This is a genomic window from Nostoc edaphicum CCNP1411, from assembly GCF_014023275.1.
GTDB lineage: Bacteria > Cyanobacteriota > Cyanobacteriia > Cyanobacteriales > Nostocaceae > Nostoc > Nostoc edaphicum_A.
Map to the genome: position 1 here is coordinate 1 of NZ_CP054696.1, position 53,840 is coordinate 53,840.

Sequence of the window (53,840 nt, forward strand, 5' to 3'; positions counted from 1 at the left end):
GCTTGATTGGCTGATTAAATCAATCCAAAAACAATCTCTTAGTGCAACAGCCTGTTGCACAATTAGCAGTTCAACTTATATCAAGCATTGGAGAATCGACATCTAACAACCAGTTCTCATCAACAAATTCTAGATTTTCATCATAAACAAGAACTAACTCACCAATCTTTTGAGTATGATTATTTTGCGCTTGTGTGGCATCAGCATCATCAGCTATAAGTGAAAACTTTAATTGTAAAAAACGTTCTTGGTGAGTAACACCAATAGAACTGCTAACTAATTCGGCTTCTAGGATACGAGGCAACGTAATTGTTTCATAATATTCATCTTGTTCATCCCAGTAACCGCAAACTTTATAATCACATTGGTTAAGATGCTCAAGAACAAGAATGTTGGCATCTAAATTTTCTAATATTTCAGTTAAATCTCGCCAGACTTGATGATTTTTTAATTCGAGCCTTGTCATAGTTATGTAGGTTTAATGTTCTGTTACCAAACCTGGGAAGTGTAATGTACCATCAATAAATTTTGCATGAAATCGGCGGTCGCCACCTTTACCTAAGATTTTAGATTTCAAATCGTAGCCTGATTCTTGGGAAGTCACTAACCCCACATTACCGCGAGGGGGTACAAGCCCTTTTTCAATGGCTTTTAAATGTTTCCCTTTCTGATCATATTTTAATCCCAGCTTTATTTGTTCACTTGCAAATGAAACTAGCAGACCACTGATTGAAAGATATACAGTATCAGGCTGAATATCTGCCCAATTATCGGGTAAAGCTTCCATTAATTTAATACTGATATAGTAGAAGCACTAAATATATGTCCTTAGCTTGTCCTAAGAAAGAGTAGGCTACAAATATACGTGACTGCTGTACATTCATAAGTATGATTTAGACCAAGCCAGAAAACCAGAAAACCAGAAAACCAGAAAACCAGAAAACCAGAAAACCAAGATAATGAATTTTCAGGGGGCGGCTGGAATGCTTGGGTAGAGGGCTAGATGCGCGTTGGCAGAAGAAATAGGTACTGTACCTATTAAATAGGTACTGTCAAGGCGATTAGTACCTATTTAACAGATGTCTTGCGCTGGGATACCTCCCTTGAACTATTCAAGAAATCTCTGGTAACAGCGACCCCAAGACGTTGCAGCGTGAGGAGGAGGTCACGCTCCTAGCAGAAGCGCAAAGCTGTTTCGGTGATCGGGTTTTAGCCAGGGGTAGACGTTTTGAGCATTACTAATCGAAATTCATAATTTTTAGGAGTTTTCTTAGTTATCTGAGCAAGAATATCGATTGAATGAAGGTAACAAGGAATAAAAGTATTTTTACCTTGGTCGTAGGTATGACGTGCGTTAATATCTTTATTAATCTCGCAGAGAACTTGAAAATTAGCTCCGATGATATCCAAAGAACTCTCTTTACCGGGAATAACAACCACACAAGGCTCTACAAAGCTTTGACCTGCTTTATCGTATGCTGACTTAATATCTTCCATACAACTCGGAAAATTAGAAATTAAATAAGAAAAAGATTCTTCGACCTCATTCAAATAAGCTGATTCATCTATTTTTTTAGTTAGAAAAGCTAACTCATCTGAAAGTGAAAGGCGTTTAGACTTGCCGTAATTGGGGTCTATTTTCTTGCGTCGTTTCGCTTCACCCATGTCTAATTTATCCTCTTTCTCATTTACTACGGGAACGGACTGGTAAAACCAACTCTCAATTCCTTTGGAGTCATCACCCCGCAAGGGCTGGGCTTAAAGTTTCCCTTTTACTCTAAATATGAGGATTTACAAATCTAACATTCTTTTCAGAAGGGAGTGGAAGCGCCAGCGAGTTTTAATCCCTATTGACCCCTGAGAAATTGTACGTACAATTATACGTAGTTACTGATTAATTTTATGAAATCGGCGTTGACTGAAAACGCATAACCTATGACTCTGGGGAATTTTGGCAATATCTATTCAGATGAGCTAATTACAGCCACTGAGTTGAATCGTCAGCCTGGGCGAGTTCTGGACAAAGCTTTAGAACGTCCAGTGACAATTACTCGCAATGATCAGTCTTTCGCTTTGTTGCGCCGGGAGGAAGTAACTTTTCTCGTGAAGGCAGCAACACAGAGTAAAGCTGTTTTTGAAGCATTAACCGTCGCTTTCTCTTTGTTACTTGGGAAAGAAATCGGCTTTGAACATCCTTATGGATGGCTGAGTGCATTTGAAAAAGATGATCTGCAAGACTTTATCAAGGAGCTAAGTGAGGCTTTTCGGTTGATAGATTCTTCAACCACAGCATGGGAGATGATTGACGCGCTCATCCATGAATGGCATGAAAGTGCAATTGCTTACTCTAACCCCGAACTAGCAGCAGCTTTTAGTGCAGAAACTGATGAAGTGCCATTAACCAAACCATCTGCTAGGAGTGCTGTGTGAGAGAGTATGATTTAGTCCAAGCGTCAAGATATGGTTTACCAGAAAACCAAATAACCAGATTTATGGTTTACCAGAAATATGGATAGTCAAAAGAAAATCATAACTATCACTGGCTACAAGGGAGGGGTGGGGAAAAGCACCACAGCAGTGCATCTTGCAACCTTCTTTAGTGAACTTGGTAAAACAGTTCTTGTAGATGGCGACCAGAACCGCACCGCCCTGGCTTGGTCAAAACGCGGGTCATTCCCCTTTCCTGCGGTGGACGAACGCCAAGCCCTCAAAGTAATTGCTGATGCTCAATTTGTGGTCATCGACACCCCAGCTAGACCTGACTCCGATGATCTAAAGGAATTAGCCAAAGGCTGTGACCTTCTAATCCTGCCCACAAAGCCAGACATCGTAAGCCTTGAGCCAATGCTCTTAATGGTGAAAGATTTGGGTGAGGCAAACTATCGCTGCTTGCTGACTATTGTTCCTCCCTATCCCAGCAGAGAAGGTGAAACATTGCGTCAGGATTTGTTGAATGGAGGCATCCCCGTATTTCAGGCAATGATCCGGCGTACTGTCGGCTTTGAAAAAGCAGCAATGGCTGGTGTCCCCATTCGTGATGTTGAGGACTCGCGTTTAAAAACAGCTTGGGCGGATTACCTTGCGCTAGGTAAAGAAGTTATGGAGATTTTGAAATGAGCAAGTACGGTGATTTGATTAAAAAAGCCAGAGAGACGGAACCAGAAAACCAGAAAGCCATAAATACAGAAGACCAGACATCTGGTTTACCAGAACCGGAGCCAGAGCTTGAACAGATGGTTAATCTGTGCGTCAAAGTCCCTATATCCCAACGTCGCTACTGGATGTCTAAAGCCAAAGAGCAAGGGATTACTGTGACCTCCGTCATTATTGAAGCGCTAACCCAAAAGTTTGGAGAACCAGAAAACCAGAAAGCAAGAAAACCATAACGATGAGGGAGAGGGGCGGCAGGATAGACATGGAAATAAATTTAGGAAAAACGTTTTTCCTAAACCAAATATTTGAGAAATTTTTAACGCTACTCTCAAAACGGAGAGCGGGTGAAAGGAGTGTAGAAGGCTCTCGCCCCAAGTCTTGCCTCACTAGTGGACAAGTGACGGCATAGCTCCAAAACCTGTAACCATTCATCTTCGGATATAAGAGAAAGTTTTACCGATTGCTGATCTACAAGAGTACGCTGAAATATTAGAAAGATTCTCGCCCTAACAGCGACAGGAGACACATGAAAATTAATTTAGGAGAAACGTTTCTCCTAAACCCGATTCAGCACAATCAAATGACATTGGTAATGGCATTATCCGGGTGGTTTTATGAAATTGGTTGCTACAGCCGAGGGATACTAATGGTTTTGAGAGCCAGTGTTGTGCATCTCTATTGCCTGGTCGGGGCTGGAGAAGCAGAAAACCGAATGTTGAAAATAATACTTATTAACTTGTGTATGGTTTTGGTGGTGTTAAATTGGTTTTGTCTGTGAGCGATCGCGGTATATTGTTTTGAATAAATGAGAGTGACCCTTACACAATCCTCTAATGAAGATATTCTCAGAGGATGGATTTTGCTCCGTATAGAAGCTGATCATATTTGCACCCAAATTTGGACATCATCTACATTCAATCCTTATCAAGAACTGTACATTTGGCTGGGACAAATTCGAGACTCACAACTACCCGCCAAAATGATCATCGATGAGGAAGGTCATGGAGTAGAGATGATAGTTGAGTGTTTGAGCGATCTAGTTGTGCAATTGAGAATTGAGCCTTGGATGTGCGGGAATGACACTACAACACGCCTCAAGATTACTGCTTCTCGTTATGAATTGCTCAAGGCTTTTCATGATGGAGTCATCAAATTTCTTCAAGATGAGTATCAACCATCACAATGGTCATACATTGATGATCTGAGTAATACAAATTGGGGAGCTTTGCTCAAACCATCTAATATAGATGGTCAAAATTGGCGAACACGTTTAGCAATGTACTGGGGCGGACGTGGCAGGGTTAGTGAAACCGGACGTGAAACTGTATGGAACCAATTAACGCCCTTACAACAATGGCTAGTTATTCTACATGATGTAATGTTATGGATTACCGATTTAACAGCTAACGGTCAAATCACAGAAGCCTACGCACTTGTCAGCTTATACAAAAATTTACCAATTGATAAGCTGTTACGCAGCTAGATTGTATAATATTAGATTAAGTAATTTAGTATCAGCCATCTATGCCAGCAAAAAATCATCTTTCCCAAGAGCAAAAGGAAAGGCTACTAAAAACGCTAAAAGAGCATGAAAATCCCTACGTAAGAGAAAAGATTCTAATTTTATTATTAATGAATGATGGAAAAACTTATCAAGAGATTAGTAAGTTTTTAGATATTGCATATCCAACAGTAGCATATTGGGCAGTTCACGGCGATCCAGATAACCTAGAAAGTTTTTTAGATGGAAGAAGAGAAGGGAACTTCCGCAAAGTTACCAAAGAATATGAGGATTTATTATTAGAAATAATTGAAAAAGAGCCACTAGAGTATGGGTATGAATTTGGTCGTTGGACAGCAGCAAGACTAGCTACATACCTCGAAAAGATAACAGGAATTAAGTTAAGTGGTTCACAAGTTGGGAGAATATTAGAGCGAAAAAAGTACGTTTACCTTTGGGCAAAATACAGCCTAGAGGACAAACAGAATCCTGAAATGCGTAAGGCATTTAAAGAAAAATTGTCAGAATACTTAAGAATAACAAAGGAAGCCCCAGAACGTTTACAGGTATGGTTTTGGGATGAGAGTGGATTTAGTTTAAGAGTGATAAGAAGAAAAAACTGGGGTAAGAAAGGTACAAGGAAACAAATCACAGGTCAAAGAAGAAGAGGAAGAGTAAATATTATGGGAGGGTTACGTTATCACGACAAGAAGAGAATGAATTTTGTGATTAAAAAAGGAAATGCAGATGTATTTTATGAGCAGCTTCAATCTTTGAATAATTTTCTATTGCAAGAATGGATAGAGCAAGGAAATACAATTGAGACTTTCAATAAATGTTCGGCGAAAATAGTGATTATCTTAGATAATGCCAGTTTCCATAAAAGAAAAGATATTTTAGTTCGTATCAAGGCAGAAATGCCAAATATTATCCTGGAATTTCTACCACCTTATAGTCCAGATTATAATTTGATTGAATTGGTTTGGCATTCAGCAAAAGAATATATAGCTCATAGATTGTTCGAGTCAGTATCACAGCTAGAAGAGTTATTAAATAAATTGTTAAATGAAGGAGGTCTTATTATTAAATGGGAACGCAAAATTAAAAATAAAGGTAATGCTGTTTATTAAATTTAGCTGCGTAACAGCTTATTGCTTTAGGTGAATTTGATGCAAGTTGGTATTCTCAGCGAAGAATTGAGCTAAACAAACAATATGGACTGCGTGAGAACTTCATAGAAAGACGAACACCTTATAATCATAGTGCTTCAGCAAAAGCAAGATTAAAAACACTAAAGCTTGGTCAACTTGTAGATGGCACTATTCATGGAATTAAATCGTATGGTGTCTTCATTAATATTGGGGGATATTATGCGCTACTACATATCACCGCAATTTCTCAACAAAGTGTTGAGCATCCACAGCAGATTTTTCAAGTAGGTGAGTGGGTTAGAGCAATAATTACTGGGATTGATGTTGAAAAAGGGCGAGTATCACTTTCAACTAGCGATTTAGAAGTTGAACCAGGTGATATGCTAAAAGACCCATTGCGGGTCTATGAAAAAGCAGAAGAAATGGCAGCTAGGTATCATCAAAAAGTTGTATTTAAGCTGGAAAGTGAGTAGTGCTTGAAAGCCCTCTATCCTTTCTACAGAGTATTTTGAGGATTGAAAGCATTAGATAAGTGCCAAATAATTCCATAATTGAACGATGCACGACTCTTGCTTCCGCTCAAACATATTAGGAATTGAATGTGTACAGAAAGTAGCCAAATCACGAGAAAGGTTTAATTGAATAATAGATGGTCTTCCAGGTAGTTCCAATAAAACTTTAGATTCTCCAGTAGCTAAGTCAACAGACTTAACCTTGCCTTCTAGTCCACAAGAGAGTAAAGTGTTGCGCTGCCAGTCAAAAGCAATATCATAAGTTGTTGCCATCCGGCTAGGCAGATCATCAAAAGTGACGACCTCACTGGGAGAAGCGACAATAGGAAGTGGTAATTTGTTCTTAGATGAGAAAACCTCATTCCACTCAAATATTCGTACTCCTTTATCCATCGCACAGAGTAACCACCTTCCATCTGGACTAAAGTCCATTTTGAAAATCATTTCGTTATCAGAAAAGCTAGTTACTCCTTCACCTCGTTGAACACTAGCCATCCACGCTGTCATGTCTAATGTTGCGGTTGCTAAAACTTTAACCACTTTTTGAGTGTTCAAATCAATAATGGCTAATTGTGATTTTCCTTCATCAGCCAGTAAGTAGCGACCGTTTGGATGAATTGCAATTTTAGTTCCTTGCCTAACTTTAATTACTGCAATCTGTTGTAAAGTTTTAACAGAAGTAAGAATAATTTCATCCTCTGAACGGCTGATTAGCATTTCTTCGTCTGGAGTAAATTGAATACCGCTAGTAGCTCGAACATGAGAAATTGTTTTTATTAATTGTTTTTGTTCCAAATCATATAGAGTCCCTTGCCAAGATCCACTTGCATGACCTACTGCCAAAAATTTTCCTGATGGGCTAACTTGCATCACATAAGCATTTTGTTCTAACGCCAGCTCAAGATTTGCTGGTTCATTATTCCAAGGTGCAGTGTAATGTTTTATTTCCAGAAGTTGATTCCCTAGTCCACACCAACCTATAAAAAAACCACCTGTCTGACTGGGGGCAGAGATTGGTATGTGTGGGAACTGTCCACTTTGAGTAGGACTTGAGACTGTAAATAATAAGATACCTGCTCTATTTAATTTAGTGAAAGCTTCATCTATCCTGGCTTTTTCTCTCTGCTTATGTGCTAACTCAATTGAGGGATCTGGAATGTGAACAAATTCTTCCCTACGTTCAATTTCTTCATCTTCTTCATCCTGAAGATACTCATAGCAAGTTGCAGCATTACTGATGTTTAAAAGTTGAGCGAAGCAGGAAAACTGGCTAGCGGCTATAAACACTTCATCATAAGGCAATTTACTGAGTTCAGCAGGGTTTGCACCTGCTTCTAATTGTTGCAATATTTCTAGGCTTTTTCGAGAGAGTTCTTCGAGTTTCTCTGGAGATGAAGCTGCCAATACTTCAGCAATCTGTTCAATGGTTGTTTGGTTATTGGGCAGTTCAGATAGTAAATCAGCAAATACTTCCGGCTTGCCAGTTAATCTTAATTTTTCTTCTCTGGATATAGCCCCAAAAAATTCTGGGACTGAACTATAGGTATCAATTAATTGATGATCTCTGTAATATTCGTAATAAAAAAAATCGTCATGATAAAGAATAAGATTAAGTAAATGACTAGGAAACTGCTGTGCAATCGCCGGAGCGACTGTAGGATTTTGCCCTTTTTCTGAAGGATAAAGACTAATCCAACCGTTAATACATGGAGAAATTAAAAATTTTAGTTTTTCTTGTGCAGCCAGCTTTTTTACAATCTCTGTAAATTGCTCAATTTCATTTGAGCGAATGTGGATAGAACCGTAAAATCTGCCCATATAAAATTTTAATACAAGTAACTAATTGAGTTTACCCACTTTGAAAATGCTCACTCTCATCTCATTAGGTAAAACTAGCCTAGCTTTTCTTTCCAAGTTTTAAGAACTCGTGGCTCGGAGTCGGCGTTAGCGGAGTGGCTCTTGCGGGCTTGCAGGATCTAGTTGGCCCAACCAGTAATCTCCCTGCCCGTAAGAGCCACCGACTCCGAGAGCGTAGCGGTCACGAGTTCGCTGGATCAACGCGAGATTACCGACTAAAACCTCTAGAGCGTTGCTTTTGCTCCAGTTCCTCTTGCTGCTGCTGCTGTTTAATAAGAATCTCATTCCAACTTAGCCCCTTGGGTGCAATTCTTTTAGCCTGGGGCAGCATTGACTGAACGACTTGGGCCGCTTCATTGCCCAAATCATCATTATTAAATGCCAGCCCAATCCTGTTGATATTTTTGAGGAACTCTATTGGCAAGTGATCCGGGTCATTCACTGCCATGTACATTGTTCTAACTGGTGGTTGCCCCTTGTGTTCATTCCTGTCAATCTCTGCCATTGTCAACGCATCAATGGGGGAGTCACACAAAAATACTCTCTCGATTTTATCGTCTGCCTCTCCACCCAATTTCAGATGAAACCAGCCCTCGGAGCGATCGCTGTCTTCGGGGTACTCGAAAGCGCGATTGTCAAGACGTGCGGTATCCCAAACCAGTGCGCCTGATTTTTCACCGTTCAAAGAGCGCTTGATAAAGACAACATTTCGGTGCTGGTCTATGTAACCCAACCCCTGCTGCTGTAATGGGTGTACAAGGAAGTTTGTTATACCGCGTTTTTGAGTCAAGAAATGCTGTAATACTGGGCGTAGGCTTTCATCCTCTGGCGGTGGCGTGAACTGGGGTGAACTCTGTTTTTGCTCTCTATTGGATGCCAGTTGATTGTTAGCGATTAGAACTAATGCCCTAGCTTCATCAGTAGTCCATCCGGCTGGACTGGCAAAGATAATTTCTTCAACATCTTGGACTGGCTTATTATCTAATAATGCCCTAAGCGCAATTTCTTTATCTCGGTCAGTCACTAATAAGTTTTGCAAGTCAGCGCTGTAATACTTATATAACTCGGCTGTTTGATTCGGGGTTAGTTTTGGTTTATCTGTGGCTAGAGTTTGAGTTTTATTAAGAGCATTTGCGTCTACTGGTTTTTGCGATCTATGGAGTTGCTCCAAATAAACAATCGCTGCTTCCAGGTCGTCGAATATGGTTCTTCCGGCTGATAGCTGCTGCTGAGATTGAGAAAGTTGTTGTGTTAATTCTAATACTGTTTGGGTTAAAGCAGACTCGATAGCTGATTGCTCAATATAATCAAAGATTGATAAAATAGCTTTGTTTTCTGCGTGAGATTGCAACTCAGCCGTAACTGCTTCATCAAAGTCACTGAATGTAGTTTTAGCTGCAACTAGTTGTTGATGATATTGAGAAACTTGCTCTATTAACCGTAATACTGTTTCAGTTAAAGCAGACTCGATAGCTGATTGCTCAATATAATCAAAGATTGATAAAATGGCTTTCTGATCTGTATGGGATTGCAACTCAGCCGTAAATGCTTCATCAAAGTCATTGAATGTAGTTTTATCAATAAATAGTTGCTCTTTGTATTGAGACAGTTGCTCTGTTAATTCTAATACTGTTTCAGTTAAAGCTGACTCGATAGTTGATTGCTCAATATAATCAAAGATTGATAAAATAGCTCTCTTCTCTGCATGAGATTGTAACTCAGCCGTAACTGCTTCATCAAAGTCATTGAATGTAGTTTTCGCTTCAAGTAGCTGCTGATGATATTGAGAAACTTGCTGTGTTAATCCTAATACTGCTTGGCTTAAAGCTGACTCGATAGCTGATTGCTCAATATAATCAGAGATTGACAAAATTGCTTTCTTCTCTGCGTGGGATTGCAACTCAGTCGTCAACGCTGTTTCAAAGTCATTGAATGCAGTTTTAGCTCGAAAGAGTTGTTGCCGATAAATAGATAGTTGTTCTGTTAATTGTGGCAACGTTTCAGCCAAGGCATCATCAACTACTGACTGTTCGATAAAGTCAGCGATTATATTTATAAATCTTTGGCTCTCCACTGCTTGCTCTTTAGGATTCTTCAACAGATTCTCAATAAGCTCATCATCCCGTTGTGGTTGGTAGTCAATAAACTTATGTTTTTGTAAACCTGGGAATGTGTAGGCAGGCCCCAAAGATGTGCCGCTAAATTTCTGGTCATTCCACGAGTACGAGATGCCCTTACTTTTACCGTTGCGTGTTAATCCGTGACGAACTTCTACACCTTGTAATTGCAATCGCTCAACCAGTTGCGGCATAGTCGGTTTATCTACTATGGCGCGGTCGATTAGTTCAATTAGTTGGGTTTTGATTGACTGTTGTGGCGGCGTGTTTCTCAAACCATGCTCGTATTCTAGTTGTTCCCTTTCGATTCGTCGCTGTTGCCCATAGCTGGGGGCGCGGTTCAGTTTCTCCTTGCTACTGAAAGTTTGCTGTAAACCATATTCTAGTTCTAGCTGACGAATGATTTTTTCTGAGCGCACATACTCCCAGCTATCGCGGGTAATCTTGCCGTCATCCAAACTGATTCTACTGGCGCAAATGTGTATGTGGTCGTGGTTGCGGTCGTTGTGGCGGTAAATGGCATATTGGTTAGCTGTGTAACCCATTTCCTCGATGTACTTTTCAGCTATCTCACACCAAGTATCATTGTCTAGCTGTTCGCCTGGGCTTAGTGAAAGCGAAACATGATGAACTACTTTTTCTGCTTCTGGATTAAGTTGTCGAGACAGTCGGAATTCTCTGGCTAATTCTCTGGCATTTGTGCCAAACATATTGCCGCCGATTAAAGATGACTCCTCTTTATTTTCAAGATAGTCAAGGAGTCCGCGAAAGCTTTTACCTTTGGTTTGGTTGCCAATCATTTTTACTCCCAGTCCTCATCATCTTCGCCGTCGTCAATGTCATCTTCATCAGTAATTTCAGTTTCGATTTGGGACAATTCTCGACCAATTTTTTGTAAGAGTTTTTGTAGCTGTTTTAGTTGTTCTGGATCTGCTGGTGGTCGCAGTCCCATTTTAATAGCTGTATTAGTAGCTCTAGTGAGTTGATTAATATTGCTGCCGATGCGGACTAATTCTCTATAAGTAGCTAGGGTTATTTTGCTCAGTCGTTTGGGCAGTGGTTTTAGTAAAACACTGCGTCTAGTTAATTCAGCTATGCTTAGTCCCGCGTCTTGTGCTTTGAGCTTAATCATCTCGTGTTCGATTGCATTGACACGAGCTTCTAATGTCTTAGTACGAAGCAGGTTTTTTGACAGTTTCGGGCGCATAACTGTGGGAGGTATGAGAGGGGGTTTCCAAAGGGGGACACTTCCCACTTTGGCAAGCCTGTCGTCCGAGCGTAGCGAGGTTTGCCGTAGGCAAAAGGCACGGCTTGCTTCTAGCCCATTTTCGGGTGAGCGAGGTGTCAGATGCTACGGGTGTACGGAGGGCACAGCAGGGGGCTGAAGGCAGGAATATAAAGGCGTAGCCGTGCTGCTAATTATCCTACAACTTACAAGGGGGGATAGCAACGGCGTAGCCGGAATTTGAATCAAATCAAGCAGGAGATAAATTCTGGTTCGGCGTAGCCACAGCACAAGAGGTAAAAACGGCGTAGCCGCTATATGAAAATTTTCTGATTCAGCGTAGCTGCCACACAATATAATAGTTCGGTGTAGCCGCAATACGAAAAAATAATTCAGCGTAGCTGTTTTAAGTAAAAGTCTAGATTCAGCGTAGCTGTAATAGTCAGATTTTTTAGCATTAGCTTGAATAAGACTACCAGCGAAGCTGTCACACTAAAAACTAGAAGGCATAGCTGTAATCTGAAAAGGTAATTCGGCGTAGCCGCAATAGTCAATTTTTTTGATGATTTTGAATCAGATTTTTTCAAATAGCTGATAATTATCAGTTAATCAGGATTCACGAGATAACCATGAGTGAGCATCAGAATTCAGAAGTAATTACGAAGGGCAAGATTGATAAAGCCATCAATCTGCTGAAGGAGCAAAAGCCAAAAGAACGAGAGGATATATCGGATAGAGAGGCCATCAGGAAAATGAGACGGTACATTGAGAAGCTGACCTCTAACAAGTACGGCTACAGTTATGATGAAGTGTCAGAGATGCTGAAAGGTCTGGGCATCAATTTGAGTGGCAGCAGAATCAAATATTTATTGGGCGAGTTGAAGAAAAGCAGCCGTCGCCGTCATCAAGCATCTGATAACGGCGATAGTAGTACGTCAGAGAATAGGACTACTGAAAATCAGTCAGCAGTTGTTGAAAGCAGCGAAGCTGAAGAAGCACCTGTAAACAATAGGAAGAGTAAGAGCAAGAAACAACTACTTGCAACAGAGGCAGCAACAACATAGAAACAATGGCATCCTAGTTTTAGTCTTTAATCAGGTCAAGTTAGCCACATAATAGGAATCAATATGGGAGAAGCTCAAAGGCGTAAAAAGTTAGACCCCAATTGGGGTAAATCGGGAGGATTTAAAAAGTCAGACCCCAATTTGGGTAAATCTGAAGGATTTAAAAAGTCAGATCCCAATTGGGGTAAATCCGAAGAATTTAATCATCCCAACAAACCTAAAATCACCTACTTGACTGAATCACATCCCGATTATCAAACCGCCTTTGACATTAAAAATGCTCACTACGCTGGCAAAACTCGTGTTTACCTTGTCCGCTTAGATTATGCCGATGGTGAGTATTTTATCGGCGCAGTCAACACATTCTTAGTCGGTACTCAAATTACAGTCAACGCCATCTGGACTCCCTACCCCAACAGCCAACGCACAGGTCTAGAAATTCTAGACAGTATCCGTCGAGATATTGGTTTAAAAGCTAGAGACGAAATGTTTCAGGCCGATGCTGTTCTGATCGACTTTGAATCTGACTGAACAACTTGGCCTAGATATAGCGAAGCTGTCACCAGGGGCAAGATAGACTGAAAACTCTTACTTGTCGGTGGAACCATAATACCGAGAATTTCTGACAGAGATGAACTGTAATTTGGAGTCATTCAGTAATGCTCTTGCGGTGCTTTGAAATGTTTTTCTCTTTTCAGTGTAAAATTAGACCACTAAGGAAATACTAATGATTAATTGCAAGGCTTTGTAATCTGTTAGATTCATGGTTAGGAAAAACTGGAACGTTATTTATATCAATAGAAATCCCGATAATCCAGATGACGGCTGGGGATGGGTAGAGGTCTTAACTGAAGACATCCAACGTTTCAGTATTCCATATCAACAACCTGTAGGAAGGTTTATAACAAGGCATAAGGAAGTCACAGTCACACAATATAAAGATTCTATTCCTTATACTGAGACTTGTATTAAAACATATATTGGCTACCTCAATGTCCCATCTAGAGGTAGGGTGGCTGGCAAGAAATTTACGCTCAATATCGGTGGAGAACTGATTCCTATCAAAGTTCAAAAGTCTTTGACTATTAATGCAGTGTCGGCATGGCTCAAGACTTGGACAAGTCCTGAGACGAAGATTGTTACTCCGGGTAATAGATTAATTTCACTTGATGGTGATAAGTTAGCTAAAACTGCTCATTTTGTTTACTTTATCCTCAACTCTGAGAGCAAAGCCATTAAAATAGGTCGAGCCAAAAATTTAGAACAGAGGATCAGATCGCTACAAACATCTAGCCCAGCCTATTTAAAGCTCATCAAGTCAGTACAGGTGGATGGGGCTGAAAAAGCGATTGAACTAGAGAAAACATTACATCAGCAGTTTCAGGCAATCAGACTAGCTGGAGAGTGGTTTAAGGCTGAACCTTTATTAATTGAATACATCAGTCAGATTTGATGAGCTATTTTACCTTTCTGCCGTGCCATCAAGCCGCAACAGCGTAAATAAAATGTTGGGGTTAATGGGTCAATGACCATTGGTATGTGTGGATTGTCCAGTAAACCTGTATATCTATTTAATTACCGTTAGTGGACGGAACGAAAAACAGGCATTTTGGGACGAATGTAGTCCTAACTATCACATTATTAAGCTTGCCAACGCTTGTTAATGGTACGAAAGTCGCAATTATTCCATGAGGCAACCCCTGCTGTAGGTAAAGGCTACAACTGGCGCAGTATTTTGATAGATTTACAGTTAAAGATTCCGGTTAAGCCTGGGCTGCATCCCTAGACAGCCAGTTTTGGAAGATTTTATCTCGCCCATCGTCACCGTCAACCACACGGTAAACTCGTTGGCGATCGCCCGTGCCATCACGACAGATGTATTTGAGTTTCAGCCCTATCTTCTTCAGCAATCGCCGTAAGATAACGATGGGGCTGTCATTGTCATTGAGGGTAATTCCCAGAACAGTTTTCACCTGCCACTTCACGGATAGAGCATTGTTAGCCATCTGCACTAGGTCAGCATCAGTCCCCCGGAATTCGCGGTCATCGGCGATGAAATTGGGGATGTTGAACATTTCCAAAGCTCGAACTACTAACCCAAGTTGACCGCCGTTAAAGTCTGGTAGCCATGCGCTTTTGGCAAGAAGCATCTTTTCACCCAGTTTGCGATCGCGCGACTCTACTTTCGCTCTGCCCAAGGTCAGGTAAAAATGCAGCCTCAGTTGTGGGTAATAACCTTGATCGTCTTTTTTGACGAGTTCCGAGGTAACATCCACACCGTAACGTTGCTCTAGCTTATATTTGCGCTCAATGTGGCGTTCAGTTGTGGTTTTAGTCCGTTGCTGTTGTAGTGCCGAATATTTGGCAGCAGTCATATCAGTTGTATCGGCAGCAGAGATAGAGCGACATTCGCCGTTGTAGACTTCATCTGTCTGAGCGGCAATATCATTCTTTAATGTGCCTAGTGTTTTGTTGTCATGGACATCAATAATGTTATGCCCTTCCTCACCTAATTCAGAAAGCACAGTTTCACGGAAATTAATCATACCCGCATTGATGCGACAGGCCATTTTTCCCCAGACGTTTAGGGCAGTGCGGTTAATGTTGATTTCATCACTGTCGATCGCTAACGATACATCTTGCAGCAGTCTCAAGTTAGCCTGAAAACATTGATGCTGACTAGCCAAAAGGGATTTGAGGCTGATGGCTCCGTTGCCGATTTTCCCAAGTCCATGAGGGGCTACCCAGAGATGACGAGGTACGCCTTCACGCACACGAGCTATAGCTTGCCGAGTCGCATTTTCCGGGGCTACACCCAGAAAGCATCCCCAAACACTGGTAAAATGCCCCAATATATCAATGCTGACTCCCGTGCCGATGGATGGGGAGGCCAGCACAATGTCATATTCCAGCAGCACCTGATTTAATCTCTCGATGCACTCGTAAGCTTCGTGTTCCGGGTCTTTAATTGTATCTGAGTCGATGCGGAGTATTTTCAGGTGAGGGAATTGTTTCTTAAACCTCGCCTCTAAAACTTGGGTTCCCCATTTAGAGCTAGCCCTTTGACCATCAACGGCAATAAAGGGCTTGCCCCCGCTTTTGATGTCGGCTTCTAGGGCAGCTAACCAATTGATGGGGGTAGTTTGTTTGTAGTGGTAAATGTTCCAGGGTTGTCCTTTCCAGTTGTTGACGACTACCCAAGGGGTAACGTTGGTTTCTGCTAGACCCATAACCATTTCTGGCGATAAATCAGACAAATCAGCATCAGCCAGGATGACTTTACCACGTCCAGGAGCAAAGGCATTTTTGAATAACTGGGAAAGTTGGTTGAGGACTTCCACCCGATGCTTCTTAACTTCAGTGTTGGCGCTTAGTAAGTGCCAGATCACCTGCTCGGATTCGTCAATGATCACCAGGGGTTCTTTCCAGTAAAGGGCGTTAAATCTGGCTTGTCCATTGGGGTGTAAACTGTCTACACACAGCGCAAAACCAAGTAAAATCCCGGTTTCGCTGTTTCTGACTTCGGTGATGTAGGGGATGCCTACCCGCTCCGCGATCGCTTGGGCTAACTGTACCCTGTGCGATAAGAGGATAACGGGTTGACCGTTGGCGATCGCTTCAGCAACGATCGCGGCAAATGACTGTGTTTTACCTGAACCTTTAGGGGATTTGAGCAAAATCAGTTTGGCGGTTTCTGGGATAGCCAATTCTCCCAGGTAACGCTGATTGAGGACGAGTGCCGCCTCAATTGATAGTCGGCTGTACTCTTTGACCTGCCATTTTTCTTTTGTCAGTGCTAGTTTTATAATTTCATCAGTAACAGCTGGCCCCCTAGCGGCGATTAAGTCATCAATGCCTTTTTCGGGGTAACTCCACTGTGTAACTAAGACTTGACAGCCACAGGCAGTTAACAGTTTTGCGGTTTGGCTAATGGCAATATTCACCCGTTGAACCGTTTCTGGCTTGGTGTCGTGGTCAAAGCAAATGATGAATTTACGTCCAAGGGTGGCGAAGTGTTGTAGCTCTGGAATTAGATGTAAATTACCTGTGGGCTGTCCAAATTCATCTTTGGGATTGCGGTAGCCACTGTTTATCCCAGGAAGGGCGATCGCTGCATAGCCTAAAGTAAGCAACGCCCCTGCTTTTTTAGCTCCCTCACAAATCACAACTGAGATGTTGTACTTCCATACCCAATGCCAGAAGCCTAATGCCCTATCTTCATCGCTAATGGGCAAGTCATATCGTGCGGCCACACTCTCCCAGATGTGATCTGGTACTGCCAGGAAGAATGCCCGTGTTGGCACTCTTAGGGGATGTTCATACTTGATGAATTTAAGAACTTTGTTCAGGTCGCGCCTGGGGCGGTCGGGCTTCATGCCGCCCCACATCATGGGGCTATAATCGTTAAGCGGGTCAACGCCACTGCACCACCAGTTAAGTCCTTCGATGTGGCGATAATTCTTGAGTACCCCGTCTCTGAGTCGTCCATCGTTACGGCGGGGGACGTTTTGACCATAAAACAGGTAATCGTAGGCGGCATTACCCGATACGGAAATGACGTTTAGCGCAATAATTCCAGGGTCAACAGCACTGGCTAACCATTCATTCCAGTGGTGCGCTTCTATGTCAGAGGGACGGGATATGATCTCGTACCTCTGTGTAACTTCAATTTTTTGAAGTTCACAGTTACTATTTTTCACAGCTTTTCCCTCAAATACGTTGTTTTTCAGTATCTGGAGGGGGTTATCGCGCTGCTACACCTTATATCTACGAGATTTACTATTTTGCTTGTTTAGAATTTTTTTGGTCAAAAATTTTGATAAATTTCTATGCAAAATTTCGCAGTGAAAATATAGAAATTTCCACAGCAGCCCATATAATATGAGTAAGCAGCGCGGATTAAATCTCAGTTTGCCAAGCAGTGGTGGTCAAGCTTCCACACTTTTAGCCACTTTTTGGAAGGTTTGAGATAAGTTCCCGCTCCTGAAAGCTTATAAAATTGAACTTTTGCTACTGGACAAAGCGTTTAACTATTTACGCTTTGTCTTTTTGCTTTTTCGTTTCCTTGTACTCACCTCCGTATCTCATTTAATTAAACAATAGCTAGATCATACAAAACTTCTGTTTGTCTGAAATTTAGCAAGGCTCTAATTTCCCTAGAAATTACTTAATAAAAGTTGATACTGTTGTTATTCCGGTTTTTGCTAAGTTGCTCATTGTGTTTTCTCCTGCTTTTTCTCCCTAGCGGCAATAGCTTCTTGACATAGCACGACAACCATTTGACTTACTGTTCTAGTTTCATCAGTGGCCAATCCTGCAACTTGCTCATAAACTTCTACCGGGAAAGTTACATTTACTCTTTTACCTTTATACTTTGGCATTTATTAGATAGCTTTAGGCACTATTAGTATCAAATTACCTTATTTAATGTGCCTAAAGTATAAGCAAAAGTAGTTTCTAGTAGTGCCTACTACTATCTAATAGATGCTATATTAGCATTGTGAGCCAAAAAACGCCACTCAACAAAGGCAACAGAAGCGAGAAAGTGATGCTTTAGCTTGCCCCCAACTGGATATGTGGATTTAAAGCGATTTAGCCTCTAAATTCTCCAAAGCCAGAAAAATCAAGACTTTTACCAATCATCGGAACCATGACAACCGTATATTCCAATGCCAAAAATTGGCTAGTTCAGGCAGACTTGTTAGCCAAATCCGGGCTAACCGACCTCACAGGAGGTAAAGACGCAGGAGCAGGATATGGCAAGGCAATCATCGGTGATTTTTCGATCATGATGCCTGCCGCATACTCACTTGTTCGCAACCGAAACATCATGCACCACGAAACCATCTCAAAAGATGGGGCATGGGTGCGTTATGTAGAAGGTTCACGCCTGGACTTAAAAGACGTTCAATTTTTCTGGGGCAGTGCTGCTCTAGCTCAAAGTGACCACACCCTACTACACGAAGATAAGGCGCAAAAAAGCAGAACTGGCATTAGAAAGCATCCTTGCAGACTTAGCGGTTCTCAATATTCCCGATGGGATGAAGCTTTCAATTAGTTTGAGCAATCACAACCCAGAACGCTGGGGCCAAGAGATTAAACGCAGAGTCGAAGGCACTCACACCTTTGAGCATCTGCACCCTGTAACTCGTTCTATTGTCACCAAGACAGTTGAGATTGTAGTCACAGGCATTTATCCCGAAGGATTTGGCAGCATTGCTCATTGCTTATTTGGTGAAGCATCCCTGGTACTTGACCCCTCAGAATTAGCGATCGCTCTTGATATCGGTTCATCAACTTGGCTTGTAACTGTCTTTAACGGCAGTGGTGCAGTCATAGACCGTCACTTGATTGAAGGTGGTTGCGGGGAACTGCACACCATGATTGCAGAAGCTCTCGACAAGCGAAACGACCGAGTGAGTCTGCTGTCCAAGGATGTGAAACACTCGCCCAGTCTCGTTAACCAGGGGATTATCGAAGGCACTTTTACTTATGGCGGCAACCACCTCACGGGCAAGAAGTTTGAAACAGAGTACAGCCAATGTCTAGATGAATGGTGGTCAAACAGGATTGAGAAATTCGCCAACTTTGTGACTGCTGGCAATTATCTAGACCGAGCGAAATACCTTGTCGCCTGGGGTGGTGGTGTTTCCTTGCCAGTGGTGGATCAAAACTTAGCTGGTTTAGGTTTTGTGATTTTGAACAATCCCCAATTTATCAATGCCTTGGGGTTGAAGCTATTAACTCAAATTGCAAAGGGAGCTTAGTTAATGAATTACGAATCTCGGCGTATAACCATTTCCTATCTAGCAGTAATTGAATTGTGCAAGATGTTTGATTTACCCCAAGACGCGCCAACACAAGCACTTTCGGCAGGTGTAGAGAAGCTGATTTTTCAACATGGCAATGTGCAAACATCACCAAAAGTTGAAACAGCGCCATCTACACAGCCAAATAAATCGGCACTTAGCGCAATGGTCACTAATTTCAAAGGGGCAGCATGACCAAATCCAGATTTAGAAACACGGTTTTAGGCATTGGAGCAACAGCAGCAGCGTTAGCCCTTGGCTACTTCGGAGTTCAGCAGCTTGGCAGAAACAATATGTTCACTATCGCCGCAGCCGTGGGAGGTGCAGGGGCAATCAGCTATGTACTTCAGAAACCGAGCCAGCCAGAAGCGCCAGCCGCACCAATCAAAACCCAAAGGAAAGGGAAAAAGTCATGAGCGACCAAGACACCCAAAAGACACAACCAAGCCTAACAACAACAGAAATAATGACCATCATCCTCGGTTGTGAACAGACTCTAAGATTTGTGCAAGCATCTCCCAATTACAAACAAATCGAAGCGTCCGAAAAGTTCAGTACATCAAATGACTTAAAGATGGGTGATGCAGTGCAAGCCTTGATGGAGATTCACGAAGCAATCCTAAATATCGAGTTCTATTCGCAGGTTTGAGGGAGCAAATGTTAGAAACGACAACTTTGCAACGTAACCACCTCTATGAATTCCGTGGTCAACAACTCCGCTACAGCCATCGCTCTAACTCTAGAGCCAATGCGCCTTTCGTTTTTAATGACTCCAAAGGCAAACGAAAAGAATTAAGCCAAAACCAAGTGCAGAGAGAGGTTTTTGAACTTGTTGAATTTCGTGAGAACTGATGATGAAGCGATCGCACCTGCCGGCAAGCTTGGCGATCGCCTAATCAGGATGTATCTCTCGCCGCAAAACGAAAAGTACACAAGGATTCTAACAAATGACACTTGACTACAAAAATCCCAACGATTGGGGACGTTCACCTCTGACTGACTCCGCCCTAAGAAAGCAGCAATTCAAAGCGGAAAATCCTGAACAATGGGCAGCAATGATTGAGGCAGATATTGAGGCACTTTCCACACCAATATTCGAGAGTGAAGATTACCCACCCTTCACCGGAACAGAATTTCTAGCAACTCATTCAACCATTGATGACCATCCATACTCTGCTGCATTTGGTCAATTCTTGGGTAATAGCATTGACCCTGACATTGCAAATATCTTGGCATTTGGTGAGAACAGATTCGATTTAATCTCTGATGCTTTTGACGACCCCGTAAGGCAATTAGCAACGAGAATTTATAGCCGATTTGAAGATATGGGTTACTGGGATGAAGTACCCCAAGAGTCGAGTGATATCAACTACGACAACATACCTTATTAGGAGTTTTAGCAATGGACTTTGCAATACGTAATCCGGTAGTTGGTCATAGTTCCCATATCGATGAAAAAGCGCTTTCCTGGGGAGGATTTGAGTCTGATATTTTGGGCTATCTCTCTGATATCAATAAGCTCGAACAGTTTGCGGATTATGCGAATAATGCCCAAGAATTATCTGACAGACTAGAACCATTTTTGGACAATGCCAAGGTCGTCTTTGAGGCGATGGAGAAGCTAACAAAAGGGCAAGTAACCTGGGTCGAACTTCGTAAACAATACGGCTCTCATGTAGCGGGTGCTATCGCTAAGATTCGCAAACTCAACTCCGAGTTTGATTCAGAGATGGGCAAGATAGATGCCCAAGATAGAGCCGACCTCCTGCGAATTGACCAAAAACGTAAGCACGGACTTGCAGAAGTGGCAGCCCAATTACACCACGATTTGCAAGCAGAATTGTGGCGGCATGAAAACAAGATTAGCGGTATAGAAAATAGGCAAGTTGTGCAGGCTGAAAGGCAGGCAATCACAACAGGACTGAGAGAGAAACGCCAACAACTTTTAGCCCGTGCAAGGTATGGTTCCAGAGCTTTAGAGCCGAACCAAACACCCCAGGAAGTGATACCAATTCAATCCCAAAATCATGTACCAGCATCTAGTGTTTCAGCAACAGGAACAGTTCGCGGTTGGGGTGCAATGTTGGGTAACTTGTGGCAGAAGTTAGGCGACAGATAATCAATTAATTAGGTAAGGCTGATGCTAGTAAGGAAACGAAATGAAGATCCTCATAGCGTCAGCCCTTTTTCAATGGAAGGGCTGGCACAGAAATCACAACAACATCAGCAGCAGAAACAACCAGAACAACCACAACCACTGCCAGAAAATAACAGAGGTAGAACATTTAGACGTGCTGGTAACGCTTGTGAAATTGTCGCTGGCAGTTGTCTAAATAGCGCAGTAATTTTCACCTTTCATCTATTGCAAGTTCACCCCGTTGGAATGTTTCTTGCAGTGGGTACTGCACACCTGTACTTTACTGCTACTGCAACAGGTGAAGGGTTCAACAATTTTGTCACTAATTTAATGACTGGATGCAGTGCGTCATTAGCCCTATTGTGTGCGCTCAATGAACCGATTAGTGAGTGGAATGAATCGAGAACTTCTACTAGTACAGTTAATACTTCAATTGAGTCGGTTTATAAGCCAAAAACTGCTGAATCTTCAAGTTGGATGGATGGTGCAGGAGTGGGCATACTTCTAGCGATATTAATGATTTTTTTATTTGGTGGAAGGAAGAGTAAATGAATTATTTAAGTGAGAAACATAAAACTTTATCAGAGTCGCAACAATCGGGTTTAATGAAGTGGTTCGGACAGTTACCGATGGATAAAAAAGCTGTTGCAATTGGGCTGAGTTTAACAGTAGGGATTGGATCAGCTGCGATGGCGTGGCAGGGAACTAGCAGCGACAGAATTTATTTCTGTGTCAAAACCCCAAAGAAAACATTGGTATGTCAGGACAAGAATAACAGACCATTCCGCATGACCCCCTATTACTGGGAGCAATGGAAACAAGAAGGAATGCCGCGCCAAGTAGTGAGAGATCCAGCAATGGGGGTAAATGGGTTAGTGAAAGCGACTAACCCATATAAAGCGTTTTGGGCGTTTGGTGGATTCCTGGGGTTTGCTCTTGCGGGGTGGATGCTTCGCCATTGCCAAGATGAAGAGAAGCAGAGGGCAGTTTTTGAAGACATCGCCCAAAAACGGGACGCAGCAAAGGCAGAGATGGCCGCTCGTTCCGAGCTACTAGAGAGTTGCCGAGACGTTGCGATCGCAGAAGTTCAACTACAAGCTGACCTGGATCTAGTCGCTAATGATCGCACTGTGGATATCCAAAAAGCTGAGATTTACGCCCACACGGAAATTGAAGTTACCCAAATGGAGGCAACTGATGCCATTTTTGAGGCGCAAACGGCTGGGATGACCGAAGAACAGAAAGCAGAGTATATTAAGCAGCTACGTGAGATGAAAACGCCCTATCTACAAGGTAGCCAGACTTTAGCGGGGACGATTGACCCCAACGACAAAGTTACTGGATCTGAAGCAGGAGCGATTGCATCACAGGACAATAAAACGGCATGGGTGCAAAACCTAATTAAACAAACTGCCCTTATCTGGGGCAACCAAGGCGGTGGTAAATCTTGGCTAGCCCGTTATGTAATCCAACTCAAAAAACAAGCCGGCTACCGTGTGATTGTCCTTGACCCTGACTCGAACCGTAGTGAATGGCGAGGAGTTGAAAGTTACCACTCCTGGGATGATATTGAACAGCAGATCCGCGATTACGTTGAGGAACTGGAATCACGGTTAAAAACCTTTAATAATTCATCATTGAGTGAGTCGCAATGGCGGCAGAAACTTTGGGCAGAAGGTAAAGCTTTGTCTTTAATCTGTGAGGAGGCCACCACATACGGCGACTTCATTAAAGATGCAGAACTGTTAGACAAATTCGGGAAGCTGGCATTAACTAAAAGCCGTAAACAAGAGATGCCCCTAACGGTGGTTGCTCACAACAATACCCAGACTTGTTTGTTTGGCATTAAGGGATTACATAATCTTGTTTCTAAGATGCTCCAAGTTGAATGTTTGGCGGAAGTAGATTCAGTTACACTACAGCCTTTATCAACGGGTAAAGCAAAGGTAAAACTCGATAGTTCTAACGAATGGCTTGATGTTCATCTGCCGACTATGAGCGTAAAAATATCTGATTTTAGCTCCCCTACACCAGCAGCCGAATCTCACCCAATACCACCCATTGATAAAGCCACTTTAGAGCGCATCTATGAACTAGAAATTAATATTGGTGGCAAGGCAGACTCTAGCCCTACCCCATCCCTAACACCTGTTGCCCAATCTCTGCTGCAATACCTCCAACGCACAGGGAGAACATCGGCAGTCATACAGGAGATACAGCCCAACTTTAAGGTAAAAGGTCAACGGTTCAGTTCGGAGGAGTTGAAGCGACTGTTTAATGAGTTGGTTGAGAATGGTCTAGCCGTCTGGCTTGATGCCAATACTATCGAAATTGCTCAAAATCAGACAGATGGACAGAACGGACAGAATTAGACAGAATCCTTGTACAGCAAGGGACAGACAAGACAGACATCTAGACAGAAACTAGACAGCAGACATTAGCCCTCGGTTCATCACCGGGGTTTTCTGTTGGTGGCTTGAGCCAGAACTGCTGAAGAAGGCGAAAGAAAATTGCTGTACTCATGCTGCGACGCGCCAAAAACATCACGGCACCAGTTGACAGGCGGTATAGGAAACCACCCGCATCGAAGAGGAGCGAATTGCCTCATAGTCTGGCTTCACTTTCTGCCAAAGAGATTCACCTGACTCTCTCAAGCTGCGAACTCCCCCAGGCGCTCGTCTACCTCTTGGCGAAAAGAGGTGAACGCTTGAGATACGAACTGCCTCACTACCTCTGTGATGCTGACAAAAAAACTTTCTCCAGAATTATTCCTGGCTGCTCAAGAATGGGAACACTAAGAATAAGAATTATCTATAAGCTTCTCACCGCTGCTCAATGTCTCAGGCAAAAAAAGTTACATCCTGTAGTATTAGTGTCTTCGTTACCGTTGCCAGGAAGTCCCTTATTTTAAGAGACGCTGGCGAACTAAATCTAAGTACTTCTTGGGGCTAAAAAAGTCTCACGTCAGTTTAGCAGTTATGAATATTCAATTTCTCTTCAATCAGGGAATCGAAAAATATCAGCGTGGTGACTACCAGGGAGCGATACTAGTCTTCACACAGGTAATTCAAGCCAATCCAAAACATATCCAAGCTTGTCTCTATCGTGGCATGGCTTATGCCAACATAAATCAGTTCCAAAAAGCAATTGCAGATTATTATCAAACCCTACGTCTTGATAGCAGCAATTGTGATGCCTATTTGAATAGAGGATTGGCCCGCTATCGCCTCAAGAATTACCCAAGTGCAATTAGCGATTACGACCAGGTAGCCCGTCTGTTACCAAATCATGCTGATACTTATCGGCATCGGGCGGATGCTTATTGGGCATTGGGCAAGTACCCAGAAGCAATTGCTGACTATACGCAAGCCCTAAAACTTAATTCCCAAATGCTAGTTGCTTATTTACATCGAGGCATTGTGTATGGGCTGATGGGCAATTATAAACAACGCCTAGAAGATTGTAATCAGGTTCTAAGACTGAATCCAAGCATCTTAGCGGGGTATACTTTTCGTGCTGCTGCACACTGCGCGCTGGGGAATTATGAAGCGGCTGTGTCTGATTGTGAGCAAGCTTTGCAGCTAGATCCTAAGAAAATTTCGGTTCATATGGCCTTTGGAGATACTTATTACCACACCAGAAATTACTCCAAGGCAATCAGTAGCTATAGTCAAGCAATTGACCTGGGAGGTAACATAGCAATAGTCTATGCCTGTCGCGGTCTGTGTCGGCATCATGTGGGAGATGCCAGAGGAGCAGTTATCGACTGTGACAAAGCACTGGAACTAGACCCGAATTGTGCAGAGGCTTACAACCATCGTGCGTTAGCCCAAACTTTAATTGGAAATTATCAACAGGCAATAGACGATTTGCACAAAGCTGCTTCCCTATTTCAACAACAGACCAAGCACAAAGAGCATCAGGAAGCGATTGAGTCAATTCAGAAATTAGAAAAAAGAATGGAATAAAAGTAGTTGGCACGGTGATGCCAGATGCACCTTGCAGAGCTTCTTCCAAAAGGGCATAGCCCTCTTTTGATATCACGTATCGATACCAAAACATTTACTAAATGAGGGTATAGAAGCGAGTCTAGACGCTTGCGGCATTGAGTCATAGACAAAACCCTAACACTGTGAACCCCTGTGCTAGATAATGTTGTTGGTATTGTCAATTTCCTTTCTGTGTACCGTCAGATCGGCGATCGCCTTCTACTAGCTAGTTTTCGCAGCTTGCTTTTGCTCATTCTCCAACACCGGGAAGTACCGCCGAGCGTTCAGGGGTTTCTTCCAGCCAGTCAATTCAAACAGGTACTCATCAGGGTCGAGGTTAAGCATCGTTGCCCATTGATTGATTTGACTGCCGTTGATGTTTATCCGCTCACATAGGTCAGTCTTGGTTAGCCCCTGTTTAGCATCATGATCAGAATGTGAGAATTTGATTTTGCCTCTGGGTATGTCCTCTACCCTCTCTCGCAGAGATGATAATCCCGCATTAATAAGAGCTTGCCGTAGCCCATCTATTTCTGTTCTAAGCGAGTTTATCTCATCATTAAATTCCTTTTGTTGCTCGGCTACGGCTGCCTCTAAACCATCAATTTCGGTGGTTTTCACCTTAAGCTGCTTTACCTCAAGTTCTAGGTTCTCTGGCATCACTTCAATCGGAATATTGCCCTCTAAATAATGCTCAAGTATAATTGTCAGAGCTTGAGAGGCTTTCTTTATTTTGTGTGTTTTCATCCACTTCTCTAAACTAGCGTAGAGGCTGAAGTCAAGGTATGCTGTGACTTTAGCGTGATTGTCTAACCAGTCTTTAGTAGCCATATACTGCTATATGTGTATGGGTAATTTAAAGTCAGTTACGTTAAATTTAAAACAAATTAAAGTAATGTACTATTGTGTTAATAGTAATTTACTAATGCGCTTTGGCAGCTTACTACATTAAGTTAAGAAAACTAAAGTAAGTTACTAAAATTCAAAAGTGTCTGACTATAAACGTCTAAACCATAATTGGTGTCTGACCTAGATGGAATAAGGCAAGCACTGTGGAGCTATTATAAATTAAGTAATTTACAGCATAAAATCAATTAAGGTACAGTCAGATAATCATTTAAATAAGTTGCTTGCTTTAATATACTTGTAGATTATTAGTAAACTAAAGCAACTTACCCAAGTAAGTTACTCTGGCCTAAACCTAGATACAGAGCGGGTGTTATCTCAATCGTGGTTGGTGGTAGCACAACAGGCGCATCCAGGGAGAGCGATCGCTTTTAAAAAGAAATGGTTGATATTATGAATGCAGCAATTTAGGACAGAAATCATGTCTAATGTCACGATTAACCTGCCAGAAGAAGTATTTAGCGCCCGTCGCCTGAGTCCAGAAGAGTTTGTGCGTGATATGCGCCTCGCTGCTGCTATTTACTGGTATCAGAAGCAGGAAATCTCGATGGAGAAAGCCGCCTCTGTTGCTGGGCTAAACCGCCGAGACTTTCTAGCCGTCCTAGCCCGTGAACAAGTGGATGTCTTCGCTGTTGATTTTGATGATTTGCAGAGCGAGTTAAACCGTGGCTGAACTGCCTGCTATCAACACATCCCCATTAATTTTTTTGACCAAGGGCGGCTTTCTTGATTTGTTGCTCCTAATGGGATCATCAATTATTGTTCCCGATGCTGTAGCCACAGAAATTCAGGCGTATGGGTCAGCAGACGTAACAGCAGTGACGCTCAATAATACTGATTGGTTGGTTGTACAAGAAACACCACCAGTCCCGAATGTGATTCAAAGCTGGGATTTGGGTCTAGGTGAGTCAGCCGTACTGACCTGGGGCTATGTAAATCCAGGTACAGAAGTAATTCTAGATGATTTAGCAGCCCGTCGTTGTGCTGCCACTTTGGGAATTCCGGTACGGGGGACATTGGGCATCGTTATTACCGCCAAACAACGAGGGGTAATTCCTGCTGCACGTCCAGTTTTAGAACAATTGCGCCAGTGTGGAATGTATTTATCTGACCGCGTGATCAATCACGCATTAGCATTGGTAGGGGAATAGATTGACTCTCAAGCCGTGAGCGGATCATACCTGATGATGGTTAACGTGCTGCAATCATAAGCAGGTTTTATCAGCCAACGCCAGAATGAGGGTTGTAGCGATTGCGATTGATAAGTTGAAATTGATTCGGTGCGATCGCTTTCGTGACGCTAACGGAGTTACAATACTTTGGGTCATCAATTACACGTTATCGGCATTACGTGTAATTGATGACCGAAAGTATTGTAACTCCGTTGGCGACACCAACGCGATCGCACCTCATCAATTCCAACTTATCAATCGCAATCGCTACAACCCGCATGATACCGTTGGCTGATAAAATCTGCTTATGTTTGTAGCACGTTAACCATCATCAGGTATGATCCGCTAAAGGCTTGGTAGTCAATCTATTCCCCTACCAATGCTAATGCGTGATTGATCACGCGGTCAGATAAATACATCCCACACTGGCGCAATTGTTCTAAAACTGGACGTGCAGTAGGAATTAGCCCTATTTGGTTGAAATGTTATTTATAGTAAAACCTTACCTATTTTGTAATGTTTAAAAATAAGTCGTATCTCCACGCCTAAGACTTATAGATATTTATTACTTATGATTGATTTTATAATGCTCGTCTCTTGCGTTTACTAGCGCTACGTCCTAACTTTTTAGCTTTGTAGTTAGATAGAGATTCCCAAGGGAAATAAACTAAGTAATTTATAATATGCTTAAATACCGCATTATGAATTTTTGTTATTTCATTAAAAATAACTCCATTGCTGCCGGAGAATTCTTTTTTGTACATTTCACGAAAAAACTCATCTATTGATTTATTATCTGATAAAAGCAGATGTGCTTGCTTTATAATACTTAATTCAAAGCCTAATATTCTTGCAATTTCGCCATTGTAAAGTACTTCACCATTGTAAAACATTTCGCTTTTGTATTCTATACCTTTAATTTTTTTATTAGCGACATACTTGCCAAAGATAAAGTCTAATGTTTTTTGCAAAAAATACTCATCAGCTTCATAGATTAAAAATTCTATTCCCCAAACCAAACTATTATATTTCTGCATTGTAAAATTCAAGTTACTTTCTACAGCAGAAAGTTTTGGCTTATGAGATTTCGAGTACTCATATACTGTATGTTTAAAACGCTTTTTAATTTTTTCTGGTTGTAATTCTGGAAGTTCATCAATATATTTACGGTTTTGTTTTTTTGGGATTATCTTATTGTTTAACTTTAGGAGAATACGTATACATTCTAATGCAGATTCATCTGTAGAATATTGTTCTGTAAGGGTAACTTTGCTATAATTGTTTAAACAGTTTAAAAAGTTTTCCTTCAAAAGCTTATAACATTGTTCCTTAGATTCAGGAAATGTTATTTGTGATTCTATATTATTAAAATCAATATCTATTCGTTTTGGACACTTTTTCTCCATATCTGTTTCAGATGGAGGATGAGTAAAAGCCGCAGTTATTGTTTTACCTAAACGAGTAGTATATTCTTTTTTTAGTCGTAATGGGACTTTACAATGTGGACACTGAAAAATACCATTATATTCTGCATAATCTGCTTCAGATGCTAGGACTATTCTTCCAGTAGCTATATGACGAGCTTCTTTCATATTTAACTTTTAACTTAAAACTAATTTTAATATATAGCGTATCTTTAACCATTAGCTAGAACTTTTAAAATAATTTGAAAAGTTGGATAAGTTAGATGTTGTTAAAAAATAGTTTTAAAGCTGTTGATAGACTGTTATAAAACTAATTGATTCATTAATGGGGTACAGCCGGGATTGGGCATGGGGTAGGGCTAGAGTCGCACCTAAAACTACTTTTTGTCAATCAAAAAATACATTGGGGGTTTTGGAGCTATGCCGGAACAAAGCCACTCATAAAAAGACAGGATCATCGCCCGGCATACACTCCAAAACCCCCTCGTTCATTAGGACTCAGTATCTTCAAAAACCATTGGTTTCAGGTTGGTTGTGCGCTTAGAAAAGCTCTTTAATAAGAACTTACTTATATGAGCCAGTCCAAAAAATGTACCTATGCCATCACTAGCATTTAAATAAAATACATAAGGAGAATCATCTCCTTCTTCTTGAGCGAACTCTTTCAAATATGTTATGTACTTTGAAAAGCAATACTTTAAATTCAAGGGGTGAATATATTTTGATTGTTTATTTGACCACATCTCATAAATTTCTGATTCGTCTAGCCAAATCTGACCATTCTGTAAAATGAACCTTCCCGCCGCTTCTAATGTTTCCTCAATCCATTCATTTGTAAATTTTAAATCGGGAAATTGTTCAGAGGCAGCCAAGAGAACAGGTAAAGGAACACTCCATACGGTTCTAAACTGCACAAAAGGAGGTTTATGTACTACTGTATATCCATTCGTGCTTGTACCCCAGTTTGAGATTGACCATTCATACCAATTTTGTTCACCTGGATACATCTGTTGTTCTTCCGTTCCTAAATCACCCTGAAAAACATCTGGCGGCATTGGTACAAAAGCATGGAAATCAAATAAGCTTTGATTAGTATTTGCTTGCTCAAAAAACGCCTTCACAGATTGATTACTTCCCTCAACAGTTAAATAATTTTCAACAGAGTTAGACACGTTATTCTCTCCCGAATAAATTCTGAAAAGCACTGATTAAACAGTTGACTATAATTGTCCCGACTCACACAAGCATCAAAGGTAAGAATTTACTTGTTTCCCCTGAGTTGACCATTTTTCATCTAGAAGGCGACAAGCGACATAAACAACATTTTGAGGATTGCGCTTGTGTCTTCCATTCGTACCCCAAGAACGGACGGTATAATCACCTTCATAACCTAAGACAAGTGAAAGCTCGTCGTAAGTTAACTGCCATTTTTTCTTAAACTCAATTGGGTGCATAGGATTCAGGTATTTCAATAAATTAATTAGCAGAGACGCGGAGAGAAATTATCAAAGGTAAGAATCTATAACTTTCCCCTCAGCTGACCATTTTTCATCTAGAAGGCGACAAGCAACATAAGCAACTTTTTGAGGGTTGCGCCTGTGTCCTCCATTTATCCCCCAGCAACGGACAGTGAAATCATTTTCGTAACCTAAGACGAGTGCTAAATCGTTGTAAGTTAATTGCCACTTTTTCTTAAACTCAATTGGGTGCATAGTGTTAGCTATTTTCAGAAATTAATTAGTCGTGTCTGGCAGACATTATTAAGACATCAACCCTTGCCGTGGTGTCTTGCGGTGTCTGAACTGGTGTCCGAGGAGTGTCTAAGCTCTGTAAGGGTTTCAGGCTTTTGGTGTCTGCCGTGTCTGGGGTTGATGTCTCGCATTTTGCCCCGTTTTTACATCCCTTGAGCCAGACACCATCATTCTTTTTCGTGCAAGAGATGGATAATTCCTTCACCAATCCAATCCGCCAATCCTGCGCCCACAATCTCGTACATCCACCCCTTTATTTGCTCAACAGTGAATCTTTCACCAGCCACTTTAAAGTTGCCCTTAAACTCTCTCACGTCAGCTTCAATCCGCTCAGTTCTGATGAAATATTCATACAGTTTTTGCGCCTGGGGTGATAGTTTCTTAGGTTCATCTTGGGTGTCACCTGCTTTGTTAGCAAGATTGAATTCCAGTTCATAAATGCGTTCTAAAGTGGCTTTATCGATGGTTGGCGGTTCATCACTGGTCAAACGTTTATCAAGCCGAAAATCAATTCGCTTGTGGTCAAGTTTAGGCAGTTCAATATCAATCCATTGCCCATGCCCTGGCAGTTTAATTTTACCCATGCCACTAGCTTTTGCTTCTGCGGTGATTGGGTCAATAGTTGCGATTAGTTCTACTTCTAACAGTGCCGCATCTCGAAGTTTTGATAATCCTTTGGCTTTAGCTAAGATTTCCATTGTGCGGTCGTGAGCTACGAACAAAGGAATCATTAATTGTTTGCGAGATTCGGTCATGGCACAGCGAAACCATTTACCAATAAAATCAGGGTCGGGCTTCCATTTTTCATCCTCACAATCGTCTGGCATTGGCTCAACAATGTTATCTGTCCAAGTTGTAAACTCCTCAGCGACTACACAGAAATGTTGGTTTGTGTCTCTTAAGTGTTGCGTCCATTGCTCCTCAACCATTCCGCTTTCACGATAGGCTTTGTAACGGCGGCGCATTTCCGCCATGTACCATTGCATAAAGTCGGCTATTTCCCTGTAACCAGTAATTAGATTCACCCCTCGCCATTCAACAGAAGTTCCATGTGGGTCAAGTACAAAGATTTGATTCCAGCCAGCAGAGCGCTTATGCCAAATAATTTCTCTAGTAGTCCAGGATTTACCCGCACCCATGCCACCAAATATTAAAGTGGGGTAGCCGATGGTGTTGTTAATCCAGCGATATTTGTCAGTGGGAGCGATTGCCGGCTGTTCTCCCCCAGTAACTTTATCGTTGGGGTCAATCGTCCCCGCTAAAGTCTGACTCCCTTGCAGATAGGGCGTTTTCATCTCACGTAGCTGCTTGATGTACTCCGCCTTCTGTTGCTCGGTCATCCCAGCCGTTTGCGCCTCAAAAATGGCATCAGTTGCCTCCATTTGGGTAACTTCAATTTCCGTGTGGGCGTAAATCTCGGCTTTTTGGATATCCACAGTGCGATCATTGGCCACTAGATCCAGGTCAGCTTGTAGTTGGACTTCTGCGATCGCAACGTCTCGGTAACTCTCTAGTAGCTCAGAACGTGCCGCCATCTCTGCCTTTGCAGCATCCCGTTTTTGGGCGATGTCCTCAAATACGGCTCTCTGTTTCTCCTCATACTGGCAATGGCGGAGCATCCACCCCGCAAGCGCAAACCCCAGGAATCCCCCAAACGCCCACAACGGCTTATATGGGTTGGTAGCTTTCACCAACCCGTTTACCCCCATTGCTGGGTCACGTACTACTTGGGGGGGCATTCCATCACTCTTCCACTGTGACCAATAAAATGGGGTCATGCGAAAAGGACGGTTATCTTTGTCCTGACACACCAATGTTTTTGAAGGGGTTTTGACACAGAAGTAGATCCGATCGCTGCTAGTTCCTTGCCACGCCATCGCCGCCGAGCTAATACCCACAGTCAAACTCAGCCCAATTGCAACAGCTTTCTTGTCCATTGGCAGGCGACCAAACCACAACATTAAACCCGATTGTTGCGACTCCGATAACTGTTTATGTTTGTCACTTAAATAATTCATTTACTTCTCCTGCCACCAAATAGAAAAAGCATTAATATCGCTAGAAATATGCCCACTCCTGCACCATCCATCCAGCTTGAAGATTCAGCAGTTTTTGGCTGATACACCTTTTCAATTGAAGTATTAGCTGTACCAGTAGAAATCCGAGCTTCATTCCATTCACTAATCGGGTCGGAAAGCGCACACAATAACGCTAACGATGCACTGCAACCAGTCATTAAATTAGTAACGAAATTATTAAACCCTTCACCTGTTGCAGTGGCAGTAAAATACAGATGTGCAGTACCCACAGCTAAGAACATTCCAACAGGGTGAACCTGCAATAGATGAAAGGTAAAAATAACAGCACTGTTTAAGCAACTGCCAGCGACAATTTCACTTGCATTACCAGCACGTCTAAAAGTTCTACCTCTGTTGTTTTCTGGCAGTGGTGGTAATTGTTCGGGTTGTTTCTGTTGCTGATGTTGTTGTTGTGGTGTTTGTGCCAGCCCTTCATGCAAGAAAGGGCTGACGCTATGAGGATCTTCATTTCGTTTCCTTACTAGCATCAGCCTTACCTAATTAATTGATTATCTGTCGCCTAACTTCTGCCACAAGTTACCCAACATTGCACCCCAGCCACGAACTGTTCCTGTTGCAGAAACACTAGAAGATGGTGCATGATTTTGGGATTGAATTGGTATAACTTCCTGGGGCGTTTGATTCGGCTCTAATGCTCTTGAGCCATATCTTGCACGGGCTAAAAGTTGCTGGCGTTTCTCTCTCAGCCCTGTTGTGATTGCCTGCCGTTCTGCTTGCACAACTTGCCTGTTTTCTATGCCGCTAATTTTGTTCTCATGTCTCCACAATTCTGCTTGTAAATCATGGTGTAATTGGGCTGCAACTTCGGTTAATGCGTGTTTACGCTTTTGGTCAATTCGCAGTAAGTCGGCTCTATCTTGGGCATCTATTTTACTCATCTCTGAATCAAATTCGGAGTTGAGTTTGCGAATTTTGGCGATAGCACCCGCAACATGAGAGCCGTATTGTTTACGAAGTTCAGTCCAAGTTACCTGACCTTTTGTTAACTTCTCCATCGCCTCAAAGACGACCTTGGCATTGTCCAAAAATGGTTCTAGTCTGTCAGATAATTCTTGGGCATTATTCGCATAATCAGCGAACTGTTCGAGCTTATTTATATCGGAAAGATAGCCCAGAATATCAGACTCAAACCCTCCCCATACTTGCGCTTTTTCATCAATATGGCTTGCATGACCAACGACCGGATTACGTATCGCAAAATCCATTGCGTTATTCTCCTAATAAGGTATGTTGTCGTAGTCGATATCGCTCGACTCTTGGGGCAATTCATCCCAATAACCCATGTCCTCAAATCGGCTATAAATTCTCGTTGCTAATTGCCTTATGGGATCGTCAAAATCATCAGAGATTAAATCAAATCGCTTAGAACCAAACGCCAAGATATTTGCAATATCAGGGTCAATCCCATTGCCCAAGAATTGACCAAATGCAGCAGAGTATGGATGGTCATCAATGGTTTCATGAGTTGCTAAGAATTCGGTTCCTGTGAAGGGTGGGTAATCTTCACTCTCGAATATTGGTGTAGAAAGTGCCTCAATATCTGCCGAAATCATTGATGCCCATTCTTCAGGATTTTCCGCTCTGAATTGCTGCTTTCTTAGGGCGGAGTCGGTCAGAGGTGAGCGTCCCCAATCGTTGGGATTTTTGTAGTCGAGTGCCATTTGTTAGAATCCTTGTAACGATGTGTACTTGATGCACTTTCGGGTGAGGCGATTGCACTTACTTTGGTCGGTCGGGGCAATCGCTTCATTATCAGTTTTCACAAAACTCAACAAGTTCAAAAACCTCCCTCTGCACTTGGTTTTGGCTTAATTCTCTTCGCTTGCCTTTCGAGTCATTGAAAATGAAAGGGGCATTGACTCGACAATTAGAGCGATGGCTGTAGCGCAGTTGTTGGCGCGGAATTGGTACAAATGATTACGCTGTAAGGCTGTCGTTGAAAGCATTTGTTTGTCCCTCGACTTGGGAATATAACTCGATATTTAGGATGGCTTCATGAACCTCGAAAAGTGCTTGAATTGCATCACCGAGCCGGAGGTCATTTGACGTAGTGAATCGCTCTGATGCCTCTAATCTCATGTACTCTGGCGTTGCCCTCAACATCCTCAAACTCTCTTCGTACCCTTTGAGAATTGCTAAAATTTGCTCTACAGTCAAAATTTGCTGCATAGATATACGCTCCAAAGAAACTAGGAATTGTGATGCAAGCTATTAAAAGGACTGGGCGGATTTTGAAAGCAAGCCACTGATAATCAGACTCTAATTTGTCCCTATTATTGTTTGTTTTGGTTGACATACATTACTAAGCCCACAGTAAATAACCCAACTCCTAAAGGCGATATAACTGCTGCTACACCACCAATTAGCGAGAGCGTAGCCACACCGGAATAGAAACAAACTTCAGTTAGTAAGTGCATTTTTCTTTCCTTTGAAATGAAGTGCAAGAGAAATAGAAACCGATGATTTGACAATGCCAGCTTTGATGCAAATTCTAAATATTTGCTGCTAGATTCAATATTTCCTCTACTGCCTTGCTGGTGCTGGGTTGACGCGGGGTAATTCCCCGTTGGGATAAAAAATCATTGGGTGTGGTGTCATTGATTTTTTGAGCAGTCATAGCTAGAGCTAGACTAAGCTCGTCAACGTACTTACCTACCTCATCACTAAACACAGATTCATAGGTATGCCGGAAATTTGCAGCGTTACGCTTGGCAGCGAGAAATGCGATCGCAGTCGTTAGATTATGGGACTCAATGACAATGCTTTCACAGAAGTCTGCAAGAGTGTTGTTAACTCCAGAAATGATTGACTGTTGCTCTTTTATAGACAAGCTAGAGTCATCAGCGATAGGTGCGAGTGCTTGACCCTCTGTTTTAGCTTGCAGCGCCTTGACAACCAAATCAGCCACATCTAACGGGACTTTTGAGACAGACTCAAAGTTATCTGGCATGAAGTCGGCCAGCATGAAACGGTAGGCATCTTCAGCAATTCCCAGGTCAACAGCGGCTTTTTTGATAGTGATATCAGTCATGATTTATGCTCCTTTGTGAAAAACTTGATTTGATTTGTACTGGAAGTTAGAAATTGAGAAGTGGTGAGGGTTGCCACGAATATAGGCTTTTACCCTGGTGGCAATTCGCAGCGAGTTCATCAGGGACTTGATACGGCTCAATACCCATACTTGGTAAGGGCTTAGGGGGACTTCTTTATCCCGTTCGCATAGCTGGCGTTTAGCTTTGTCCGTCTGGATGGGGTAGGCTTCTCGGTAGCTTTCAAGGGCAAAGTATGCAATCTTGTCCCATTTCCAGACGGTAGGACGGGTGACTTGCAGCAACCGGGCTAATTCACTTTTGGTCACTGCAAAGTCAACATAAATACTATCTGGTTCGATGGAACTCCCCAAACTAAAGGCTTGTGACCGATTCATAAAACAGGCTATTTAGTGAGTAAATTAACCTTTAACAGCGCTTTAGCGAGTATTTAACACCTTATTTAATAATTTCATTGATTATCTGTCTGCAACCCCGTTCGGTTAAGTCTTTTGGACGTTTTTAACAGGTGATTTGCGTTTTCTGAGGTGTTAAATTTTGCTTGTTCACATGCTAACATAGTTTTGCTAGCATGTGAACATGGTAGGAAGATATTTTATTAACATGTTTGGAATAAACTGGAGAAATATTATGTAAAGTGATTTAAGAATGTCGGCAGCGAAAAGAAATGACCCCAACTATATGCAAATGTCTGGGGATGTAAAAAAAGACATAGGGCTAAAATTTAAAGCCACTTGTACTCTTAAGCAGATTTCTTTAGGAGAGGGATTAGAGCAAGCGATCGCGCTATGGCTTGAGCGGGAGAATAAGGAAAAAGTAGTATGACCAACACAACAGAACCACACAGACGAACTCGCGTTGAGCAAAGATTAGAGCAGTTGGCAGTCCACCAAGCTAGCCACAACCGCGCAAATAGGGTGAGCAGCATTGGCTCTCAGAAACACTATGCCGACCCCATTGTTTTGTATATACGGAGAAATTTTCTAACTTTTTACTAACGTCCGCCAGATTGCAATATGTGTCTAATATTACTTGATAATATGCTGACTACCAAACAACATCCTAGCCCTAACCAAATGACTGACTTCTATTTATGTCTTTAATCCCTGAAATTTGAGCCAATAAAAGCCAAAAAGCCTGCGAGGTGCAAACTCACAGACTCTGACTCAAATTTTTCATTTGATTTCGCTACGTACATTGTGGATTCGGTGCTACCAACACCTACCACGCCTACACCCCGCCAGGAAAGACAGAATGTAAAACTGCCACTGAAGAAGAATCAAGTGGAGCCTTTCTTTGATTATAAATGTCTATTATTTATTTCCAACAGATTCCTAAGAATAAAAAGCAGGCATGAAGGCTTTATCCAAACTACTTGACTCTTTCCCCTCTACCGCACAAGTTACGCCAACTGTTCAGTAGATAAAAGTTGAACATCAGTCTTTTCTTGGCGAGGGCACTGTAACCTCTGCCAGGAGAAAGAAATTGAAAAATCTATCAAGTGTTCTACCATCTGCTCTAAACCTACTGCCAGTAGAAAGCTTAAGTGAGTTTGCCAGCCGAATTGAGCGAGAATTTCTTACCGGCTCTGCGATCGCAATTTCTCTGTACACTGATAACATCCGCATCGTCTCCGACATAGAAATTAGTGCTGGGGGGGATGTCTCAACCCCAATCCACGATGCACTGAACTGGAAATATACCAGATTTGGGCATCAAGCCAAACCCACACTCCACGCCGCAATATTTTTTAACGAAGACGGTAGCCCCTGGCAAGGCAAACTCAGTAGACCCAGGACTGATGCTCAAAAAGACAAAGAGCAAAAATACGAAACCCCAGTTGGCAACGGCTCACGGGCTTATCTCCCCACCGTCAACCGAGAAAATAGACGCTTAATAGCCAACCGCTACGGCGTAGAAGTCCCCCCACCAGGAGAAAGTTTTTGGGACTGGCTAGAACTCCACCCAGAAATCCCAATCATCATTACAGAAGGCGGTAAAAAATCCTTATGCCTGTTATCACAGGGATTTGTAGCCATTGCCCTTTACGGAATTAACGGCGGCTACCGCAGCAAGGATTTACTAGGCAATCCTGTCAAGCCCTACCTAATCCCAGACATAGCACGATTTGCTGTTAAGGGGAGAAAAATTACCCTCGCCTTTGACCAAGACACCAATACTCTAACCCAGAGACGGGTTAACGCTGCGACTTTCCGCTTTAGCCGATTACTGACTGCCGCAGGATCAATAGTTGATATCGCCATCTGGGACGGTCAAAAAGGACTGTGTAAAGGCGTTGATGACCTGATAGTAACGAAAAGTGTGGCTGCTTGGTCAACCGCCTTAAACCAAGCCCTTTCAGTAACACATTGGCAGTTGTGGCAACGCTTAGAAAATCGGTTAACTTACGAACCCTCATTAAAAGTGACCACAGCCGACTTATCGACCTTGGAGATCAAAGACTTACCCCAGTCAGGAATTATTGCCCTTAACTCAGGCAAAGGCACTGGTAAAACTAAGTTTATGGCCAAAACTACAGCGCATTCTCCGAAGTTATTAGCACCGAGTCACAGAATTGCGCTCGTACAGAATTTATGTGCCAGGGCAGATTTAGATTACCGAGGTGACTTAGATAAAGTCAACGGCAATTTTATCAAAGGAGGAGCTTACAGTTTCCGAATTGGTTTCTGTGTTGATTCACTCCTAGCTATCGACCCGAAAAAATTTGCTGGTTGTGACTTAATGATTGATGAAATTGTCCAAGTTGTTCGTCACTTACTAACTTCTAGCACCTGTGATAAAGACGGGAAACGTCCAGCATTACTAGCGAGATTTGCAGAATTAATTAGAGTCGCCCGGAGGATTATTGTTGCTGACGCTGATTTAAACAACCCAACCCTAAATTACCTCTGGGAACTCCGACAAAACCCAGATCCAATCTACTTAATTTATAACGACTATCAACCCAAACCCTACCACGTCACATTTATTCAAGCCAAAGATAAATCAGCAGTTATAAACGAGTTAATCCAAAATGCACGGAACATCGAGCAAGGTAAGGCGCTATATGTCACCACAGATAGCAAAGCCACCAGCAAGACAACAGCGCGACTCCTACAAAAAGAAATTCCTGGTATTAGAATCCTGCTGGTTAACTCAGAAACCAGTGGCAATCCAGACGAAAAAAGGTTTTTGAAAAATCCCGATGCAGTATTAGCTTCAGGATTATATGACGTAATTATTTGTTCTCCCACAGTCGCCACCGGAGTCAGCATAGAAATTCCAGATTTTATCGAGAAAGTCTATGGAATTTTCACCGGGGCATCATCCACCGACGCTGATATGTCCCAATCCTTAATTCGCGTGCGAGACAACGTAGACCGCATAGTTTGGTGTGCCAAACGTGGGACAAATTACTGTAAAGTTTCTCGCTCCAGTAATTATCTAGAAATTAAAGCACAATTACAACAGAGAACAGATGCCACAGTCAGCTTAGTCCGCTCCAACCTCAGACCAGATATTGTTGAAGGTATTGCTAATTTCGATTGGCAATCAAACCCTCATGTTAATCTCTATGCCCGAATTAGTGCCGAGCAGAATTATTCGATGATGAATCTCTCTGATGCACTGCTAATTCGACTCAGACATGAAGGGCATCAGATTACAATTGATAATCGAGAATCGGATAAAGCTGTCAAACTGTTACTAAAGTCAGCCAAAGACGAAATCAAACAAATTGAAGCCAAAGACATAGTAGCCGCCGCCGATTTAACTTATCCAGAAATAGCCCTCTTGGAATCCCAAGAAGCAGTTTCACCAGAAGATGCACTAGCAATTAGAAAATATTATCTGAAAGATTTCTACTGCCTAGACGAGCTAACTCTAGAAGATGTACTTTGGGACAAAGAGGGCAGACGACGCGGGGAACTGCTCAACTTAGAAGCGCAACTTTATCCCGAATTAGGACTTGATAGAACGGCCAAATCATTAGAGAAACAAGCTAATTGGAATCAAGCTGTTTGCCCGTGGGATATTTCCGGTACTGCACTGCGGCGACAGATGCGAGAAGCATTTGGATTAAACGACTTTTTAGATCCAAACAAAGAATGGACTAAAGCTGACCTCAAACCCTACGCCGACAAGATTCGTCTCTATGCCTCAGAAATATACCACCATCTCAACCGCACCATCAGCGACAAAATGAGTGATGTTCAGGTTGTGCATCAGATGTTATCGCAGTTGGGAATCAAAGCGACATTTCGCTGGTCGAGGTTTGAGCCGGGGTTTGAGAAGCAAAAAATTAAAGTCTATCGGCTTGAGCCTGAAACTTGGTCTAACCTGATGTCCATATTAGTTAAACGTGCTGCACGACGCGAAAGGCTGAATAATCTTGGTGAGTCTGATGGATCATCTATGTCTTTTAATACTCAAAATGATTTAGGAGATCCAAATCAACATCACCCTAAATCCCTTATAGAAACCCTAATTGGGCAAGTATGTACAGTCAGAGGAGATGTAGACCAGTTTTTAGTACAGAGCAAAACATTAGATAGTAGAGCCAGATGTCAGAACTTAACCAACAATACAGTCGTTTTGTTGCCGTTCACTGAACTGACACTAGTAGATAAGGACTGAAATAGACCAGAGAAATTTTGAAATCATATTTGCACTGCCATATTCAAAAGCAGTGCTGGTTTGAGCGTGGCTAATTTCTCAATAGTTTTGTGCATTCACTCTAGCTAAAATGAAAAGTTCATTATCAGACTAAATATCTTGATGAAAGCTTGTTCCGGGGTAAAGTTTGACTATGGATGAAATAGAAATTGTTGAATATGACCCATGTTGGCCAACTCTGTTTGAAGAGGAAGCAGCAAGGATTCTTGCTGCACTAGGAAATGATAAGGTAATTGTAATAGAACATTTCGGTAGCACTGCAATTCCAGGTCTCGCTGCCAAGCCTGTTATTGATTTGATGGTTGGAGTACATTCCATTGAGGCTGCCAAACCAATTATTCCGTTACTAGAAGCCCTAGAATACATTTACTGGCCAGACGATCCACGACCTGGGCGTATGTTTTTCGTTAAAGGAATGCCTCCTTACGGTAAGCGAAGAACCCATCATGTTCATGTGGTAGAGGCGTATAGTGAATTTTGGGAACGTTTGTTGTTTCGTGACTATCTGCTTACACATCCAGAAGAAGCAAAACGGTATGAGGTGTTAAAACGTAATTTAGCAGAGCGTTTCCAAAAAGACCGTGAGGGATATACGAATGGAAAAAGCATTTATATTCAGATGGTTCTAGAGAAAGCACGGCACGAGCAAATTTTGTAGATTAAAGGTTTAGCTTTTCCTTTTAAGCTTCATCGTGTGTAGCCGTACTTATCAGAGGTCAGCTTCTCAATGTACCGTCTCATTTTCCTGATGGACTCTCTGTCCGATACATCCTCTCGCTCCTTTGGCTTCTGTGACTTCAGCAGATTGATGGCCTTATCAATCTTCTCTTTCGTAATCACTTCTGAATTCTGATGTTCACTCATGGTTATCTCGTGAATCCCGATTAACTGATAATTATCGGCTATTTGAAATAATTTGCACCAAGAGAGTTTTCAAAATCCTACAAAAATCGGCTATTGTGGCTACGCCGAATTACCTTTTCGTATTACGGCTACGCCTTATATTTTTTTAGTGTGGTAGCTTCGCTGGTCTTCTTATTCAAGCTAATGCTAAAAAATCTGACTATTATAGCTACGCTGAATTATCTTTTCGTATTACGGCTACGCCGGACTATTCTATTGTGTGGCAGCTTCGCTGAATCAGAGAATTTTCATATAGCAGCTACGCCGTTTTTATCGACTCTATGGTGGCTACGCCGAACCAGAATTTATCTCCTGCTTGATTTGATTCAAATTCCGGCTATGCCGTTGATATATCCCTCTGTAAGTTGTAGGATGATCAGCATCACGGCTACGCCTTTATATTCCTGCCTTCAGCCCCCTGCTGTGCCCTCCGTACCTCCGTAGCATCTAACACCTTACCTACCCGTATTTAGGCTAGAAGCAAGCCGTGCCTTTTGCCTACGGCAAACCTCGCTCTGCTCGGACGACAGGCTTGCCAAAGTGGGAAGTTTCCCCCTTTGGATACCCCCTCTCATACCTCCCATAGTTATGCGCCCGAAACTGTCAAAAAACCTGCTTCGTACTAAGACATTAGAAGCTCGTGTCAACGCAATCGAACACGAGATGATTAAGTTGAAAGCACAAGACGCGGGACTAAGCATAGCTGAATTAACTAGACGCAGTGTTTTACTAAAACCACTGCCCAAACGACTGAGCAAAATAACCCTAGCTACTTACCGAGAATTAGTCCGCATCGGCAGCAATATTAATCAACTCACCAGAGCCACCAACACAGCTATTAAAATGGGACTGCGACCACCAGCAGATCCAGAACAATTAGAACAACTGCGAAACCTCTTGCAACAAATTGGTCGGGAACTGTCCCAAATCGAAACTGAAATTACTGATGACGATGACATAGAATCTGATGGTGATTCGGAAGACTGGGAGTAAAAATGATTGGCAACCAAACCAAAGGTAAAAGCTTTCGTGGACTCCTTGAATATCTTGAAAACAAAGAGGAGTCATCCTTAATTGGCGGCAATATGTTTGGCACAAATGCCAGAGAGTTAGCCAGAGAATTCCGACTGTCTCGACAACTTAATCCAGAAGCAGAAAAAGTAGTTCATCATGTTTCGCTTTCACTAAGCCCAGGCGAACAGCTAGACAATGATACTTGGTGCGAGGTTGCCGACAAGTACATGAATGCAATGGGTTACACAGCTAACCAATATGCCATCTACCGCCACAGCGATCGCAACCACGACCATATACACATTTGCGCCAGCAGAATCAGTTTGGACGACGGCAAGATTACCCGCGATAGCTGGGAGTATGTGCGCTCTGAAAAAATCATTCGCCAGCTAGAACTAGAATATGGGTTACAGCAGACCCTCAATAGCAAGGAGAAACTGAGCCGCGCTCCCAGTGTAGGGCAACAGCAACGATTTGAGAGAGAACAACTAGAATACGAGCAGGGTGAGAGAAACACGCCGCCACAACAGCCAATCAAGACTCAGTTAATTGAATTAATCGACCGCGCCACAGTAGATAAACCGACTATGCCCCAACTAATAGAACGATTGCAACTGTTGGGTGTGGAGGTACGTCATGGGCTAACACGCAACGGTAAGAGTAAAGGCATCTCGTATTCCTGGAATGATCAAAAATTTAGCGGTACTTCCTTGGGGCCTGCCTATACCTTCCCTGGACTGCAAAAACATCGTGGCATTGACTACCAACCAGAACGTGATGATGAGCCGATTAACGAATTGCTGCTCAAACCTGTTAAACCACTCCCAGTTGAGCAGTTAGAAAAACTCTTTCAAGATATTGAACACAAACAGCAACAGCCCCAGTTTACTCCACCACCAGAGGATCTAGCTCTGTGGCCAAAATTGTATAAATACTTGAATGAGAAACGCGGTATACCACATTCTTTTATTGAAAGATTACACAACCACAATTTGCTTTACATCGATGAGCAAAAGCAGATTTTATTTATCAAACGTAATCTGGATGGCGAAAAAACAGGTGCATTAGTTTGGTCAAACCCCGGACATAATCATCACACTATTGAGTATGACCAAAACGCCTCTACACCTTATGGTTGGTTTCATATAAATTTGGGGCAGAATCCACAACAAGAAATTAAAAACGTCTTCTTATGTTCTTCACCAATTGACGCGGTGTCAGTAGGCGTGTATGTCCTAGCCAAAACTGGAGCGTTACCATCGATGAGAACAATGTTTATGGTAGCTGATGACCCGAACAATTTACCTTTGGAATTTCTCAAAAATTGCTATAGGGTAGTTCTGGCATTCAATAACGATGAGCAGGGGGATAAAACTGCTAGTGCAGTATTAGAATTGTTGCCGAATGGTAAAAGATTTAAACCGACTTATCCTGATTGGAATCAGGAATTAAAAGCTCATTTTTATGAAGCGGAACTTGAACGCGAACGGCAGTCGCGTAGTCGTGGTTTTAGTCTGTGAGCCATGCTCCCGCGTACACCTGACTCGTGGGTTAAGTTCAAGAAAGAATTTTTGAAACACAACTGCAACATATTATGATTACGCATTCTCAATAACACCCCATCTTATTGACAATATAAATTGCTCCTCAAAGTGGCTGTAATTGAGTCTGGATATAAGTTACAGAAGATTTTTTTCCAAAACACTGGACGGCCAAAAGGACAAGAACTGGTCATTTTTGTCCTTTTGGCCGTCCGTTGACAGGTGGGCATTTGTCAGCAGAGCATGACAATTGAGTAAGGTTGGCGCTCACTGGACGGCCAAAAGGACAAGAAAGCACTGTTTTTGTCCTTTTGGACGGCCAAAAATATTAGTGTCGGATGAGACTGATTTACTACGGTTAAACTACACTAAGTCCACGGATTTATAACTGTTTAGTGTAGTTGTTGCGTTAGACGAGTTTCTGTTTCAGTTAACGCTAAATATATACAATGACTCCTGAACTCACAGTGGAAATTTCAGATTCACTTACTGAAGAAGTTGATCGATTGAGCGGGATTTTTGAAGTACATTTGCAACACAAAGGTATTATATATTCTCAATAATTTTAGAGTTATTGAGAATAAGCCAGTTTGATAAAAATGGCTAAAAGCTAGTTGGTGTATGTATTAGACACCAATTTTTTGGTCAAAGCGATGTTCTAAATAGCAGACATTTTGTAGTGAATAGTCAAAGTTTCCTGATAGCTATAACAGTTATAAGCGTGTATAAGCTGTGCAAAATGTCTGCTATTTTGCATAGGAATCGGGGTTTTAGGTGCAAAATGTCTGCTATTTGTAACTGTGATTAATCAGACAATTTCACTACTTAAAACAAGTTTCATCTCTATTAACAAGCGTGGAGATTGTAAAGGGAACAATTTCTATTCAGGTATGAAGAAAAAAAAATCGGATGTTAAGTGGGCTGGCTTAAGTTAATGAAAGAATTATTGAAGTACAATTGCAACATAAATGTATTATATATTCTCAATAATTTTGAAGTTATTGAGAATGAAACCAGCGTTTTTAATTAGCTGTAAGTCATATTCAGTAAGCATTACGCAAGAATTTTTCTCGAAATGTCTTATGCTCAACTGGTAGCAGTAGGGCTACTGTATAGCTACCAGTTGGGGAATCATCAAATTTTCAACAACTCGCTTTTTTACTGCTCAACTGGTAGCGGGGTGTCACCAGTTGAGCTACCCAACAGCTACCACTTGGGCAAGGTATTTAGAACTACTATTTCAATACTTATAATCTACATAAAACCTATGTAATAAGTGGTGTTTATAGCAAGCTTTGGTGTAACTCAAAAGTGGAGTGCAGCTTTTTGGTTACAAAAGTAGTATAAAGTAATATGAGAAAGTAGAGTTTTGCTCAAAATGTGTTTCTAAGCAATAATTTGGCTTTAGATGACGCGCAAATACTCATTTTTGATCCAAAAGGTGTGAGCGTCCGTTTGAAGCAAAACAGAAATTCTCCGCCTAAATACTCCCTATTGCTACCCGCAATACTCATTTTTGTATCAAGTAGTCTTATTGTGTCTAGGCAGACAATACTGTACTGAAGAAAATTTCCAGGTCAGGTTTAATCACAAGAAAAAGAATTGCACCTAGTGGGCGAACTTGGAATGAGATTCTTGTTGAACAGCAGCAAGAGGATCTGGAGCAAAAGCAACCAAAGCGGGGTTTAAGTCGATAATCTCGCGTTGATCCGACGAACTCGTGACCGCTACGCTCTCGGAGTCGGTGGCTCTTACGGGCAGAAAGATTACTGGTTGGGCCGACTAGATCCCACAAGCCCGCAAGAGCCACTCCGCTGCGCCGACTCCGAGCCACGAGTTCTTTTTTCTTGGAAATAAGAAACTCTCCAGTTCAAGCATGGCTGATCCTCAACTAGCAACAGTCTCACCAGTCGTGATCGGAATCGATAACGGTTCCATCCTCCAAGACAAGACCGTAGACAGTAGTGCCAGTCCAGTCAACATTAGCCGCGTGCTTGACACCAGTCATATTGGTGTTACCCAGTTGAGTTTGGATGATAGAAGCGGAGCGCAATTCAGCACCACTCATGTCGGTATCCATGAACTCAACAGCGCTCAGATAAGCTTTAGTCAAATTGGCTCCACTCAAATTAGCACGAACAAGAATGCACTGGCCCAAGTGGGCACGAGTCAGATTGGCGCTACTCAAATTGGCATCAGTAAGATTAGCACCAGCCAAGATAGTATCAGTCAAGTTAGCTCCACTCAAATTGATTCCACTCAAGTCAATATTAATAAAAACATCTTCCATTGGTTCGGAACCGCTGATATTAGCGCCCCTGAGATTGAGACCGCTAAAATCTCTTTCGCCAGCAGTGTATCGTCTCCGCAGTTCTTCTCCGTCCATAAGCAACCTTAAGCATTAATCAATACATATAACTTATATTCCGCAGGTGGGCAAAAACTTTCTAATAATTTAAGTGATTGCGATAATTTTGGTCTTAACTTAGAAAATGTTAATACTATGGATGCAGGCTAAAGAATATAGAAAGTGCTTTTATTGAGAGAATTTGCAGATTCTAATTAAAACTAAGAAACAAACTGAGAAATAAATTTCTAATTTAGCTCAGTAGCTTTATTTGTAAGAGTTTATGTAGCTTCGACCTCTCAACTTCCTTGCTCGGTCGGTGCTAAAAAGCTGGGGGATCAGGGGTAGCAAAGGTGGCTCTTGAAGATGCGATCGCAGAAAGTCGTTAGCTCCCTGTCCATTATTGATGCAGAATGTCGGGATTTAAGGGTTTCCCGACATTGGGGTAGAGGCAGCTAATTTAGAGCCAATGCTGGCTACCTTGATTGCGAAGCACTAGTTATTTTAATCAAGAGCCTCCAAAGTCGCCATCATAATAGATTGTGTATTGAACCGTAAATATAAAGATTAGCTAGCATGGCATCAAGTGGAATAAATGATAGTAACAGTCTTACAGAACAGGGTATTAACCTACAAATATCTGGTGTAGAACGCATAATACTACCCGTTCCAGAAAAAAAGCCAAACGCTAATACTGTTGTAGATATGAATATTAGTATTGTTAACAACAGCTTAATACCTTTTCGCTTCAATCGCTCTGGTACTTTAATTCCTCAAATCGTAGGTTCAGATGAGCAAGTTTTACAAATACAAGAACCAAGAGATAGGAGGAAATCTAATAAATATGATGATTATTTAGTGACCGCAGGAGAAACTATTTTTGCTTTTTTATATATACAAATATATTGGCTGAATAACAAGCTGCAACTCCAAATACCTAGTACATCTACTGAATTATCTACTGAATCTAATAATTTCTGGAAGGTTAACAATATCGAATTAGGAATTTATACTCTTCGATTTATATATCGCACTAATATAAAAACAGCAGCAGGGATAGAAACGGTTCGTTTATATACTCAATCTATAATTTTGCATTTAATTGAACCTGTTCAGACTAACAACCGGATAGTTGAATTTGATGGCATTCGTTTTGAAACCTTAGTACCAAAACAGATATTAATTATTCCTGAAAAACAACCAGAGTCTACAACTGTCGTACAGTTTGGGCTGAACATTACTAATATGTCATCAACCCCCTATCGCTTCAAATTTCATGGTTTGAAGCCAGAAATTCAAAGCAGTGCAGGTAAAATGCTCAGGCGACTTTATAACATAAACGCATCAATAGGGATAGAAGAATCTCATTTTCTGGTAGCAGTACCAGGAGAAACTTTGACTTGTTTTCTAGACGGCGTGCTGTACTGGGGGAGTAATGACCAACTTGTAATGAGAGGAAGAGATAGTATAGGTGGTTATTGGTTTTTCACAAATCTAAATTCTGGAAGTTATCAAGTTCGTTTTACTTATAAAGGTTCAACCCAATCTTCAGTAACTAGATTGTTGCGTGGAATAGTTATAGAAAACCTTTGGACAGGAATAGTAACCACACCCTTTATAGACTTTCAGTTGGTGAATAAATGATATGAAGCTGCATTATTAATAATACTCCTATTCAATTTTTAAAATAATTAATAAATGTCAAATAAGCTTTTTGCTGTAGTTAGAAGCATTACCGCGTAATAGAGATGCACAACACTGGCTCTCAAAACCATTAGTATCCCTCGGCTGTAGCAACCAATTTCATAAAACCACCCGGATAATGCCATTACCAATGTCATTTGGTTGTGCTGAATCGGGTTTAGGAGAAACGTTTCTCCTAAATTAATTTCCATGTGTATCCTGTCGCTTTAAGGCAAGAATCTTTCTAAGATTTCAACCTATTCTTGTAGATCAGCAATCGGTAAAACTTGCTCTTATATCCGAAGATGAATGGTTACAGGTTTGGGAGCTAAAAGTCACTTTTCCACTAGTGAGGCAAGACTTGGGGCGGGAGCCTTCTACGCTCCTTTCACCTGCTCTCCGTTTTGAGAGTAGCGTTAAAAACTTCTCAAAAAATTGGGTTAGGAAAAACGTTTTTCCTAAATTCCTGATCATGTCTATCCTGCCGCCCCTCTCCCTCATTGTTATGGCTTTCTGGCTTTCTGGTTATCTGGTTCTCCAAACTTTTGGGTTAGCGCTTCAATAATAACTGAGGTTACAGTAATCCCTTGCTCTTTGGCTTTAGACATCCAGTAGCGACGTTGGGATATAGGGACTTTGACACACAGATTGACCATCTGCTCAAGCTCTGGCTCTTGTGATGCTAAACCAGATGTCTGGTCTTCTGTCTTTATGGCTTTCTGGTTTTCTGGTTCTGTTTCTCTGGCTTTTTTAATCAAATCTCCGTACTTGCTCATTTCAAAATCTCCATAACTTCTTTACCGAGGGCGAGGTAATCAGCCCAAGCTGTTTTTAAACGCGAGTCCTCAACATCCCGAATGGGGACACCAGCCATTGCTGCTTTCTCAAAGCCGACAGTACGCCGGATCATTGCCTGAAATACGGGGATGCCTCCATTCAACAAATCCTGACGCAGTGTTTCACCTTCCTTGCTGGGATAGGGAGGAACAATAGTAAGCAAGCAGCGATAGTTTGCCTCACCCAAATCTTTCACCATCAAAAGCATTGGCTCAAGGCTTACGATGTCCGGTTTTGTGGGCAAGATTAGAAGGTCGCAACCCTTGGCTAATTCCTTTAGATCATCTGAGTCAGGTCTAGCTGGGGTGTCGATGACCACAAACTGAGCATCGGCAATTACTTTGAGGGCTTGGCGTTCGTCCACCGCAGGAAAGGGGAATGACCCGCGTTTCGACCACGCCAAGGCGGTGCGGTTCTGGTCGCCATCTACAAGAACTGTTTTACCAAGTTCACTAAAGAAGGTTGCAAGATGCACTGCTGTGGTGCTTTTCCCGACTCCTCCCTTGTACCCAGTGATCGTTACAATTTTTTTTTGACTGTTCATATTTCTGGTAAACCATAAATCTGGTTATTTGGTTTTCTGGTTTTGTCTAAATGATACTCATAAATCTCAACGACAGTCACGTATATCTGTGGCGCACTCTTGACTCTTGGCACGAATTACGGTGTGGGGTGCAGGGCTATGTTAGCCGAGTGGGTGAGCGCGATCGCTAATTTTTGGCTGCTTCCCCCCTCTGGCGTGATGTCGCCAAACTACCATATTCCGACTTCTCCGCAGACAGACCACAGCCTCTTAAACAAAGCCTTCATTAAATAAACGAAAGAATAAGGGTTTCAAGCTTCTCCCGTCTGGCGTGTTACCTTCTGTTTTAGGCAAAGTTAACTAGATTGCCCCTAATGACAGCCTCACTAGTTCTGCGCCAATTTAATACAAGCTTATAAACTCTGTAATATAAATAGTATTTAGTATAATAAAAGGGACTTATACTTTTAGCAGTTGTGTCAAAAACAAAATTGTTTTGGGGAGGAAAAGATGATTACATCTTTATCGACAGAAGATAATATTCAGATTACAAATTCGCTTCAGGAATTTAGTTTTATTTTAAATAATACAATAGAAGAAATAAGTAAAAGTTTAAATAAATTATTAAAATATGATAACACTGATATTATCATACATGAAATAACTGAATCTACAAAAGTTATCAGTGAATTCCACTTAAAATTTAAAGAATTAGAAAACCCATTAGATAAAATAAACTTAATACGGGATTTCCGTACTAATCTTCAAAAGATTATCATAAAGCGTCAAGAATATACAACACATGAAGCCATAGGGGAACTTCTTCATGAAACTATCGTCAATCTTGCAACTTTAGAAACCAGTCTTATAACTTTAGAAAACGATCTCACCACTTTAGTAAAAAAGTCAAAAGAGGCAGAACACTTACAAATTACAATAGCATATTTAGAAGCTTTTAAGAAACCAGTTGATGACAAACTCACTTGGCTGCAAAACTTATATTATTCGATGTATTATGTATTGGAGATATTAGAGGATGAAGATGTTTATATAATCCCAAAAAATGCACTCAAAAACATTGAGACAACTTCGGAAGCTCTATCTTCCAATAAAAGTTTGAGAGAGTATATAAAAACACCCGTAATTGATGAAAATGAACAAAAAATCAAAAATTATATCAATAGTATTAGACACGTTGCAAAAGCAATTTTATGGGAATTAAAAAAGATAAAACAAAATCAGCCTAATGTACAATCGCTGTTAAATTTTATTCAATCTTCCCCTGAATGGAAAGGAGATGATTTTGAAGAATGTTTAGATTTTATCAATGAAGAAAGAAGAAAGTGAGGAGTCAGTGTATTTATTAGATACAAATCATTGTAGTTTTATAATTTTTCAAAAACACACTGACGTAATAAATAAATTAGAGTCGCTACCGAAGGATACCATAATAGCTATTAATAGCATTATCTATGGTGAGTTAATTTTAATGGCTGAAAAATCAAATAATAAAAAAGAAAATACCGACCTAATAGAGTGTTTTGCTAAAAATTTAGTTATACATCCAATAGATCAAGATACATCTAAAATTTACGGTCAGTTTCATGCTGAAATTTTTGATAAATTTGCACCAAAAGACAAGAAGGATAGAAGAAAGTTCAAAATACAAAATATAGGAATACATTCCAACGATTTATGGATAGCCTGTACAGCTATTCAACACAATCTAACTATAGTATCTGAGGATAGTGATTTTAAACAAATGAGTACCGTAAGAAATCTGAAATTAGAATGTTGGAAATCAAAAGTTGGTTCAATTGTTTAATATCTTAGAGGTATTGTTGTTGTCTTTCGATGATTGCTTCTTCAACTTCTGAAAGAAAATCATGGATAACTAAATACAGTGTATCAACTACGAAAACTTTGTAAAAATTATTAGTTATATTTGTAACAGACTCAGTAGTTTTTAAAATAGTATATTCGGCAAATTTCTCTGCCACTTTTTCTTGCCTATCATACTCATCATCTTCATTTGGAAGTTTGATATATTTAGCTTGTTTAGTAAAAACTAAATGAATTTTGGGATATTGTTTTTTAATAAAACTAGGTAAGTCATTAGGATAAGAATAATTGGCTAGACTAGACCCCATATCAGTAGCAATGCTTTTTAAAGCAGCTTCTACAGAAGAAATATTTAAAACTTTATATCCTAAAAACTCGGAAGTAAACTTAAAGCAATTTGCTACTTCCCATCCAAATCTCCCATATTCTTCTTCAATTACAGATTGAAATTCTTTTGGTAAAGACATTAAACATCCTCTTAATTAACTGAACAAACTAACACTAAAACCCAATCACCGAAACAGCCTTTCGCTTCTGCTCTGGCGTGACCTCCAGATAACGCTGCAACGTCCCCAGGTCACTGTGGCCAGAAATTTCTTGAATAGTTCTCAAAGGTATCCCCGCGCTCGACATCTGCGTGAGGGCAGTTCGCCTAAACGAATGGGTGCTGACTCCTTCTACCCCAATTCGCTTGCAGGCATCCCGTAAAATCTTGTCTGCCATGAATCGGGTCAAACGTTCAGTTACACCACGCATACCAGGAAACATTGCCCCAGGATGGGGTTGGTATTCGCCCAGCATTGCGGCTAGCCCTGGTGGGATGTCTACAATCCGGGTTTTATGCTTACCTTTGGTGGTAGACTTGCGGAAAGTGATAGCACCAGATTTGATATCAGTCGTCTGGAGAGCTAACGCTTCTGATACGCGACAACCAGTGAAAAGGCAAATCCCAAACAAAGCGCGATCGCGGTGGCTGAGAAATCCCTCCGTGAACAATCGCCTTAGTTCGTCTTGGGTTAATATTTTGCCTTGTCCGTTGCCGCTAACCTTCATGTTTTCTACTTTCTAGGGGATTACACGTTTCTCGCAAAACGTGTAATCCCCTAGAAAGTAGAATATATGAAGGTTAGCGGCAACGGACAAGGCAAAATATTAACCCAAGAGGAATTGAGGCGATTGTTCACCGAGGGATTTCTCAGCCCACGCGATCGCGCTCTGTTTGGCATCTGCCTGTTTACTGGTTGTCGCGTATCAGAAGCGTTGGCCCTCAAAAAGACTGATATCAAATCAGGAACCATCACTTTCCGAAAATGTACCACGAAAGGCAAGTACAAAACACGGATTGTAGACATTCCACCAGCACTATCCGCAATACTGGCTGACTACCAACCGAAAATCGGGGTAATGTTCCCAGGTATGCGCGGCGTAACTGAACGCCTGACCCGATTCATGGCAGACAAAATTCTAAGAGATGCCTGCAAGCGGATTGGTGTAGAGGGAGTCAGCACCCATTCGTTTAGGCGAACTGCCCTCACGCAGATGTCCAGCGCGGGAATACCTTTGAGAACTATTCAGGAAATATCTGGTCACAGTGACCTGGGAACGTTACAGCGTTATCTGGAGGTAACACCAGAGCAGAAGCGAAAGGCTGTTTCGGTGATTGGGTTTTAGTGTTGGTTCAGTAAGATAATCTAATCAAAGCTGCTGCTGGTTTAATTAGCTATGCTCAGAAAAATTGATAAGAATATTTGGATCGCCGAGCAACCGTTAAGGTATTTTGGATTGAGTGTTGGTACAAGAATGACGGTAATTCGTTTCAATAATGGTGAATTAGCTGTTATCTCTCCGATCCAAGTTGACAACAAAACTACTGAGCAACTCAATCAGCTTGGAAATGTTAAGTATATTATTGCCCCAAATCTTTTTCACTATCTGTTCTTATCTAACTTTAAGGCTCTCTATCCTCAAGCAGAAGTCTATGCTGTATCAGAATTGAACGTCAAAAGACCTGAGATATCTATTGATCAAGCATTAGAGGATAATGACGAAAATCTTTTAGGTGAACTTGAATTTTTCTTATTTGAAGGATTTAAAACCTTTCTTCCAAGTGGAGCATTACCTCTAAATGAGTACGTTTTTTTTCATGCTGAAAGTCAAACTTTGATTTTGACAGACACAGCTTTTTACTTTGATGAAAGTTTCCCAATGTCAACAAAATTAGTATCCAAAATAATGGGAGGGTACAAGAAACTTAGACCATCATTGTTAGAACAGTTAGCTACTCAAGAAAAGGTATTGGTTAAAAAATCAGTTCAAAAGGTACTGCAATGGGACTTTAAAAGAGTTATTGTGGCTCATGGCAGCATTGTAGAGCATGATGCGAAGAAGCAGTTCAAGGAAGGGTACGAGTGGTTTTTAGGGGAATCTCTTTAAGATCACGCACCGCCGAAAAAGTTTTTTCAGCTAAAACAGAGCAAGAAAGGTGAGCAACATTGGCTACTGGAAATGGTGGGATTGAGCCAATTATTAATTCAATGTAGCTAGTGTTTCTTACTTCTT

The 53,840-nt window shown here is 41.6% G+C and carries 61 protein-coding genes and 1 pseudogene; 35 read left to right on the forward strand and 27 right to left on the reverse strand.

Features of this window, described 5'->3' with window-relative positions:
* Window positions 1–70: 70 nt before the first annotated feature.
* The 3 genes from HUN01_RS01160 to HUN01_RS01170 all read right to left on the reverse strand — a co-directional run bounded on the left by HUN01_RS01160 (window position 71) and on the right by HUN01_RS01170 (window position 1,665).
* The gene (locus tag HUN01_RS01160; protein WP_181927240.1) at window positions 71–466 is read right to left on the reverse strand and encodes a hypothetical protein; all 396 of its coding nucleotides are present in this window, start codon (window positions 464–466) and stop codon (window positions 71–73) included.
* A gap of 12 nt (window positions 467–478) precedes the next feature.
* Window positions 479–787: a hypothetical protein gene (locus tag HUN01_RS01165; RefSeq protein WP_163932658.1), complete on the reverse strand. Its 309-nt coding sequence runs from the start codon at window positions 785–787 to the stop codon at window positions 479–481.
* A gap of 422 nt (window positions 788–1,209) precedes the next feature.
* Window positions 1,210–1,665 (reverse strand): hypothetical protein, encoded by a 456-nt coding sequence (locus HUN01_RS01170; protein WP_181927241.1) that lies wholly within the window; start codon window positions 1,663–1,665, stop codon window positions 1,210–1,212.
* 270 nt (window positions 1,666–1,935) lie between these two features.
* Between HUN01_RS01170 and HUN01_RS01175 the strand changes: the two genes are divergently transcribed.
* From HUN01_RS01175 to HUN01_RS35900, 7 genes and pseudogenes are all read left to right on the forward strand, one after another.
* Window positions 1,936–2,430 carry a hypothetical protein gene (locus HUN01_RS01175; protein WP_181927242.1) on the forward strand — a complete coding sequence of 165 codons (495 nt, stop codon included), beginning with the start codon at window positions 1,936–1,938 and terminating at the stop codon, window positions 2,428–2,430.
* A 78-nt stretch (window positions 2,431–2,508) separates the two neighbouring features.
* Entirely contained in the window at window positions 2,509–3,117 is a 609-nt protein-coding gene (locus tag HUN01_RS01180) for a ParA family protein (RefSeq protein WP_181927243.1), read from the forward strand.
* Window positions 3,114–3,386, forward strand: coding sequence for a hypothetical protein (locus HUN01_RS01185; RefSeq protein WP_181927244.1), 273 nt, complete (start codon window positions 3,114–3,116; stop codon window positions 3,384–3,386). Before HUN01_RS01180 ends, HUN01_RS01185 begins: the two co-directional genes overlap by 4 nt.
* A gap of 293 nt (window positions 3,387–3,679) precedes the next feature.
* Window positions 3,680–3,931, forward strand: a complete 252-nt coding sequence (locus HUN01_RS01190) for a hypothetical protein (protein WP_181927245.1) — start codon at window positions 3,680–3,682, stop codon at window positions 3,929–3,931.
* A 33-nt stretch (window positions 3,932–3,964) separates the two neighbouring features.
* On the forward strand, window positions 3,965–4,636 hold the full coding sequence (locus HUN01_RS01195) for a hypothetical protein (protein WP_181927246.1): 672 nt from the start codon (window positions 3,965–3,967) through the stop codon (window positions 4,634–4,636).
* A gap of 41 nt (window positions 4,637–4,677) precedes the next feature.
* Window positions 4,678–5,784, forward strand: a complete 1,107-nt coding sequence (locus HUN01_RS01200; protein WP_181927247.1) for an IS630 family transposase — start codon at window positions 4,678–4,680, stop codon at window positions 5,782–5,784.
* Window positions 5,785–5,888: 104 nt separating this feature from the next.
* Window positions 5,889–6,146 (forward strand): annotated as a pseudogene (locus tag HUN01_RS35900) (S1 RNA-binding domain-containing protein); the annotation flags it as partial.
* A 183-nt stretch (window positions 6,147–6,329) separates the two neighbouring features.
* Here the strand turns inward: HUN01_RS35900 and HUN01_RS01210 are convergent.
* From HUN01_RS01210 to HUN01_RS01220, 3 genes are all read right to left on the reverse strand, one after another.
* Window positions 6,330–8,135, reverse strand: coding sequence for a WD40 repeat domain-containing protein (locus HUN01_RS01210; protein WP_181927248.1), 1,806 nt, complete (start codon window positions 8,133–8,135; stop codon window positions 6,330–6,332).
* 247 nt (window positions 8,136–8,382) lie between these two features.
* A complete protein-coding gene (locus tag HUN01_RS35105; RefSeq protein ID WP_238845373.1) occupies window positions 8,383–11,091 on the reverse strand; it encodes a relaxase/mobilization nuclease domain-containing protein in 2,709 nt (902 codons plus the stop codon).
* A gap of 2 nt (window positions 11,092–11,093) precedes the next feature.
* Entirely contained in the window at window positions 11,094–11,498 is a 405-nt protein-coding gene (locus HUN01_RS01220) for a plasmid mobilization protein (RefSeq protein WP_238845375.1), read from the reverse strand.
* Between the two features lie 647 nt (window positions 11,499–12,145).
* On the opposite strand from HUN01_RS01220, the gene HUN01_RS01225 reads away from it, so the two are divergent.
* The 3 genes from HUN01_RS01225 (at window position 12,146) to HUN01_RS01235 (ending at window position 14,033) form a co-directional block, all read left to right on the forward strand.
* On the forward strand, window positions 12,146–12,580 hold the full coding sequence (locus HUN01_RS01225; RefSeq protein WP_181927249.1) for a hypothetical protein: 435 nt from the start codon (window positions 12,146–12,148) through the stop codon (window positions 12,578–12,580).
* Window positions 12,581–12,643: 63 nt separating this feature from the next.
* Window positions 12,644–13,111 (forward strand): hypothetical protein, encoded by a 468-nt coding sequence (locus HUN01_RS01230; protein WP_181927250.1) that lies wholly within the window; start codon window positions 12,644–12,646, stop codon window positions 13,109–13,111.
* 232 nt (window positions 13,112–13,343) lie between these two features.
* Window positions 13,344–14,033 carry a GIY-YIG nuclease family protein gene (locus HUN01_RS01235; protein WP_181927251.1) on the forward strand — a complete coding sequence of 230 codons (690 nt, stop codon included), beginning with the start codon at window positions 13,344–13,346 and terminating at the stop codon, window positions 14,031–14,033.
* A 310-nt stretch (window positions 14,034–14,343) separates the two neighbouring features.
* Here the strand turns inward: HUN01_RS01235 and HUN01_RS01240 are convergent, their stop codons facing one another.
* Window positions 14,344–17,280: a plasmid replication protein, CyRepA1 family gene (locus tag HUN01_RS01240; RefSeq protein WP_238845383.1), complete on the reverse strand. Its 2,937-nt coding sequence runs from the start codon at window positions 17,278–17,280 to the stop codon at window positions 14,344–14,346.
* A gap of 513 nt (window positions 17,281–17,793) precedes the next feature.
* On the reverse strand, window positions 17,794–17,961 hold the full coding sequence (locus tag HUN01_RS01245) for a ribbon-helix-helix domain-containing protein (protein WP_163932603.1): 168 nt from the start codon (window positions 17,959–17,961) through the stop codon (window positions 17,794–17,796).
* Window positions 17,962–18,230: 269 nt separating this feature from the next.
* Between HUN01_RS01245 and HUN01_RS35110 the strand changes: the two genes are divergently transcribed.
* The 11 genes from HUN01_RS35110 to HUN01_RS01295 all read left to right on the forward strand — a co-directional run bounded on the left by HUN01_RS35110 (window position 18,231) and on the right by HUN01_RS01295 (window position 25,494).
* A complete protein-coding gene (locus HUN01_RS35110) occupies window positions 18,231–18,638 on the forward strand; it encodes an acetate and sugar kinases/Hsc70/actin family protein (RefSeq protein WP_238845385.1) in 408 nt (135 codons plus the stop codon).
* Window positions 18,622–19,347: an acetate and sugar kinases/Hsc70/actin family protein gene (locus tag HUN01_RS35115; protein WP_238845388.1), complete on the forward strand. Its 726-nt coding sequence runs from the start codon at window positions 18,622–18,624 to the stop codon at window positions 19,345–19,347. Before HUN01_RS35110 ends, HUN01_RS35115 begins: the two co-directional genes overlap by 17 nt.
* A 3-nt stretch (window positions 19,348–19,350) precedes the next feature.
* Window positions 19,351–19,584: a hypothetical protein gene (locus HUN01_RS01255; protein ID WP_181927252.1), complete on the forward strand. Its 234-nt coding sequence runs from the start codon at window positions 19,351–19,353 to the stop codon at window positions 19,582–19,584.
* Window positions 19,581–19,805 (forward strand): hypothetical protein, encoded by a 225-nt coding sequence (locus HUN01_RS01260; RefSeq protein ID WP_181927253.1) that lies wholly within the window; start codon window positions 19,581–19,583, stop codon window positions 19,803–19,805. Before HUN01_RS01255 ends, HUN01_RS01260 begins: the two co-directional genes overlap by 4 nt.
* Window positions 19,802–20,038 carry a hypothetical protein gene (locus HUN01_RS01265; RefSeq protein WP_181927254.1) on the forward strand — a complete coding sequence of 79 codons (237 nt, stop codon included), beginning with the start codon at window positions 19,802–19,804 and terminating at the stop codon, window positions 20,036–20,038. The genes HUN01_RS01260 and HUN01_RS01265 overlap by 4 nt, the downstream gene beginning before the upstream one ends.
* Before the next feature lie 8 nt (window positions 20,039–20,046).
* Window positions 20,047–20,241, forward strand: coding sequence for a hypothetical protein (locus HUN01_RS01270; RefSeq protein WP_181927255.1), 195 nt, complete (start codon window positions 20,047–20,049; stop codon window positions 20,239–20,241).
* A 95-nt stretch (window positions 20,242–20,336) separates the two neighbouring features.
* The gene (locus HUN01_RS01275; RefSeq protein ID WP_181927256.1) at window positions 20,337–20,780 is read left to right on the forward strand and encodes a hypothetical protein; all 444 of its coding nucleotides are present in this window, start codon (window positions 20,337–20,339) and stop codon (window positions 20,778–20,780) included.
* A gap of 11 nt (window positions 20,781–20,791) precedes the next feature.
* Entirely contained in the window at window positions 20,792–21,508 is a 717-nt protein-coding gene (locus HUN01_RS01280; RefSeq protein ID WP_181927257.1) for a hypothetical protein, read from the forward strand.
* Window positions 21,509–21,529: 21 nt separating this feature from the next.
* Window positions 21,530–22,078: a hypothetical protein gene (locus HUN01_RS01285; RefSeq protein WP_181927258.1), complete on the forward strand. Its 549-nt coding sequence runs from the start codon at window positions 21,530–21,532 to the stop codon at window positions 22,076–22,078.
* On the forward strand, window positions 22,075–23,898 hold the full coding sequence (locus HUN01_RS01290; RefSeq protein ID WP_181927259.1) for an ATP-binding protein: 1,824 nt from the start codon (window positions 22,075–22,077) through the stop codon (window positions 23,896–23,898). The genes HUN01_RS01285 and HUN01_RS01290 overlap by 4 nt, the downstream gene beginning before the upstream one ends.
* A gap of 606 nt (window positions 23,899–24,504) precedes the next feature.
* Window positions 24,505–25,494 (forward strand): tetratricopeptide repeat protein, encoded by a 990-nt coding sequence (locus HUN01_RS01295; protein ID WP_181927260.1) that lies wholly within the window; start codon window positions 24,505–24,507, stop codon window positions 25,492–25,494.
* 243 nt (window positions 25,495–25,737) lie between these two features.
* Here HUN01_RS01295 and HUN01_RS01300 read toward each other — a convergent pair whose 3' ends face one another.
* Window positions 25,738–26,346 (reverse strand): hypothetical protein, encoded by a 609-nt coding sequence (locus tag HUN01_RS01300; protein ID WP_181927261.1) that lies wholly within the window; start codon window positions 26,344–26,346, stop codon window positions 25,738–25,740.
* 496 nt (window positions 26,347–26,842) lie between these two features.
* Between HUN01_RS01300 and HUN01_RS01305 the strand changes: the two genes are divergently transcribed.
* From HUN01_RS01305 to HUN01_RS01315, 3 genes are all read left to right on the forward strand, one after another.
* Window positions 26,843–27,094: a UPF0175 family protein gene (locus HUN01_RS01305; protein ID WP_104902469.1), complete on the forward strand. Its 252-nt coding sequence runs from the start codon at window positions 26,843–26,845 to the stop codon at window positions 27,092–27,094.
* Window positions 27,087–27,572, forward strand: a complete 486-nt coding sequence (locus HUN01_RS01310; RefSeq protein ID WP_181927214.1) for a PIN domain-containing protein — start codon at window positions 27,087–27,089, stop codon at window positions 27,570–27,572. The genes HUN01_RS01305 and HUN01_RS01310 overlap by 8 nt, the downstream gene beginning before the upstream one ends.
* Before the next feature lie 85 nt (window positions 27,573–27,657).
* Window positions 27,658–27,888 (forward strand): hypothetical protein, encoded by a 231-nt coding sequence (locus HUN01_RS01315; protein WP_181927215.1) that lies wholly within the window; start codon window positions 27,658–27,660, stop codon window positions 27,886–27,888.
* Window positions 27,889–28,174: 286 nt separating this feature from the next.
* Here the strand turns inward: HUN01_RS01315 and HUN01_RS01325 are convergent, their stop codons facing one another.
* The 12 genes from HUN01_RS01325 to HUN01_RS01380 form a co-directional block, all read right to left on the reverse strand.
* Window positions 28,175–29,185: a hypothetical protein gene (locus HUN01_RS01325; RefSeq protein ID WP_181927216.1), complete on the reverse strand. Its 1,011-nt coding sequence runs from the start codon at window positions 29,183–29,185 to the stop codon at window positions 28,175–28,177.
* Between the two features lie 323 nt (window positions 29,186–29,508).
* On the reverse strand, window positions 29,509–30,189 hold the full coding sequence (locus HUN01_RS01330) for a DUF1281 family ferredoxin-like fold protein (RefSeq protein WP_181927217.1): 681 nt from the start codon (window positions 30,187–30,189) through the stop codon (window positions 29,509–29,511).
* Window positions 30,190–30,264: 75 nt separating this feature from the next.
* Window positions 30,265–30,471, reverse strand: coding sequence for a hypothetical protein (locus tag HUN01_RS01335; RefSeq protein ID WP_181927218.1), 207 nt, complete (start codon window positions 30,469–30,471; stop codon window positions 30,265–30,267).
* Between the two features lie 51 nt (window positions 30,472–30,522).
* Window positions 30,523–30,729, reverse strand: a complete 207-nt coding sequence (locus HUN01_RS01340; RefSeq protein WP_181927219.1) for a hypothetical protein — start codon at window positions 30,727–30,729, stop codon at window positions 30,523–30,525.
* 206 nt (window positions 30,730–30,935) lie between these two features.
* Window positions 30,936–32,786: a hypothetical protein gene (locus HUN01_RS01345; RefSeq protein ID WP_181927220.1), complete on the reverse strand. Its 1,851-nt coding sequence runs from the start codon at window positions 32,784–32,786 to the stop codon at window positions 30,936–30,938.
* Window positions 32,783–33,334 (reverse strand): hypothetical protein, encoded by a 552-nt coding sequence (locus tag HUN01_RS01350; protein WP_181927221.1) that lies wholly within the window; start codon window positions 33,332–33,334, stop codon window positions 32,783–32,785. The genes HUN01_RS01345 and HUN01_RS01350 overlap by 4 nt, the downstream gene beginning before the upstream one ends.
* Before the next feature lie 21 nt (window positions 33,335–33,355).
* Window positions 33,356–34,072, reverse strand: coding sequence for a hypothetical protein (locus HUN01_RS01355; RefSeq protein ID WP_181927222.1), 717 nt, complete (start codon window positions 34,070–34,072; stop codon window positions 33,356–33,358).
* A 12-nt stretch (window positions 34,073–34,084) separates the two neighbouring features.
* Complete coding sequence (locus HUN01_RS01360) at window positions 34,085–34,528, reverse strand: hypothetical protein (protein ID WP_181927223.1); 444 nt, start codon at window positions 34,526–34,528, stop codon at window positions 34,085–34,087.
* 256 nt (window positions 34,529–34,784) lie between these two features.
* Entirely contained in the window at window positions 34,785–35,036 is a 252-nt protein-coding gene (locus HUN01_RS01365; protein ID WP_181927224.1) for a hypothetical protein, read from the reverse strand.
* Window positions 35,037–35,140: 104 nt separating this feature from the next.
* Window positions 35,141–35,284 (reverse strand): hypothetical protein, encoded by a 144-nt coding sequence (locus tag HUN01_RS01370; protein WP_181374386.1) that lies wholly within the window; start codon window positions 35,282–35,284, stop codon window positions 35,141–35,143.
* A 74-nt stretch (window positions 35,285–35,358) separates the two neighbouring features.
* Window positions 35,359–35,898, reverse strand: a complete 540-nt coding sequence (locus tag HUN01_RS01375) for a hypothetical protein (RefSeq protein ID WP_181927225.1) — start codon at window positions 35,896–35,898, stop codon at window positions 35,359–35,361.
* Between the two features lie 3 nt (window positions 35,899–35,901).
* Complete coding sequence (locus HUN01_RS01380) at window positions 35,902–36,294, reverse strand: hypothetical protein (protein WP_181927226.1); 393 nt, start codon at window positions 36,292–36,294, stop codon at window positions 35,902–35,904.
* 271 nt (window positions 36,295–36,565) lie between these two features.
* On the opposite strand from HUN01_RS01380, the gene HUN01_RS01385 reads away from it, so the two are divergent.
* From HUN01_RS01385 to HUN01_RS35120, 6 genes are all read left to right on the forward strand, one after another.
* Window positions 36,566–36,742: a hypothetical protein gene (locus HUN01_RS01385; protein ID WP_181927227.1), complete on the forward strand. Its 177-nt coding sequence runs from the start codon at window positions 36,566–36,568 to the stop codon at window positions 36,740–36,742.
* Window positions 36,739–36,915 carry a hypothetical protein gene (locus HUN01_RS01390; RefSeq protein ID WP_181927228.1) on the forward strand — a complete coding sequence of 59 codons (177 nt, stop codon included), beginning with the start codon at window positions 36,739–36,741 and terminating at the stop codon, window positions 36,913–36,915. The genes HUN01_RS01385 and HUN01_RS01390 overlap by 4 nt, the downstream gene beginning before the upstream one ends.
* Before the next feature lie 487 nt (window positions 36,916–37,402).
* Window positions 37,403–40,552 (forward strand): plasmid replication protein, CyRepA1 family, encoded by a 3,150-nt coding sequence (locus HUN01_RS01395; protein WP_181927229.1) that lies wholly within the window; start codon window positions 37,403–37,405, stop codon window positions 40,550–40,552.
* Between the two features lie 172 nt (window positions 40,553–40,724).
* Window positions 40,725–41,249 carry a GrpB family protein gene (locus HUN01_RS01400; RefSeq protein ID WP_181927266.1) on the forward strand — a complete coding sequence of 175 codons (525 nt, stop codon included), beginning with the start codon at window positions 40,725–40,727 and terminating at the stop codon, window positions 41,247–41,249.
* 833 nt (window positions 41,250–42,082) lie between these two features.
* On the forward strand, window positions 42,083–42,487 hold the full coding sequence (locus HUN01_RS01405; protein ID WP_238845367.1) for a plasmid mobilization protein: 405 nt from the start codon (window positions 42,083–42,085) through the stop codon (window positions 42,485–42,487).
* 2 nt (window positions 42,488–42,489) lie between these two features.
* Window positions 42,490–44,028 carry a relaxase/mobilization nuclease domain-containing protein gene (locus HUN01_RS35120; protein WP_238845369.1) on the forward strand — a complete coding sequence of 513 codons (1,539 nt, stop codon included), beginning with the start codon at window positions 42,490–42,492 and terminating at the stop codon, window positions 44,026–44,028.
* A 1,924-nt stretch (window positions 44,029–45,952) separates the two neighbouring features.
* Here the strand turns inward: HUN01_RS35120 and HUN01_RS01415 are convergent.
* Window positions 45,953–46,435 (reverse strand): pentapeptide repeat-containing protein, encoded by a 483-nt coding sequence (locus tag HUN01_RS01415; RefSeq protein ID WP_181927230.1) that lies wholly within the window; start codon window positions 46,433–46,435, stop codon window positions 45,953–45,955.
* A 537-nt stretch (window positions 46,436–46,972) separates the two neighbouring features.
* Between HUN01_RS01415 and HUN01_RS01420 the strand changes: the two genes are divergently transcribed.
* Window positions 46,973–48,040 (forward strand): hypothetical protein, encoded by a 1,068-nt coding sequence (locus HUN01_RS01420; RefSeq protein ID WP_181927231.1) that lies wholly within the window; start codon window positions 46,973–46,975, stop codon window positions 48,038–48,040.
* Window positions 48,041–48,087: 47 nt separating this feature from the next.
* On the opposite strand, the gene HUN01_RS01425 is transcribed toward HUN01_RS01420, so the two are convergent.
* From HUN01_RS01425 to HUN01_RS01435, 3 genes are all read right to left on the reverse strand, one after another.
* Window positions 48,088–48,291, reverse strand: a complete 204-nt coding sequence (locus HUN01_RS01425) for a hypothetical protein (protein WP_181927232.1) — start codon at window positions 48,289–48,291, stop codon at window positions 48,088–48,090.
* Window positions 48,292–48,582: 291 nt separating this feature from the next.
* The gene (locus HUN01_RS01430) at window positions 48,583–48,855 is read right to left on the reverse strand and encodes a hypothetical protein (protein ID WP_181927233.1); all 273 of its coding nucleotides are present in this window, start codon (window positions 48,853–48,855) and stop codon (window positions 48,583–48,585) included.
* The gene (locus HUN01_RS01435; RefSeq protein ID WP_181927234.1) at window positions 48,852–49,460 is read right to left on the reverse strand and encodes a ParA family protein; all 609 of its coding nucleotides are present in this window, start codon (window positions 49,458–49,460) and stop codon (window positions 48,852–48,854) included. The genes HUN01_RS01430 and HUN01_RS01435 overlap by 4 nt, the downstream gene beginning before the upstream one ends.
* A gap of 489 nt (window positions 49,461–49,949) precedes the next feature.
* Here HUN01_RS01435 and HUN01_RS01440 point away from each other — a divergent pair, with 489 nt between their 5' ends.
* Both HUN01_RS01440 and HUN01_RS01445 read left to right on the forward strand, forming a co-directional pair.
* Complete coding sequence (locus tag HUN01_RS01440; RefSeq protein ID WP_181927235.1) at window positions 49,950–50,786, forward strand: hypothetical protein; 837 nt, start codon at window positions 49,950–49,952, stop codon at window positions 50,784–50,786.
* A complete protein-coding gene (locus HUN01_RS01445) occupies window positions 50,767–51,264 on the forward strand; it encodes a type II toxin-antitoxin system VapC family toxin (protein ID WP_238845371.1) in 498 nt (165 codons plus the stop codon). The genes HUN01_RS01440 and HUN01_RS01445 overlap by 20 nt, the downstream gene beginning before the upstream one ends.
* A 4-nt stretch (window positions 51,265–51,268) precedes the next feature.
* Here HUN01_RS01445 and HUN01_RS01450 read toward each other — a convergent pair whose 3' ends face one another.
* Together HUN01_RS01450 and HUN01_RS01455 are read right to left on the reverse strand one after the other, a co-directional pair.
* Window positions 51,269–51,748: a hypothetical protein gene (locus tag HUN01_RS01450; RefSeq protein WP_181927236.1), complete on the reverse strand. Its 480-nt coding sequence runs from the start codon at window positions 51,746–51,748 to the stop codon at window positions 51,269–51,271.
* 34 nt (window positions 51,749–51,782) lie between these two features.
* A complete protein-coding gene (locus HUN01_RS01455) occupies window positions 51,783–52,334 on the reverse strand; it encodes a tyrosine-type recombinase/integrase (protein WP_181927237.1) in 552 nt (183 codons plus the stop codon).
* Between the two features lie 66 nt (window positions 52,335–52,400).
* On the opposite strand from HUN01_RS01455, the gene HUN01_RS01460 reads away from it, so the two are divergent.
* Window positions 52,401–52,952, forward strand: coding sequence for a tyrosine-type recombinase/integrase (locus HUN01_RS01460; RefSeq protein WP_181927238.1), 552 nt, complete (start codon window positions 52,401–52,403; stop codon window positions 52,950–52,952).
* Window positions 52,953–53,003: 51 nt separating this feature from the next.
* Entirely contained in the window at window positions 53,004–53,714 is a 711-nt protein-coding gene (locus HUN01_RS01465) for a DUF4336 domain-containing protein (RefSeq protein ID WP_181927239.1), read from the forward strand.
* Window positions 53,715–53,840 lie beyond the last annotated feature (126 nt).

Excerpts from the sequence above, each read along its gene's own strand:
- HUN01_RS01160 (WP_181927240.1), bottom strand. The coding sequence starts at position 466 with ATGACAAGGCTCGAATTAAAAAATCATCAAGTCTGGCGAGATTTAACT.
- HUN01_RS01165 (WP_163932658.1), bottom strand. The coding sequence starts at position 787 with ATGGAAGCTTTACCCGATAATTGGGCAGATATTCAGCCTGATACTGTA.
- HUN01_RS01170 (WP_181927241.1), bottom strand. The coding sequence starts at position 1,665 with ATGGGTGAAGCGAAACGACGCAAGAAAATAGACCCCAATTACGGCAAG.
- HUN01_RS01175 (WP_181927242.1), top strand. The coding sequence starts at position 1,936 with ATGACTCTGGGGAATTTTGGCAATATCTATTCAGATGAGCTAATTACA.
- HUN01_RS01180 (WP_181927243.1), top strand. The coding sequence starts at position 2,509 with ATGGATAGTCAAAAGAAAATCATAACTATCACTGGCTACAAGGGAGGG.
- HUN01_RS01185 (WP_181927244.1), top strand. The coding sequence starts at position 3,114 with ATGAGCAAGTACGGTGATTTGATTAAAAAAGCCAGAGAGACGGAACCA.
- HUN01_RS01190 (WP_181927245.1), top strand. The coding sequence starts at position 3,680 with ATGAAAATTAATTTAGGAGAAACGTTTCTCCTAAACCCGATTCAGCAC.
- HUN01_RS01200 (WP_181927247.1), top strand. The coding sequence starts at position 4,678 with ATGCCAGCAAAAAATCATCTTTCCCAAGAGCAAAAGGAAAGGCTACTA.
- HUN01_RS01210 (WP_181927248.1), bottom strand. The coding sequence starts at position 8,135 with ATGGGCAGATTTTACGGTTCTATCCACATTCGCTCAAATGAAATTGAG.
- HUN01_RS35105 (WP_238845373.1), bottom strand. The coding sequence starts at position 11,091 with ATGATTGGCAACCAAACCAAAGGTAAAAGCTTTCGCGGACTCCTTGAC.
- HUN01_RS01220 (WP_238845375.1), bottom strand. The coding sequence starts at position 11,498 with ATGCGCCCGAAACTGTCAAAAAACCTGCTTCGTACTAAGACATTAGAA.
- HUN01_RS01225 (WP_181927249.1), top strand. The coding sequence starts at position 12,146 with ATGAGTGAGCATCAGAATTCAGAAGTAATTACGAAGGGCAAGATTGAT.
- HUN01_RS01230 (WP_181927250.1), top strand. The coding sequence starts at position 12,644 with ATGGGAGAAGCTCAAAGGCGTAAAAAGTTAGACCCCAATTGGGGTAAA.
- HUN01_RS01235 (WP_181927251.1), top strand. The coding sequence starts at position 13,344 with ATGGTTAGGAAAAACTGGAACGTTATTTATATCAATAGAAATCCCGAT.
- HUN01_RS01245 (WP_163932603.1), bottom strand. The coding sequence starts at position 17,961 with ATGCCAAAGTATAAAGGTAAAAGAGTAAATGTAACTTTCCCGGTAGAA.
- HUN01_RS35110 (WP_238845385.1), top strand. The coding sequence starts at position 18,231 with ATGACAACCGTATATTCCAATGCCAAAAATTGGCTAGTTCAGGCAGAC.
- HUN01_RS35115 (WP_238845388.1), top strand. The coding sequence starts at position 18,622 with ATGAAGCTTTCAATTAGTTTGAGCAATCACAACCCAGAACGCTGGGGC.
- HUN01_RS01255 (WP_181927252.1), top strand. The coding sequence starts at position 19,351 with ATGAATTACGAATCTCGGCGTATAACCATTTCCTATCTAGCAGTAATT.
- HUN01_RS01260 (WP_181927253.1), top strand. The coding sequence starts at position 19,581 with ATGACCAAATCCAGATTTAGAAACACGGTTTTAGGCATTGGAGCAACA.
- HUN01_RS01265 (WP_181927254.1), top strand. The coding sequence starts at position 19,802 with ATGAGCGACCAAGACACCCAAAAGACACAACCAAGCCTAACAACAACA.
- HUN01_RS01270 (WP_181927255.1), top strand. The coding sequence starts at position 20,047 with ATGTTAGAAACGACAACTTTGCAACGTAACCACCTCTATGAATTCCGT.
- HUN01_RS01275 (WP_181927256.1), top strand. The coding sequence starts at position 20,337 with ATGACACTTGACTACAAAAATCCCAACGATTGGGGACGTTCACCTCTG.
- HUN01_RS01280 (WP_181927257.1), top strand. The coding sequence starts at position 20,792 with ATGGACTTTGCAATACGTAATCCGGTAGTTGGTCATAGTTCCCATATC.
- HUN01_RS01285 (WP_181927258.1), top strand. The coding sequence starts at position 21,530 with ATGCTAGTAAGGAAACGAAATGAAGATCCTCATAGCGTCAGCCCTTTT.
- HUN01_RS01290 (WP_181927259.1), top strand. The coding sequence starts at position 22,075 with ATGAATTATTTAAGTGAGAAACATAAAACTTTATCAGAGTCGCAACAA.
- HUN01_RS01295 (WP_181927260.1), top strand. The coding sequence starts at position 24,505 with ATGAATATTCAATTTCTCTTCAATCAGGGAATCGAAAAATATCAGCGT.
- HUN01_RS01300 (WP_181927261.1), bottom strand. The coding sequence starts at position 26,346 with ATGGCTACTAAAGACTGGTTAGACAATCACGCTAAAGTCACAGCATAC.
- HUN01_RS01305 (WP_104902469.1), top strand. The coding sequence starts at position 26,843 with ATGTCTAATGTCACGATTAACCTGCCAGAAGAAGTATTTAGCGCCCGT.
- HUN01_RS01315 (WP_181927215.1), top strand. The coding sequence starts at position 27,658 with ATGAGGGTTGTAGCGATTGCGATTGATAAGTTGAAATTGATTCGGTGC.
- HUN01_RS01325 (WP_181927216.1), bottom strand. The coding sequence starts at position 29,185 with ATGAAAGAAGCTCGTCATATAGCTACTGGAAGAATAGTCCTAGCATCT.
- HUN01_RS01335 (WP_181927218.1), bottom strand. The coding sequence starts at position 30,471 with ATGCACCCAATTGAGTTTAAGAAAAAATGGCAGTTAACTTACGACGAG.
- HUN01_RS01340 (WP_181927219.1), bottom strand. The coding sequence starts at position 30,729 with ATGCACCCAATTGAGTTTAAGAAAAAGTGGCAATTAACTTACAACGAT.
- HUN01_RS01345 (WP_181927220.1), bottom strand. The coding sequence starts at position 32,786 with ATGAATTATTTAAGTGACAAACATAAACAGTTATCGGAGTCGCAACAA.
- HUN01_RS01350 (WP_181927221.1), bottom strand. The coding sequence starts at position 33,334 with ATGCTAGTAAGGAAACGAAATGAAGATCCTCATAGCGTCAGCCCTTTC.
- HUN01_RS01355 (WP_181927222.1), bottom strand. The coding sequence starts at position 34,072 with ATGGATTTTGCGATACGTAATCCGGTCGTTGGTCATGCAAGCCATATT.
- HUN01_RS01360 (WP_181927223.1), bottom strand. The coding sequence starts at position 34,528 with ATGGCACTCGACTACAAAAATCCCAACGATTGGGGACGCTCACCTCTG.
- HUN01_RS01365 (WP_181927224.1), bottom strand. The coding sequence starts at position 35,036 with ATGCAGCAAATTTTGACTGTAGAGCAAATTTTAGCAATTCTCAAAGGG.
- HUN01_RS01370 (WP_181374386.1), bottom strand. The coding sequence starts at position 35,284 with ATGCACTTACTAACTGAAGTTTGTTTCTATTCCGGTGTGGCTACGCTC.
- HUN01_RS01375 (WP_181927225.1), bottom strand. The coding sequence starts at position 35,898 with ATGACTGATATCACTATCAAAAAAGCCGCTGTTGACCTGGGAATTGCT.
- HUN01_RS01380 (WP_181927226.1), bottom strand. The coding sequence starts at position 36,294 with ATGAATCGGTCACAAGCCTTTAGTTTGGGGAGTTCCATCGAACCAGAT.
- HUN01_RS01385 (WP_181927227.1), top strand. The coding sequence starts at position 36,566 with ATGTCGGCAGCGAAAAGAAATGACCCCAACTATATGCAAATGTCTGGG.
- HUN01_RS01390 (WP_181927228.1), top strand. The coding sequence starts at position 36,739 with ATGACCAACACAACAGAACCACACAGACGAACTCGCGTTGAGCAAAGA.
- HUN01_RS01400 (WP_181927266.1), top strand. The coding sequence starts at position 40,725 with ATGGATGAAATAGAAATTGTTGAATATGACCCATGTTGGCCAACTCTG.
- HUN01_RS01405 (WP_238845367.1), top strand. The coding sequence starts at position 42,083 with ATGCGCCCGAAACTGTCAAAAAACCTGCTTCGTACTAAGACATTAGAA.
- HUN01_RS35120 (WP_238845369.1), top strand. The coding sequence starts at position 42,490 with ATGATTGGCAACCAAACCAAAGGTAAAAGCTTTCGTGGACTCCTTGAA.
- HUN01_RS01415 (WP_181927230.1), bottom strand. The coding sequence starts at position 46,435 with ATGGACGGAGAAGAACTGCGGAGACGATACACTGCTGGCGAAAGAGAT.
- HUN01_RS01420 (WP_181927231.1), top strand. The coding sequence starts at position 46,973 with ATGGCATCAAGTGGAATAAATGATAGTAACAGTCTTACAGAACAGGGT.
- HUN01_RS01425 (WP_181927232.1), bottom strand. The coding sequence starts at position 48,291 with ATGGAAATTAATTTAGGAGAAACGTTTCTCCTAAACCCGATTCAGCAC.
- HUN01_RS01430 (WP_181927233.1), bottom strand. The coding sequence starts at position 48,855 with ATGAGCAAGTACGGAGATTTGATTAAAAAAGCCAGAGAAACAGAACCA.
- HUN01_RS01435 (WP_181927234.1), bottom strand. The coding sequence starts at position 49,460 with ATGAACAGTCAAAAAAAAATTGTAACGATCACTGGGTACAAGGGAGGA.
- HUN01_RS01440 (WP_181927235.1), top strand. The coding sequence starts at position 49,950 with ATGATTACATCTTTATCGACAGAAGATAATATTCAGATTACAAATTCG.
- HUN01_RS01445 (WP_238845371.1), top strand. The coding sequence starts at position 50,767 with ATGAAGAAAGAAGAAAGTGAGGAGTCAGTGTATTTATTAGATACAAAT.
- HUN01_RS01450 (WP_181927236.1), bottom strand. The coding sequence starts at position 51,748 with ATGTCTTTACCAAAAGAATTTCAATCTGTAATTGAAGAAGAATATGGG.
- HUN01_RS01455 (WP_181927237.1), bottom strand. The coding sequence starts at position 52,334 with ATGAAGGTTAGCGGCAACGGACAAGGCAAAATATTAACCCAAGACGAA.
- HUN01_RS01460 (WP_181927238.1), top strand. The coding sequence starts at position 52,401 with ATGAAGGTTAGCGGCAACGGACAAGGCAAAATATTAACCCAAGAGGAA.
- HUN01_RS01465 (WP_181927239.1), top strand. The coding sequence starts at position 53,004 with ATGCTCAGAAAAATTGATAAGAATATTTGGATCGCCGAGCAACCGTTA.